This is a genomic window from Pseudokineococcus lusitanus, from assembly GCF_003751265.1.
GTDB lineage: Bacteria > Actinomycetota > Actinomycetes > Actinomycetales > Quadrisphaeraceae > Pseudokineococcus > Pseudokineococcus lusitanus.
Map to the genome: position 1 here is coordinate 454,302 of NZ_RJKN01000002.1, position 54,854 is coordinate 509,155.

General features: G+C 76.7%; 55 protein-coding genes (2 of these 55 cut by a window edge). 25 read left to right on the plus strand and 30 right to left on the minus strand.

Going from position 1 to position 54,854, the window contains the following annotated elements; all coding sequences use genetic code 11:
- Window positions 1-111, plus strand: the 3' end of a protein-coding gene (locus tag EDC03_RS05310) for a winged helix-turn-helix transcriptional regulator (protein WP_123379140.1). Its footprint begins 273 nt before the window's first position; the window shows 111 of its 384 coding nt (coding positions 274-384); its start codon lies beyond the left edge, outside the window; the stop codon is at window positions 109-111.
- A gap of 61 nt (window positions 112-172) precedes the next feature.
- Here the strand turns inward: EDC03_RS05310 and EDC03_RS05315 are convergent, their stop codons facing one another.
- From EDC03_RS05315 to EDC03_RS05330, 4 genes are all read right to left on the minus strand, one after another.
- Window positions 173-931 (minus strand): MerR family transcriptional regulator, encoded by a 759-nt coding sequence (locus EDC03_RS05315; RefSeq protein ID WP_123379141.1) that lies wholly within the window; start codon window positions 929-931, stop codon window positions 173-175.
- A gap of 353 nt (window positions 932-1,284) precedes the next feature.
- Window positions 1,285-3,465, minus strand: coding sequence for a S9 family peptidase (locus EDC03_RS05320; RefSeq protein ID WP_123379142.1), 2,181 nt, complete (start codon window positions 3,463-3,465; stop codon window positions 1,285-1,287).
- Window positions 3,466-3,534: 69 nt separating this feature from the next.
- Window positions 3,535-3,999, minus strand: a complete 465-nt coding sequence (locus tag EDC03_RS05325; RefSeq protein ID WP_123379143.1) for an ATP-binding protein — start codon at window positions 3,997-3,999, stop codon at window positions 3,535-3,537.
- 186 nt (window positions 4,000-4,185) lie between these two features.
- Entirely contained in the window at window positions 4,186-5,289 is a 1,104-nt protein-coding gene (locus tag EDC03_RS05330; protein WP_123379144.1) for a YihY/virulence factor BrkB family protein, read from the minus strand.
- Between the two features lie 188 nt (window positions 5,290-5,477).
- On the opposite strand from EDC03_RS05330, the gene EDC03_RS05335 reads away from it, so the two are divergent.
- Window positions 5,478-7,337 (plus strand): EAL domain-containing protein, encoded by a 1,860-nt coding sequence (locus EDC03_RS05335; RefSeq protein WP_123379145.1) that lies wholly within the window; start codon window positions 5,478-5,480, stop codon window positions 7,335-7,337.
- 27 nt (window positions 7,338-7,364) lie between these two features.
- On the opposite strand, the gene EDC03_RS05340 is transcribed toward EDC03_RS05335, so the two are convergent.
- Window positions 7,365-7,754, minus strand: a complete 390-nt coding sequence (locus EDC03_RS05340; protein WP_158674207.1) for an STAS domain-containing protein — start codon at window positions 7,752-7,754, stop codon at window positions 7,365-7,367.
- A 260-nt stretch (window positions 7,755-8,014) separates the two neighbouring features.
- Between EDC03_RS05340 and cls the strand changes: the two genes are divergently transcribed.
- A complete protein-coding gene (gene cls, locus EDC03_RS05345) occupies window positions 8,015-9,499 on the plus strand; it encodes a cardiolipin synthase (RefSeq protein ID WP_123379314.1) in 1,485 nt (494 codons plus the stop codon).
- A 15-nt stretch (window positions 9,500-9,514) separates the two neighbouring features.
- Here the strand turns inward: cls and EDC03_RS05350 are convergent, their stop codons facing one another.
- From EDC03_RS05350 to EDC03_RS05360, 3 genes are all read right to left on the minus strand, one after another.
- Window positions 9,515-9,721, minus strand: a complete 207-nt coding sequence (locus EDC03_RS05350; RefSeq protein ID WP_123379147.1) for a PspC domain-containing protein — start codon at window positions 9,719-9,721, stop codon at window positions 9,515-9,517.
- Window positions 9,722-9,818: 97 nt separating this feature from the next.
- Window positions 9,819-10,256 (minus strand): hypothetical protein, encoded by a 438-nt coding sequence (locus EDC03_RS05355; protein ID WP_148058013.1) that lies wholly within the window; start codon window positions 10,254-10,256, stop codon window positions 9,819-9,821.
- A gap of 93 nt (window positions 10,257-10,349) precedes the next feature.
- Entirely contained in the window at window positions 10,350-14,015 is a 3,666-nt protein-coding gene (locus tag EDC03_RS05360) for a bifunctional proline dehydrogenase/L-glutamate gamma-semialdehyde dehydrogenase (RefSeq protein ID WP_123379149.1), read from the minus strand.
- A gap of 53 nt (window positions 14,016-14,068) precedes the next feature.
- Here EDC03_RS05360 and EDC03_RS05365 point away from each other — a divergent pair, with 53 nt between their 5' ends.
- Both EDC03_RS05365 and EDC03_RS05370 read left to right on the plus strand, forming a co-directional pair.
- A complete protein-coding gene (locus EDC03_RS05365; protein WP_123379150.1) occupies window positions 14,069-14,839 on the plus strand; it encodes an AraC family transcriptional regulator in 771 nt (256 codons plus the stop codon).
- Window positions 14,840-14,906: 67 nt separating this feature from the next.
- A complete protein-coding gene (locus EDC03_RS05370) occupies window positions 14,907-15,266 on the plus strand; it encodes a hypothetical protein (protein WP_123379151.1) in 360 nt (119 codons plus the stop codon).
- 362 nt (window positions 15,267-15,628) lie between these two features.
- On the opposite strand, the gene EDC03_RS05375 is transcribed toward EDC03_RS05370, so the two are convergent.
- From EDC03_RS05375 to EDC03_RS05395, 5 genes are all read right to left on the minus strand, one after another.
- Complete coding sequence (locus EDC03_RS05375; protein WP_123379152.1) at window positions 15,629-15,973, minus strand: DUF3140 domain-containing protein; 345 nt, start codon at window positions 15,971-15,973, stop codon at window positions 15,629-15,631.
- Window positions 15,974-16,108: 135 nt separating this feature from the next.
- A complete protein-coding gene (locus EDC03_RS05380) occupies window positions 16,109-16,441 on the minus strand; it encodes a YnfA family protein (protein WP_123379153.1) in 333 nt (110 codons plus the stop codon).
- 46 nt (window positions 16,442-16,487) lie between these two features.
- Complete coding sequence (locus tag EDC03_RS05385; RefSeq protein WP_123379154.1) at window positions 16,488-17,369, minus strand: carbohydrate ABC transporter permease; 882 nt, start codon at window positions 17,367-17,369, stop codon at window positions 16,488-16,490.
- Entirely contained in the window at window positions 17,369-18,310 is a 942-nt protein-coding gene (locus tag EDC03_RS05390; protein ID WP_123379155.1) for a carbohydrate ABC transporter permease, read from the minus strand. The genes EDC03_RS05385 and EDC03_RS05390 overlap by 1 nt, the downstream gene beginning before the upstream one ends.
- A complete protein-coding gene (locus EDC03_RS05395; protein WP_148058014.1) occupies window positions 18,307-19,677 on the minus strand; it encodes an extracellular solute-binding protein in 1,371 nt (456 codons plus the stop codon). Before EDC03_RS05395 ends, EDC03_RS05390 begins: the two co-directional genes overlap by 4 nt.
- 265 nt (window positions 19,678-19,942) lie before the next feature.
- Between EDC03_RS05395 and EDC03_RS05400 the strand changes: the two genes are divergently transcribed.
- On the plus strand, window positions 19,943-20,245 hold the full coding sequence (locus EDC03_RS05400; protein ID WP_123379157.1) for a hypothetical protein: 303 nt from the start codon (window positions 19,943-19,945) through the stop codon (window positions 20,243-20,245).
- Window positions 20,246-20,308: 63 nt separating this feature from the next.
- A complete protein-coding gene (locus EDC03_RS05405; RefSeq protein ID WP_123379158.1) occupies window positions 20,309-21,157 on the plus strand; it encodes a class I SAM-dependent methyltransferase in 849 nt (282 codons plus the stop codon).
- 116 nt (window positions 21,158-21,273) lie between these two features.
- Here EDC03_RS05405 and EDC03_RS05410 read toward each other — a convergent pair whose 3' ends face one another.
- Window positions 21,274-22,023 (minus strand): hypothetical protein, encoded by a 750-nt coding sequence (locus EDC03_RS05410; protein WP_123379159.1) that lies wholly within the window; start codon window positions 22,021-22,023, stop codon window positions 21,274-21,276.
- Window positions 22,024-22,236: 213 nt separating this feature from the next.
- Between EDC03_RS05410 and EDC03_RS05415 the strand changes: the two genes are divergently transcribed.
- Window positions 22,237-23,097 carry an SDR family oxidoreductase gene (locus EDC03_RS05415; protein ID WP_123379160.1) on the plus strand — a complete coding sequence of 287 codons (861 nt, stop codon included), beginning with the start codon at window positions 22,237-22,239 and terminating at the stop codon, window positions 23,095-23,097.
- A gap of 181 nt (window positions 23,098-23,278) precedes the next feature.
- Here EDC03_RS05415 and EDC03_RS05420 read toward each other — a convergent pair whose 3' ends face one another.
- Window positions 23,279-24,076: a carbonic anhydrase family protein gene (locus EDC03_RS05420; RefSeq protein ID WP_123379161.1), complete on the minus strand. Its 798-nt coding sequence runs from the start codon at window positions 24,074-24,076 to the stop codon at window positions 23,279-23,281.
- Window positions 24,077-24,290: 214 nt separating this feature from the next.
- On the opposite strand from EDC03_RS05420, the gene EDC03_RS05425 reads away from it, so the two are divergent.
- Complete coding sequence (locus EDC03_RS05425) at window positions 24,291-26,828, plus strand: poly(ethylene terephthalate) hydrolase family protein (RefSeq protein WP_123379162.1); 2,538 nt, start codon at window positions 24,291-24,293, stop codon at window positions 26,826-26,828.
- Between the two features lie 97 nt (window positions 26,829-26,925).
- On the opposite strand, the gene EDC03_RS17505 is transcribed toward EDC03_RS05425, so the two are convergent.
- Window positions 26,926-27,594, minus strand: a complete 669-nt coding sequence (locus EDC03_RS17505) for a TetR family transcriptional regulator (protein WP_158674208.1) — start codon at window positions 27,592-27,594, stop codon at window positions 26,926-26,928.
- Between the two features lie 150 nt (window positions 27,595-27,744).
- Between EDC03_RS17505 and EDC03_RS05435 the strand changes: the two genes are divergently transcribed.
- Entirely contained in the window at window positions 27,745-29,280 is a 1,536-nt protein-coding gene (locus EDC03_RS05435; protein ID WP_123379163.1) for an MDR family MFS transporter, read from the plus strand.
- Between the two features lie 54 nt (window positions 29,281-29,334).
- Here EDC03_RS05435 and EDC03_RS05440 read toward each other — a convergent pair whose 3' ends face one another.
- Window positions 29,335-30,249 carry a hypothetical protein gene (locus tag EDC03_RS05440; protein WP_123379164.1) on the minus strand — a complete coding sequence of 305 codons (915 nt, stop codon included), beginning with the start codon at window positions 30,247-30,249 and terminating at the stop codon, window positions 29,335-29,337.
- A gap of 111 nt (window positions 30,250-30,360) precedes the next feature.
- On the minus strand, window positions 30,361-30,978 hold the full coding sequence (locus EDC03_RS05445) for a dihydrofolate reductase family protein (RefSeq protein WP_123379165.1): 618 nt from the start codon (window positions 30,976-30,978) through the stop codon (window positions 30,361-30,363).
- 104 nt (window positions 30,979-31,082) lie between these two features.
- On the opposite strand from EDC03_RS05445, the gene EDC03_RS05450 reads away from it, so the two are divergent.
- Both EDC03_RS05450 and EDC03_RS05455 read left to right on the plus strand, forming a co-directional pair.
- Window positions 31,083-32,318 carry a glutaminase gene (locus tag EDC03_RS05450; RefSeq protein WP_123379166.1) on the plus strand — a complete coding sequence of 412 codons (1,236 nt, stop codon included), beginning with the start codon at window positions 31,083-31,085 and terminating at the stop codon, window positions 32,316-32,318.
- A 97-nt stretch (window positions 32,319-32,415) separates the two neighbouring features.
- Window positions 32,416-32,973 (plus strand): isochorismatase family protein, encoded by a 558-nt coding sequence (locus EDC03_RS05455; RefSeq protein WP_123379167.1) that lies wholly within the window; start codon window positions 32,416-32,418, stop codon window positions 32,971-32,973.
- Between the two features lie 88 nt (window positions 32,974-33,061).
- Here the strand turns inward: EDC03_RS05455 and EDC03_RS05460 are convergent, their stop codons facing one another.
- Window positions 33,062-33,412, minus strand: coding sequence for a cupin domain-containing protein (locus tag EDC03_RS05460; RefSeq protein WP_123379168.1), 351 nt, complete (start codon window positions 33,410-33,412; stop codon window positions 33,062-33,064).
- A gap of 71 nt (window positions 33,413-33,483) precedes the next feature.
- Between EDC03_RS05460 and EDC03_RS05465 the strand changes: the two genes are divergently transcribed.
- From EDC03_RS05465 to EDC03_RS05485, 5 genes are all read left to right on the plus strand, one after another.
- A complete protein-coding gene (locus tag EDC03_RS05465; protein ID WP_123379169.1) occupies window positions 33,484-34,608 on the plus strand; it encodes an NAD(P)-binding domain-containing protein in 1,125 nt (374 codons plus the stop codon).
- A gap of 82 nt (window positions 34,609-34,690) precedes the next feature.
- Window positions 34,691-35,194, plus strand: a complete 504-nt coding sequence (locus tag EDC03_RS05470) for a DinB family protein (protein WP_123379170.1) — start codon at window positions 34,691-34,693, stop codon at window positions 35,192-35,194.
- Between the two features lie 88 nt (window positions 35,195-35,282).
- Entirely contained in the window at window positions 35,283-36,407 is a 1,125-nt protein-coding gene (locus EDC03_RS05475) for an extracellular solute-binding protein (RefSeq protein WP_123379171.1), read from the plus strand.
- A gap of 167 nt (window positions 36,408-36,574) precedes the next feature.
- A complete protein-coding gene (locus EDC03_RS05480) occupies window positions 36,575-38,053 on the plus strand; it encodes an ABC transporter permease (protein WP_241967039.1) in 1,479 nt (492 codons plus the stop codon).
- Entirely contained in the window at window positions 38,050-39,117 is a 1,068-nt protein-coding gene (locus EDC03_RS05485; protein WP_123379172.1) for an ABC transporter ATP-binding protein, read from the plus strand. Before EDC03_RS05480 ends, EDC03_RS05485 begins: the two co-directional genes overlap by 4 nt.
- Window positions 39,118-39,123: 6 nt before the next feature.
- On the opposite strand, the gene EDC03_RS05490 is transcribed toward EDC03_RS05485, so the two are convergent.
- Complete coding sequence (locus tag EDC03_RS05490; protein WP_123379316.1) at window positions 39,124-40,128, minus strand: aldo/keto reductase; 1,005 nt, start codon at window positions 40,126-40,128, stop codon at window positions 39,124-39,126.
- Between the two features lie 150 nt (window positions 40,129-40,278).
- Between EDC03_RS05490 and EDC03_RS17510 the strand changes: the two genes are divergently transcribed.
- Window positions 40,279-40,971, plus strand: coding sequence for a hypothetical protein (locus EDC03_RS17510; protein WP_158674209.1), 693 nt, complete (start codon window positions 40,279-40,281; stop codon window positions 40,969-40,971).
- A gap of 84 nt (window positions 40,972-41,055) precedes the next feature.
- On the opposite strand, the gene EDC03_RS05500 is transcribed toward EDC03_RS17510, so the two are convergent.
- From EDC03_RS05500 to EDC03_RS05515, 4 genes are read right to left on the minus strand one after another with little or no spacing between them, the layout of a single operon-like run.
- Window positions 41,056-41,559 carry a nucleoside deaminase gene (locus tag EDC03_RS05500; protein WP_123379173.1) on the minus strand — a complete coding sequence of 168 codons (504 nt, stop codon included), beginning with the start codon at window positions 41,557-41,559 and terminating at the stop codon, window positions 41,056-41,058.
- A gap of 36 nt (window positions 41,560-41,595) precedes the next feature.
- Window positions 41,596-42,801 carry an FAD-dependent oxidoreductase gene (locus tag EDC03_RS05505; protein WP_199719953.1) on the minus strand — a complete coding sequence of 402 codons (1,206 nt, stop codon included), beginning with the start codon at window positions 42,799-42,801 and terminating at the stop codon, window positions 41,596-41,598.
- Window positions 42,802-42,847: 46 nt separating this feature from the next.
- On the minus strand, window positions 42,848-43,792 hold the full coding sequence (bla, locus tag EDC03_RS05510; protein ID WP_123379174.1) for a class A beta-lactamase: 945 nt from the start codon (window positions 43,790-43,792) through the stop codon (window positions 42,848-42,850).
- Window positions 43,793-43,825: 33 nt separating this feature from the next.
- Complete coding sequence (locus EDC03_RS05515) at window positions 43,826-44,560, minus strand: SDR family oxidoreductase (RefSeq protein WP_123379318.1); 735 nt, start codon at window positions 44,558-44,560, stop codon at window positions 43,826-43,828.
- A 104-nt stretch (window positions 44,561-44,664) separates the two neighbouring features.
- Here EDC03_RS05515 and EDC03_RS05520 point away from each other — a divergent pair, with 104 nt between their 5' ends.
- The gene (locus tag EDC03_RS05520) at window positions 44,665-45,510 is read left to right on the plus strand and encodes a LysR family transcriptional regulator (protein ID WP_123379175.1); all 846 of its coding nucleotides are present in this window, start codon (window positions 44,665-44,667) and stop codon (window positions 45,508-45,510) included.
- Between the two features lie 19 nt (window positions 45,511-45,529).
- Here EDC03_RS05520 and EDC03_RS05525 read toward each other — a convergent pair whose 3' ends face one another.
- Window positions 45,530-46,228 carry an SDR family NAD(P)-dependent oxidoreductase gene (locus EDC03_RS05525; protein WP_123379319.1) on the minus strand — a complete coding sequence of 233 codons (699 nt, stop codon included), beginning with the start codon at window positions 46,226-46,228 and terminating at the stop codon, window positions 45,530-45,532.
- Here EDC03_RS05525 and EDC03_RS05530 point away from each other — a divergent pair.
- Window positions 46,227-47,243, plus strand: coding sequence for a helix-turn-helix domain-containing protein (locus EDC03_RS05530; protein ID WP_123379176.1), 1,017 nt, complete (start codon window positions 46,227-46,229; stop codon window positions 47,241-47,243). The two genes, EDC03_RS05525 and EDC03_RS05530, sit on opposite strands and share 2 nt — an antisense overlap.
- Here EDC03_RS05530 and EDC03_RS05535 read toward each other — a convergent pair.
- From EDC03_RS05535 to EDC03_RS05545, 3 genes are all read right to left on the minus strand, one after another.
- Window positions 47,186-47,827 (minus strand): RES family NAD+ phosphorylase, encoded by a 642-nt coding sequence (locus tag EDC03_RS05535; protein WP_148058015.1) that lies wholly within the window; start codon window positions 47,825-47,827, stop codon window positions 47,186-47,188. The two genes, EDC03_RS05530 and EDC03_RS05535, sit on opposite strands and share 58 nt — an antisense overlap.
- Entirely contained in the window at window positions 47,827-48,378 is a 552-nt protein-coding gene (locus EDC03_RS05540) for a hypothetical protein (protein ID WP_123379178.1), read from the minus strand. The genes EDC03_RS05535 and EDC03_RS05540 overlap by 1 nt, the downstream gene beginning before the upstream one ends.
- Before the next feature lie 70 nt (window positions 48,379-48,448).
- Window positions 48,449-49,102 carry a hypothetical protein gene (locus EDC03_RS05545; RefSeq protein WP_148058016.1) on the minus strand — a complete coding sequence of 218 codons (654 nt, stop codon included), beginning with the start codon at window positions 49,100-49,102 and terminating at the stop codon, window positions 48,449-48,451.
- Between the two features lie 214 nt (window positions 49,103-49,316).
- Between EDC03_RS05545 and EDC03_RS05550 the strand changes: the two genes are divergently transcribed.
- The 3 genes from EDC03_RS05550 to EDC03_RS05560 all read left to right on the plus strand — a co-directional run bounded on the left by EDC03_RS05550 (window position 49,317) and on the right by EDC03_RS05560 (window position 51,331).
- Complete coding sequence (locus tag EDC03_RS05550) at window positions 49,317-49,736, plus strand: DUF2200 domain-containing protein (protein WP_199719954.1); 420 nt, start codon at window positions 49,317-49,319, stop codon at window positions 49,734-49,736.
- Entirely contained in the window at window positions 49,733-49,963 is a 231-nt protein-coding gene (locus tag EDC03_RS05555; RefSeq protein ID WP_123379181.1) for a hypothetical protein, read from the plus strand. The genes EDC03_RS05550 and EDC03_RS05555 overlap by 4 nt, the downstream gene beginning before the upstream one ends.
- Window positions 49,964-50,026: 63 nt before the next feature.
- Entirely contained in the window at window positions 50,027-51,331 is a 1,305-nt protein-coding gene (locus tag EDC03_RS05560; RefSeq protein ID WP_123379182.1) for a NupC/NupG family nucleoside CNT transporter, read from the plus strand.
- A 9-nt stretch (window positions 51,332-51,340) separates the two neighbouring features.
- Here EDC03_RS05560 and EDC03_RS05565 read toward each other — a convergent pair whose 3' ends face one another.
- Window positions 51,341-52,123 carry an SDR family NAD(P)-dependent oxidoreductase gene (locus tag EDC03_RS05565; RefSeq protein ID WP_123379183.1) on the minus strand — a complete coding sequence of 261 codons (783 nt, stop codon included), beginning with the start codon at window positions 52,121-52,123 and terminating at the stop codon, window positions 51,341-51,343.
- A gap of 101 nt (window positions 52,124-52,224) precedes the next feature.
- Between EDC03_RS05565 and EDC03_RS05570 the strand changes: the two genes are divergently transcribed.
- Window positions 52,225-53,085 (plus strand): helix-turn-helix domain-containing protein, encoded by an 861-nt coding sequence (locus tag EDC03_RS05570; RefSeq protein ID WP_123379184.1) that lies wholly within the window; start codon window positions 52,225-52,227, stop codon window positions 53,083-53,085.
- Between the two features lie 60 nt (window positions 53,086-53,145).
- A complete protein-coding gene (locus EDC03_RS05575; RefSeq protein WP_123379185.1) occupies window positions 53,146-54,066 on the plus strand; it encodes an NAD-dependent epimerase/dehydratase family protein in 921 nt (306 codons plus the stop codon).
- Window positions 54,067-54,120: 54 nt separating this feature from the next.
- Here EDC03_RS05575 and EDC03_RS05580 read toward each other — a convergent pair whose 3' ends face one another.
- Window positions 54,121-54,854, minus strand: partial view of an Fpg/Nei family DNA glycosylase gene (locus EDC03_RS05580; protein WP_123379186.1) — the 3' portion only. It continues 91 nt past the right edge of the window; the window shows 734 of its 825 coding nt (coding positions 92-825); the start codon falls outside the window, past its right edge; it ends in the stop codon at window positions 54,121-54,123.

The following is a 54,854-nucleotide window of genomic DNA, read 5'->3' on the forward strand; positions in this document are numbered from 1 at the left end:
CTCGGCAAGACCCTGCGCGAGCCCGTCGACGCGCTGCTCGCGTGGGCCGACGTCCAGATGCCCCGCATCGAGGCGGCGCGCCGCGCCTACGACGACGCCCTCGACGCCTGACAGCCCCGGGGTGGCTGCACGACGACGCGGTAGAAGGCGTCCTCGTGCAGCCACCCGTCGCTCAGGCGAGGTGGGCGTCGGCCCAGAGACCCATCGCCTCGCGGAGCCAGGCGGCGAGGCCCGGCTCGACGTCGTCGTAGTAGGCGCGGAAGCGCTCGTCCTCGACGTAGGTGTCCGCCAGGCCGCGGTAGGCGGTGCGGTCCGGCGTCCAGTGCGCGGCGACGGCGGCGTGGTGCTCGGCGACGAGCGCCTGGACGGCGTCGTCCCCCGGTGCCGCACCGCCCCGCTTGGCCGCCCCCATCCGCTCGGCGAGCTCGCGGTGCTCGCGCCCGCCGCGCTCGTAGTCCTCGCGGCTCCAGCCGGCCGTGCGCTCCCGCGCCTCGGCGAACGCGGCCCGGACGCCCTCGCCGTGCCGGCCGACGAGCTCCTCCTCGTACCGGTCGCGGTCGCTCGCCAGCCCCTCGAAGAACTGCTGCTCGGTCATGTCGCCCTCTCCTTCCAGGTGGGCCGCGGTGCGACGGGCGGTCTCGGCGAGGCGGGCCAGCCGGCCCCCCTCCTCCTCGAGCCGGTCGGCGTGGGCCCGCAGGGCCGCGACCTCGTCGCGCTCCCCGTCGAGCACCTGCCCGACGACGGCGACGGGCACCCCGAGCTCCCGGAGCAGGAGGATCCGCTGCAGCCGCAGCAGGTGCTCCCGCTCGTAGAGCCGGACCCCGCCCGCCCCGGTCCCGGCGGGCACGAGCAGCCCGACGGCGTCGTAGTGCCGCAACGTGCGCGCCGTCGTCCCCGACATCCGCGCCACCTCGGCGGTCGTCCACGCCATCCCTGCTGCCCCTCCCGCTCACCACGGCACCGGCGGGCCCTTCCCCCCGGCCCGCCGGACGCTAAGGACTGACGCAGCGTCAACCGCAAGCCCGGACGACAACCCCAGCGCCCCGAGACGCCGCCCCGACGTGCCGACGGCGACCTCGACCCCGCCGCGCGGAGACGACCGTGCGCCCGCCCGACAAGGCGCACCGGTCGGACGAGCGCCGGGGTGCGGGTCGCGCGGCAGGCACGTCAGGCGAGCACCCCCAGCAGCCGTCAGGCTGCCGGGGGTGCGTAGCCAGTGCCTCGCGCGCGACCCGCACCCCGGCGCGGAGGCGACCCGCCGCACCCGACCGGAGCGGGACCGGCCTACGAGCGCAGCGGGGCCGAGGCCGCCCCCAGCACGTCCAGCACCCACGCGTTCTCGAAGGCGCGCTCCTCCCAGCCCTTGTACCGCCCCGACGGCCCCCCGTGCCCACCGTCCATCTCGGTGCGGAGGAGGACGGGCCGGTCGCCGGTGCCGAGCTCGCGGAGGCGGGCGACCCACTTGGCGGGCTCGACGTAGAGCACGCGGGTGTCGTGGAGGCTCGTCATGGCGAGGACGGCGGGGTGGTCGACGGCCGCGACGTTCTCGTAGGGCGAGTAGCCCTTCATGTACGCGTAGACCTCGGGGTCGGCGAGGGGGTTGCCCCACTCGTCCCACTCGGTGACCGTCAGCGGCAGCGACGGGTCGAGGATCGAGGTGAGGGGGTCGACGAAGGGCACCTGGGCGAGGACGCCGGCGAAGGCGTCGGGCGCGAGGTTGAGCGCGGCGCCCATGAGGAGGCCGCCGGCGGACCCGCCCATGGCGACGGTGCGCTGCGGCGTCGTCCACCCCTGCTCGACGAGGGCGCCGGCCGCGGCGACGAAGTCCGTGAAGGTGTTGACCTTCGTCAGGGTCTTGCCGTCGTCGTACCAGTGGCGCCCCAGCTCGCCGCCGCCGCGGACGTGGGCGACGGCGAAGACGACGCCGCGGTCGAGCAGCGACAGGCGGGAGATCGAGAAGGACGGGTCGATGCTCGTCTCGTAGGAGCCGTAGCCGTAGAGGACGAGCGGCGCGGGCTCGCCGGCGGCCACGGCGTCGGCGACGTCACGGCGGGCGACGACGGAGACGGGCACGCGGACCCCGTCGGGCGCGGTGGCCCAGACCCGGCGCTGGACGTAGCCCTCGGAGGCGTACCCGCCGAGGACGGGCGTCTCGCGGCGCAGGTGCTGCTCGCCGGTGGCGACGTCGAGCTCGAGCACGCGGGGCGGCGTGACGAACGACGTGCGGACGAAGCGCAGCGTGGGGCTGTCGAAGGCGCGGTCGCCGCCGGCGCCGACGGCGAAGAGCTCCTCGTCGACCTCGACCTCGACCGGGGTGCCGATGGCCTCGGCGGTCAGGGGCGCGACCGCGAGGCGGGGCAGGGCGTCGCGGCGGTAGGAGACGGCGACGAAGCGCGCGAAGGGCGAGACGTCCTCGAGGCGGCGGCCCGGCTCGTGCGGCAGCACCTCCTCCCAGCGCTCGGGGCGCGGGTCGTCGGTGTCGACGACGGACAGCGCGAAGTCCTCGGCGCCGTCGGTGTTGTGGAGGACGAGGAAGCGGTCGCGCACGGACCCGTCGGGCTGCGGCAGGACGACGTGGTCGACGTCGTACTCGACGCCCTCGCGGCGCGGGGCGACGACGCGGAGCTCGCCCTCGGGGTCGCGGGTGTCGAGGACGTGCACCTCGCTCGTCGTCTTGGCCGCCGCGGAGACGACGAGGAAGCGGCGGCTGCGGGTGCGGCCGACGCCGACCCAGAAGCGCTCGTCGTCCTCGCGGAAGAGGACGTCGTCCTCGGCGGCCGGCGTGCCGACGCGGTGGCGCCGCACCTCGTGGGGGCGCCAGGCGTCGTCGACGACCGTGTAGTGGACGACGGCGGAGTCGGCCGACCACGTCGCGCCGTAGAAGGCGCCCGGCACCTCGTCCGCGAGGTCCTCGCCCGTGGTGAGGTCGCGCACGCGCAGCGTGTAGCGCTCGTCGCCCGTGACGTCGCTCGACCAGGCGAGGCGGGCGCCGTCGGGGCTGACCGAGGCCGCGCCGAGCGAGAAGAACTCGTGGCCCTCGGCCTCGACGTTGGCGTCGATCATGACCTGCTCGCCCGGCAGCGAGCCGTCCTCGGCGGCGGCGGGCGGCGTCCACGAGTCCTCGTCGACAACGGGCGCGCGGCAGGCCAGCCCGTACTGCTGCCCCTCGACGGTCCGGCCGTAGTACCACCAGGACCCCTCGCGGGCCGGCACGGAGAGGTCGGTCTCCTGCGTCCGTCCCTTGACCTCGGCGAAGAGCGCCGCGCGGAGCTCCTCGAGGTGGGCGGTGCGGGCCCGCGTGTGCTCGTTCTCCGCCTCGAGGTGGGCGAGGACGTCCGGGTCCTCCTTGGCGCGCAGCCACTCGTACGGGTCGTCGACGACGTCGCCGTGGTGCTCGCGGCGGTGCGGCCGACGCTCGGGGCGCGGGGGCTGGGGCAGGGCGGCGTCGGGAGCGGAGGTGCTCATGCCCCGACCGTAGGCGGGGGGCCCGACGACGGGCGGGGAGGGGCGGCGGGCGCCCCGGGGGGGGACGCGTCAGGCGCCGGTGCGCAGGACGGCCCACACGTGCTTGCGGCTGCCCTCGACGTACCAGCCGCGGTCCACCGCGAGCTCGGCGACGAGCGGGAGCCCGTGCCCCCCGAGGCCCGGGGAGCGGTCGTCCTCGGGGTTCGGCGGGACGTGGACCTCGGGGTCGGCCACGTCGATGAGGCAGCGGCCGTCCTCCTGCCGGACGTCGACCTCGGCGGGCGGGCTGGCGTGGCGCAGCACGTTGGTCACGAGCTCGCTGAGCAGGAGCGCCAGGCGGTCCGGGAGCGCGATGGCCGGTCCGGCGGAGGGGTCCGGCGCCGGGGCGGGGATCTCGCGGGCCACGGCCATGAGCTCGCGGCGTGCCGTCGTGAGCTCGGTGGAGGTGGTGACGACCCAGTGCCCCACGGTCCGGCCGACGGTCGGCGGGCGCCGCGAGGGCCACGTCGTGGCGCCGCCGTCACCTGCCGCCACGTCCCACCTCTCACCCGGTCGCCGCCCCGCCCCGGGTGCGTGTGGTCCCACCGTAGGCGTGGTCCTCCCCGCCCGCGCCCCGGACCCGCCGCGGCGGCACGACCTTAGGTGCCCGGGCGACCTGAAGGGCCCCCGCCCCCGCCGGTGGTCCGGCGTGGACGGGGGCCCGTGGCTCCCGGCCGCGCGTCAGCGGTCCGTGCCGCCGCGGCGGTCGTCGCCCTCCGCGCGGTCCTGCTCGGCGCCGACGCGCAGCGCCCAGCCGCGGTCGACGTCCTTGGCCTCGGCGGCCGCCTTCTTGTCGCTCGCGCGGGTGTCGCGCGGCGGCAGCTGGACGCTCTCCTCGGCGGCGATGCCCGCCTGCAGCTCGCGGCCGCGCTCGACCTCGGCGTCCACCTCGGCGCCCAGGAGCAGGGCGATGTTGGTGATCCAAAGCCACAGGAGGAAGACGACGACCCCGGCCAGCGCGCCGTACGTGGCGTCGTAGCTGCTGAAGTTGGTCACGTAGACGGCGAAGCCCACGGACGCGACGAGCCACACGACGATGGCGACGACTGACCCGAGGCTGACCCAGCGGAACTTCGGCTGCTGCACGTTCGGCGTCGCCCAGTACAGGAGGGCGATGACGAGGACGACGACGCCGGCGAGCACCGGCCACTTGGCGATCGACCACACCGTCACGGCGGTGGAGCCCAGGCCCACGACGTCGCCGACGGCCTCGGCCACCGGGCCGGAGACGACGACGATGACGAGCGCGACGGCGAGCAGCAGCAGCGCGACGAGGGTCACGAGCAGCATGACGGGGCGCAGCTTCCACACCGGGCGCCCCTCCTCCACCTCGTAGACGCGGTTCATCGCCCGCGAGAAGGCGCCGACGTACCCGGACGCCGACCAGAGGGCACCGACGAGACCGATCACGAGGCCGAGCCCCACGGCGGTGCCGCTCTGGGAGTCGACGAAGTTGCCGACCGTGCGCGTCACCGTGTCGGTGGTGTCCTGGTCCGCCACCGCCCCGACGACCTGGCCGACGACGTCGGTCACCGCGCCGCCCTGGCCGACGAGGCCGAGGAGCGAGACGAGGGCGATGAGGGCGGGGAAGAGCGCGAGCACCGCGAAGTAGACGAGCGCCGCCGCGAGGTCGGTGCACTGGTCCTTGGAGAACTCGCGCAGGGTGCGCCGCAGGACGTACTTCAGGGTCGGCTTGTGCAGGTCCGGCGGGTCGTCCGGCTTGCGGGGGTCGTCCGGGTCCGGGGCCGTCCGGCCCTTCTGCTGCGTCTGCTGGTGGTCGGCCATGGTCGAGCTCGCTCCCGCTGGTGCTGCAGCCCCGTGCGCCGTCGTCTGGACGCCGTGCCGCGCCCCCACCGTGGCGCTCCCCCGCGGCGGGCGCGACCGGGGCGGCCGCTGGGCCGGACGGCTCGTCGCTCCCCCGACCGCCGCGCCCGGCGCTCAAGGCGGGACGCCGTCGCGCCGATCCCCTGCCCGTGAGCGCCCCCTCCTCCACCACCGCCGGCCGCGGACGACGCCTCGCGGCGGGGCTGCACGCCGCCCTCCGGCCGGCCGCCGGCACGCCGCCGGTGGCGGTCGTCGGGCAGCGCCGTCGGCGCCGGCGCGTCCAGGGCCTGCTCACCGGGCTGCTCGTGGCGCACGTCGCCCTGCTCGACGTCGTCATGTCGCTCGGCGACGCCCCGGGCACGCCGGCGCTCGCGGCGGCGACCGTCCTCGTCCTCGCGCTGCTCGCCGTCACGGCCGCCCCGCTGCTCCTGCCCGCCGCCCGCGTCCCTCACCGGGCGGCCACCGCCGCCGCGGCCGTCGGCCTCCTCGTCGCGGCCGTCGCCACGGGCACCGCCTGGCCCGCCCTCCCCGTGGCGGCCACGACGGCGCACGTCCTCCTCCTCGTGGTCGTCGTCGTCGCCGTCGCTGCCGTCGGGCACCCCGGGCCCGGCGCCCGCCGCCGCGGCGACGCGCCCCTCGTCGTCCACGTCGACGACGCCGAGGCCCTCCGCGACCTCCTCGTCGACCGCCTCGCCGCCCGCCCCGGCCGCCCGCTCGCGCTGCTGCGGGTCCGCCTCGAGGCCGGCGAGGGCCCGGACGGCGCCGGCACGGACCCCGACGACGTGCTCCACGCCGTCACCGCCCGCACCGCCGGGGTCCTGCGCGGGGACGACGTCGTCGTCCGCCTCCCCTGCGGCGACCTCGCCGTCCTCCTCGACGGCGGCACCGCGGACTCGGCCCGCCGGGTCGGCGAGCGCGTGCGCACCGTCCTCGTCAGCGGGGTCGTCGTCGCCGGCGCCCTCGTCGACGTCGACGCCGCCGTCGGCGCCGGACGCGCCGTGACGGCCGCCCCCGGCGAGCGCTCGGCCGCCGCGGACGCGGACCGCCTGCTCGCCCAGGTGGAGGCCGCCCTCGACGTGGCGCGCGAGACCGGCACGGGGGTCGCCGTCGTCGACCCCGACGAGCGCGAGGGCGCCCGCCTCGCCGACCTCGCCCTCCTGCGCGCCGACCTCCGCGCCGCCCTCGACGCCGACGAGGAGCCGGACGCCGCCGCGCCGTCCGTGCTCGACGTCCGCTGGACCCCCCGCTTCGACGTCCGCCGCGGGCGGTGGACGACGGCGACCGCCGAGCTCGTGTGGCACCGGCCCGACGCCGCCGGCCGGGCGCCCGCGCCCCTCGAGCTCGGCGCCGGCACCTCGCTGGCCCCCGACCTCTTCTCCCTGCTCCTCGGCCGCGCGGTGGCGGCCGCCGCCGCGTGGCGCCGCGACGGCGTCCCCGTCGTCGCCGCGGTGGCCCTGCCCGCGGGGGCGCTGGGCCGCCAGGGCCTCGTCGACCTCGTCACCGAGGCCCTGGCCGGCTCGGGCGCCGCGCCCGCCGACCTGCGCCTGCTCGTGGCCGACGCCGACGTGGCGCGCGACCCCTCCGCCGCCGCGACCGCGCTCGCCCGGCTCTCCGTCCTCGGCGTCGCGGTCGCCGTCACGGGCCTCGGCGCCAGCAGCTCGTCGGTCGCCTCCCTCGGCTCGCTGCCGGTGGACGAGGTCGTCGTCGACCCGGCGCTCGTCTGCTCCACGGCCGCCGGCCGCGAGGAGGACGCCCGGCTCGTCCGGGCCGTCGTCGGCCTGGGCCACGGCCTGGGCCTGCGGGTCGTCGCCGCGGGCGTCCACGACGAGCGCGTGCACCGCGCCGTCGTCGGCCTCGGCTGCGACGCCGTGCAGGGGGCGCACGTGGCGCCGGCGACCGGCTCGGCGGCGGACGTCACCGCCCTCGTGCGCGGCGCGTCGGGCGCCGAGCTGCTCGCCCCCGCGCGCCGTCCGCTGCTGCCCTCGCCCCGGCGCCCCGAGGGCGCCTGAGCCGGCTCCCGCGGAGGGGCGCCGCCGTCAGTCCTCGACGGCGAAGAAGTCCGACATCGCGGTGATCTCGAGCATCTGCACGACCGGCCGGGACGGGCGCACGAGCCGCACCTTCTCCTGCCGCCCCCGTGCGGCCACGGCAGCGGTGATGAGGCAGTGGAGCCCCATCGAGTCGATGAAGGTGACGTCGCCGGAGTGCACCGTGGCGACGGTCCGCAGCCGCTCGTCGAGGTCCGGGCCGGCCGTCTCGACGGCGTGGAGGTCCACCTCGCCGCGGAGGAAGAGCGTGCCCGTGCCGTCGTCGGCGGTGACGACCTCGAGCGACGGGAGCGGCCCGTCGTGCGACGCGGCGACCTCGTGCGGGGCGACCGGCGTGCCCTCGTCGGGCGCGCTGCCAGGTCGTCCGAGGTCGCTCACGCCCCCCATGGTGGCGCCTCGACGCGCTCCGGGCACACGCAGGCCCCGGCCTCGCGCCGCCGCGGACGCCGACGGGCGCTCCCCCGCGGCCCTCCTAGGCTCGCCCCGTGCGGCCAGGACGGTCGCCGTCCACCCCCGGAGTGTCCGTGACGACAGGCCTGCCCCTCCCCGTCCTCGGCGGCATCTCGCTGCCGGACGTGCCCGACGTCCTGCCCGACGTCGACCTCCCCGGCCTCGACCTCTCGGGCCCCGTGGGGCGCATCGACCTCTCGGAGCTGTCGCTCACCCTCGCCGCCGTCGTCGCGGTGGTCGACCTCGTCCTCCGCGTCGTGGCCCTCGTCGTCGTGCCGCGGGACCGCCGGCCGTCGTCGGCCATGGCCTGGCTGCTGCTCATCTTCTTCGTGCCCTCGCTGGGCGTCATCGCCTTCCTGCTCATCGGGAGCCCGAAGCTGCCGCGGCACCGCCGCGAGAAGCAGGCGAGCATGAACCGGCTCATCGAGGAGGCCGCCCGGGACGCGGAGGACGTCGTCGTCGACCACCCGTGGCCGGCCTGGGTCGAGGGCGTCACCCGCCTCAACCACCTGCTGGGCGCCATGCCGCTCCTCACGGGCAACGCGGCGCGGGTCGTCCCCGACTACGACGACCAGCTGCGGGTGCTCGCCGAGGAGATCGGCCGGGCACAGCGGTACGCCCACGTCGAGTTCTACATCCTGTCCTTCGACGAGGCCACGGCCCCCGTCTTCGCCGCCATGGAGGACGCCGTCCGGCGCGGCGTGCGGGTCCGCCTCCTGCTCGACCACATCGGCTCGTGGCGCTACCCGTCCTACAAGAAGACGAAGGCCGAGCTCGACCGGATCGGCGTCCAGTGGGAGCTCATGCTCCCGGTGCAGCCGCTCAAGGGCCGCTACCAGCGGCCCGACCTGCGCAACCACCGGAAGCTCGTCGTCGTCGACGGCGAGCGCGCCGTCATCGGCTCGCTCAACCTCATCGACCGCACCTACGGCAAGCGCGCCAGCCCGCGCTCGCGGCGGATGCTGTGGCAGGACGTGCTCGTCGTCCTCGAGGGACCCGTCGTCGCCGAGGTCGACGCGCTCTTCGTCACCGACTGGTACAGCGAGACCGACGAGCTCATCGACGAGCGCGACCCCGACGGCGAGACGCCGCCGGGCCCCCTCGACCGGGAGCCGGCGGGCGACCTGCACTGCCAGGTCGTGCCCAGCGGGCCCGGCTTCGAGGGCCAGAACAACCTCAAGATGTTCAACAGCCTCATCTACGGCGCGCAGCGGCGGCTGTCGATCACGAGCCCCTACTTCGTCCCGGACGAGTCGCTGCTGACCGCGGTGACGACGGCCGCCGAGCGCGGCGTCCAGGTGGAGCTCTTCGTCGGCGAGGTGGGCGACCAGTTCCTCGTCTTCCACGCGCAGCGCTCGTACTACGAGGCGCTGCTGCGGGCCGGCGTGAAGATCTGGCTGTACCCGGCGCCGTACGTCCTCCACGCCAAGCACCTCACGGTGGACGAGGAGATCTCCGTCGTCGGCTCGAGCAACCTCGACATCCGCTCCTTCGAGCTGGACCTCGAGCTGATGCTGCTCGTCCTCGGGCGCGGCTTCGCGGATCAGATGCGGGACGTCGAGGACGCCTACCGGCGCCGCAGCCGCGAGCTGACGCTCGAGGAGTGGTCCGAGCGGGGCTTCTGGCGGCGCCTGGCCGACGACCTCGCGCGCCTCACCTCCGCCGTGCAGTGACGCCGGGCGGCCCCGTCAGCGGAGGCCGGCGCGGCGGGCCCGGTCGGTGCCCTCGGCAGGGATGAGGACCCACAGGACGGCGTAGACGACGACCTGCGTCCCCGGGAGCAGGAACGACAGGACGAAGAGGAACCGCACGAGGCCGGTGCCGAGGCCGAAGCGGCGGGCGAGGGCGGCGCAGACGCCGGCGACGACGCGGCCGGAGCGGGGACGGACGAGCACGGGGTCTCCTCGGGACGGACGGCCCCGGCGCGGGACCGCGCCGGTCCGCCAGCGTCCCAGCGCCCCCGCCGGTCCGCACGACGTCGCGGCCGGGCCGTCAGGCGGGGCGGAGCTGCTCCGCGGCGAGCCAGGTCTCCACGACCGTGAGCATGTCGCCGTCCCCCAGCGCGTAGACGACGCGGGCGCGCCAGCCCTCCGGCGTCGCCCGCCACTCGGCGACGACGCCCGCGTACGGCTCGTCGTCCTCGCCGGCGGCCCCGTCCGCCCCGTCCGCCGGGACGTCCCCGACGTCGCCGGGCAGCACCCAGCAGTGCCGGTGCGCGCGGCGCAGCTCCGCGGGGTCGGGCAGCGCGGCGGGACCGCGCGGCTCGGGCACGCGCTCCTCGACCGGCGGCGGCCCCACGGGCCCGGACGGCCCCGAGGACGCCGCCCCGCCCGGTCCGCGGCTGCGCCCGAGCAGGGCGTCGCCCGCCGCCGTACCGCCCGACGACGCCCCGCGCCGGGGTCCGCGCCCGGCCGTCATGCCCCCTGCCATGCCGCCATGCTGGACCGCCGGCGGCCTCCTGTCGAACGCGTGTTCGAGTGCTGGACGGCCGGCGTCCCACCTCCTGGCGGCGGTGCGCCGGGCTCAGCCCTCCCGCGGGGCGACGTGCCCGAAGCGGTGCCGCGTGCGGCTGATCGCCTGCTCGCGGAGGACGGACAGCATCTCCCGCCGCCCGGCCCGCAGCGCCGGCCCGGCGACGAGGCTGACGCCCGCCCCCGCGGCCGCCACCTGCACCGCCCCCTCGGGCGTCCCCAGCAGCCGGACCCGGCTGCCGGTCACGAGGCGCGCGCCGAGCGCGGCGGCGTCCTCGACGACGACCGCGGCCCGCGGCGCCGGCGCGGCGCCCGCGGCGGCGACCCGGCGCAGCGCCTCGCCGTCGTCCCCCGCGGGCACGCTGACCTCCAGCGGCGTCCCGGCCCGCGCGGCCGCGAGCCGCAGCCGGGCGACCTCCCGGGGCGTCGTCCCCGGCCCGCACCGCACGAGCAGCGACGGCAGCGGCCGGCGCCGGAAGGTGTTCTCCTCCACCAGCAGCCCGGTGGCGTCGGTCGCGCGGCCCAGCTCGGTGGCCCAGGCGTGCTCGTCGGAGGCGGCGGCCGCGCGCAGCCACGCGGCGTCGTCGGGCAGCGCCGCCGTCGTCGCGGCGAGGACGGCGGCCACCTCGGGCGTCACGTCGCCCGCCGTGGTCGTCGGCTGCGCGTCGGCGCCCGCGTCGGCCCACGTCCCCAGCTGCGCGACGTAGTCGGGCCCGCCCGCCTTGGCGCCCGGGCCGACGGCCGAGCCGGCCCAGCCGCCGAAGGACTGCCGCTCGACGACCGCCCCGGTGATGTGCCGGTTGACGTAGGCGTTGCCCACCGGGACCCGCTCGAGCCAGTGCTCGACCTCCGCCTCGTCGAGCGCGTGGAGGCCACCGGTCAGCCCGAAGCCCGTCTCGTGCGCCACGGCCACGGCCTCGTCGAGGTCCGCCACGGCGACGACGCCGAGCACGGGCCCGAAGCACTCCGTCGTCGCGAACCACGAGCCGCGCCGCACGCCCTCGCGGACGCCGGGCGACCAGAGCCGGCCGGCGAGGTGCTCGTGCCCGGGGGGCGGCGTGAGCTCGCGCGGCTCGACGAGCCAGCGCTCGCCCGGCTCGAGCGTCGTCAGCGCGCGGCGCAGGTCGTCGCCGGGCGGCTCGACGAGCGGGCCGACCACGGTGGCGAGGTCCGTCCCCGGGCCCACGGGCAGCGAGCGGACGGCGTCGGCCAGCTGCCGGCGGAAGCGCTCGGAGCGCGCCACCGACCCGACGAGCACGACGAGGCTCGCCGCCGAGCACTTCTGGCCCGCGTGCCCGAAGGCGGAGCGGACGACGTCGGCGACGGCGAGGTCGAGGTCGGCCGTCGGCGTGACGACGAGCGCGTTCTTGCCGCTCGTCTCGGCGAGCAGGCGCAGGTCCGGCCGCCACGAGCGGAACAGCCGCCCCGTCGCCGACGAGCCGGTGAGCACGACGGCGTCGACCGCCGGGTGCGTGACGAGCCGGCGCCCGGCGTCCGCCTCGTCGGTGCGCAGGAGCTGCAGGACGCCGTCGGGCGCGCCCGCCTCCCCGAGCGCCCGGGTGATCGCCTCGAGGCCCACCTCGACGCACCGCACCGTCTGCGGGGCGGGCTTGATGACGACGGCGGCCCCCGCGGCCAGGCCGGCGAGCACGCCGCCCAGCGGGATGGCCACGGGGAAGTTCCACGGCGGGGTGACGACGACGACGCGCGCCGGCGTGAAGGTCACCGCGTGCTCGCGCTCGGTGGCCTCGAGGTCGAGCGCGCTGCCTGCGTAGTAGCGGGCGAAGTCGACGGCCTCGGAGACCTCGGGGTCGGCCTCGGCGACGGTCTTGCCGGCCTCATGCGCCATGACGGCCACGAGGTCGCCGCGGCGCTGCTCGAGCAGGTCGCCGGCGCGCAGGAGCGCACGCGCGCGCTCGGCGGCGGGGACCCGGGCCCACGCGCGGGCCGCCGCCTGCGCCCGGTCGAGGGCGGCGTCGACCTCCGCCGGGTCGGTGACGACCGGCGAGCCGACGGGCCCGGGGTCGCGCCCCAGGACCTCCTGCGCCCACACGCGGTTGGCGGGCAGCGACGGGTCGGTGTCGGGCTCGCCGCGGAAGGGCGCGTCCTCGCCGGCGACGCGCGGCGCGGGCCCGGCCGCCTCCTCGGCGGGACGGTCCTGGCGGCGGCGCGGCCCGGCCTCGACGGCGAAGCGCCGCTCGACCGACGTCCGGAACCGCTGCTCCTGCTCGGCCAGCGGGGCGAGCCCGTCGCCCGACGTCGGCGCGAAGAGCGCGAAGAGGTAGTTCTGCGGCGCCGCGTTCTCCTCGAGCCGGCGCACGAGGTAGGAGACGGCGACGTCGAAGTCCTCGGGCCGGACGACCGGCGTGTAGAGGACGAGCCGGCCGTCCTCCCCGAGGTCGGAGCGCACGGCGCGCGCCTGCGCCGGGGCCATGCCCTGGAGCATCTCGACGTCGAGGCCGAGCTCGGCGCCGCGGGCGCGGGCCACCTCGACCGCGAGGGCGACGTCGGGGAGGTTGTGGCTCGCGACGCCGACCCGCAGCCAGCGGGTGCGCTCGGCGGTCAGCGCCACGTCGAGCAGGCGCACGTACCCGGCGTCGACGTCCTCCTTCGAGGTGAAGGGCGCCTGCTCCCAGTCGTGCAGCTCGGCGTCGACCTTCTCCATGGCGAGGTTGGCGCCCTTGACGAGGCGGACCTTGAGCGGCGCGCCGCCGGCCTCGACGCGGGCGCGGGCCACCGCCGTCAGCCGCTCGAGGGCGGGCAGCGCGTCCGGCAGGTACGCCTGGAGGACGACGCCCGCCTCGAGGTGCTCGAGCCCCGGCGTCGTGACGACGGCCTCGAAGACGTCGAGCGTGAGGTGCAGGTCCTTGTACTCCTCCATGTCGAGGTTGACGAAGACCTGCGGCGAGCGGGCCGCGGCGGCGCGGTACAGCGGGAGGAGCCGCTCCACGAGGCGGTCGCGGCTGCCCTCGACGTCCCACGGGACGAGCTGCGCGGCGACGGACGACGCCTTGACGGAGACGTAGTCGACGTCGGGCCGCCCGACGAGCCGCTCGACGGCGGCGAGGCGCCGGTCGGCCTCCTCGTGGCCGAGGACGGCCTCGCCGAGGAGGTTGAGGTTGAGCCGGACGCCGTCCTTGCGCGCCCGGGCGAGGTGGCGGCCCAGCGGGGCGTCGCCGGCGTCGGCGACGAGGTGGCCGACGAGCTGCCGCAGGCGGGCCCGCGCCAGCGGCATGGCCAGGCGGGGGGCCAGCGGGGCCAGCCGCGCGCCCGCCGTCATGAGCACCCGGTCCGGCACGGAGAGGAAGTCCGGGGCCCCGTCGGCGCCGAGGTCGGCCACCATCGCGTTGAGCTCGCGGGCCGCGACGGCGTCGTCCTCGGGCCGCGCCACGCGGTCGACGAAGCGCATCGTCATCTCGACGCCGCCCGGGTCGTGGACCAGCGACGCGAGCCGCTCCGTGGCCTTCTTCTCGTGCGCCGCCTGCGGGCCCGACGTCGCCTCGACCCACCGCTGCGCCCGCTCCAGCGCCGCCGGCACGCAGCGCTCGACGACGTCGTCGACGGGCGCCGTGGGCACCTGCGCCACCCAGCGGTCCCACTCCTCGCGCTGCTGGACGAGGCCGCGGCGGGTGCCGGTGGGCGTCGCCGGGCGGGCGGGGGCGTCGGCGGTGCGCGTGCCGTCGCCGCGGGTGCTCGGGGAGGGGACGGTGGTGGTCATGCCCCGAGCGTGCCCCGGCGTCCGCGGGGCCGTCTTGTACGTTCGCGCACGCCATGACGGCGCAGCGAGACACCCCCGGCCCGCCCGGCGCCGACCACCGCCTGCCCGGCGGCTGGCCCGCCGAGGCGCTGGCGCCCGCGCTGCTCGGCCTGCTCGGCGAGGCCGCCGACGTCATGTTCTGCGCGAAGGACGCCGACGGGCGGTACGTCGCCGTCAACGACGCCTTCGTGCAGCGGACGGGGCGCCGGTCGCGGCGGGAGGTCGTCGGCCGGACCGCGGCCGAGCTCTTCGTGGAGCAGCTCGCCGAGCGCTACGCCGAGCAGGACGACCGCGTGCTGCGGACAGGCGAGCCGCTGCGGCACGAGCTCGAGCTCATCCGCCGCGAGGGCGGCGCCCCGGGCTGGTACCTCACGACGAAGCTGCCCGTGCGGGACGGCGCCGGGGTCGTCCTCGGGCTCGTGAGCATCTCGCAGGACCTGCGCGCCGCCGACGCCGCCGACCCCGCGCTGCAGGGGCTCTCGCGCGTCGTCGAGCTCGTGCACGCCCGGCTCGCCGAGCCGCTGCGCACCGCCGACCTCGCCGCCGCGGCCGACTGCTCGACAGCGGTCCTCGAGCGCCGGGTCCGCCGCGTCTTCGGCCTCTCGCCGCAGCAGCTCGTCCTGCGCGCGCGGATCGACCGCGCCACCGACCTCCTGACGACGACGGACGCCCCCCTCGCCGACGTCGCCACCGCCTGCGGCTTCTACGACCAGCCGTCCTTCACCCGGCAGTTCGCCCGGCTGGCCGGCGAGACGCCGGGGCAGTTCCGGCGGCGGGGGCGGTGATCACTCGTCGGGGTGACGCGGCTGCCCGCGAGGGGCGGGCCCGGCTGCGGCACGCCACGATCCGGCCGTGAACCCGATCCGCTTCGTCCGGGCACTGCCGCAGCCGACGAGGACCGTCTACGCCCTCTTCCTCGGGACGGTCGTCGTCGCCTTCGCCGTCATGTTCGCGGTCGGGGCGACCGGCGGCGACGCCTTCGTCGCCATCGCCGTCCCGGGAGCCCTCATGGTGCTCGTCGGCGTCCTGCAGCTCCTCGACGTCCGCGGGACGGCCAGCGCGATGGCCCGCCACATCGCCGAGAGCCGCCCCATGGGCGTCGACTACTCGAGGTCCTTCATGTCGACGCCGCGCTACGTCCGGCTCCTCGGGCTCGGCTTGGTCGTCATCGGTCTCTTCTGGTGCGCGCTGGGGCTCGGCCTCGTCGGGTGAGCGCCGTGCGTCTCGTACGCCTCCTGCCCCACCCGACGCGGGCGGTGGCCGTCGCCTACGTCGTGTGCTTCGCCGTCCTCATGACGTCGCTGCTGGTCGGTGGGACCCGCCACGTCGACGAGGCCTTCGCCGTCCTCGGCGGTCTCGCCGCCCTCCTGGGCGCGTGCCTGCTCGGCGACGTCCGCGGCAGCGCCCACGTCGTCGTGGCGGCCCTGCTGACCGGAGCCTCACCCACCCGCGGGGTCGACCGCCTCCAGAGGGCGGCGGGCCGGCTCGGCGTCGTCCGAGCGGTGGGGCGGTGCTCGTGGTGGCCGGCGCCTGCCAAGCCCTCGCAGCCACCGGCCATCTCGGCTGATCCGGGCTCAGCCCAGCGGGTCGTTGCCCCAGTTCATGAGCGAGTAGCGCCACTTCGACGTCTTCACGTCCTCGTGCTTCGGCTCCTGCGCCCGGTGCCGGTGCACGTAGCCGACGACCTTCTTCATGTGCGCGACGTCGTCGTCGGTGAGGTCGTCCTTCTTCGTGCGGAGGATCTCGACGATGCGCCGCCCGCTCTCGTGGCCCGTCGACTCGCCCTTGCCGCCGGTGTCGCCGACCGACTGCGACTCGTCCGTCTCCAGCCACTCCTCCAGCTGCTTGGGGGTCATGGTGACCGCGTCCTGCCAGTCGTCCCACACGTCGTCGAGGCCCTCGGCCCGCTCCTTCGCCATGGCAGCACCCTGCGACGACGGCGCCCCGTCGGCACCTCGGCGCACGGCGGCCGGAGATGGTCAGCCTCTCGCGAGGGAGAAGGCCCCTGACCTGCGGCGACGTCATGACGCCCCGACCAACCCCTGCGGCCCGGCTCAGACCCGCGGGGTCGCCATGATCACCACAACGCCGACGAGGCAGATCGCAACGCCGACGAGGTCGCCCGGCAGCGGCCGGAAGCCGTCGAGCGCCACGCCCCACAGGAGCGACCCGACGACGAAGACCCCGCCGTAGGCCGCGAGCACACGCCCGAAGTCGGCGTCCGGCTGCAGCGTCGCCACGAAGCCGTAGACCCCGAGCGCCATGACGCCGAGCCCCGCCCACCACCACGGCCGCCCCTCGCGTACGGCCTGCCAGACCAGCCAAGCGCCACCGATCTCGGCGAGCGCGGCGAGGGCGAACAGCGGCACCGAGCGCAGCAGCGACATGTCGCGCAGCCTCCCAGCGCCGTCGCACCCGCCGCCGCGGCCTCCCCTACTTGAGGCCGCTGCGCGCCAGCCCCGCGACAAACCACCGCTGCGCGACGACGAACAGGGCGAGCACCGGCAGCGCCGACAGCAGCGCGGCCCCCATGAGCGTCGGGTAGTCGGTGCCGTACTGGCCCTGGAGGAACGCCAGGCCGACGGGCAGCGTGTAGAGGTCCGGGTCGCGCAGCGCCACGAGAGGCCAGGCGAACTCGTTCCACCGGTACATGAAGGTCAGCACCACGAGCACGCCGACCAACGGCTTCGCGAGCGGCAGGACGATGCTCGTGAAGGTCCGCCACCGGCCGGCGCCGTCGAGCGCCGCCGCCTCGAGCAGCTCGTCGGGGATCGCCAGGAGGTACTGACGCGCGAGGAAGACGCCGAAGGCCTCGGCGCTGCGCGGGATGATCACCGCCCAGTACGAGTTCACCCAGCCCAGCTGAGCGACCAGCTCGAACTGCGGCAGCAGGAGGACCTGCACGGGGACCATGAGCGTCGCGACGACGACGAGCAGCACGAGCGCCCGCCCGCGGAAGCGGTGCTTGGCCAGCACGTAGCCCGCCAGCAGGTCGACGACGACCGTCAGCGCCACGGCGACGACGGCGATGGCCACGGAGTTGACGGCCCACCGCGAGATCGGGAAGGACGCGAGCGTCGTCGTCAGCGTCTCGGTCGACAGCCGGGCGAGCGACGGCAGGCCGCCCGCCGCGACGTCGGCGCGCGTGGACAACGCCGTCATCGCCATCCACACCAGCGGGAAGACCCACACGGCGCCGAGGACGAGGAGCGCGGCGACGCGGACGCGGGTGAGGCGGCGCTCCTCGCGGTACCGGCGGCCGCGCGCGGGGCGGCCGGGGGCCGCCGACGTGGTGGGGACGGTGCCGGCGGCCATCAGAGCTCGTCCTCCGTGTGCCGCTGCGCCCGCCACCACACGGCGGTGAACGCCAGCACGACGACGAGCACGACGACGCCGATCGCCGTCCCGTAGCCCTGCCGCCGCGCCTCGAAGCCCTCGGCGTAGAGGTAGGTGACGAGCAGCTCGGTCGAGACGCCCGGCCCGCCGCCCGTCATGACGAAGACGAGGTCGAAGACCTGGAAGGTCTCGATGACCAGGACGACGGTGAGGAAGAAGGTCGTCGGGCGCAGCTGCGGCCAGACGACGTCGTGCATCCGCTGCCACCGGCTCGCGCCGTCCAGCTGCGCCTGCTCGAGCAGCTCGCCCGGCACCTGCAGCAGCGCGCCGAGGTAGATGACGGCGACGAGGCCCACGCGCGACCACGTGAGCATCGTGAGGACGGACGCCGCGGCGGGACCGCCGCTCGACTGCCACCGCACCAGGTCGAGCCCGAGACCGCCCAGCGCGGCGTTCACGACACCGACGTTCTCGTCGAACATCCACTGCCCCGTCATCCCGACGACGACGCCGGACACGACGACCGGGGCGAGGAACAGGGCCCGGAAGAGCCACCGGCCGGGCACGGGCCCGGAGAGCAGCACGGCCATGAGCAGCCCGAGGGCCAGGGCGATCGGCACCGAGACGACGGCGAGCCCGACCGTGTTGGCGGCGGCGCGCCAGAAGGTCGGGTCGCCGGCCATCGTCGTGTAGTTCGCGAGGCCGACGAAGGAGCCGCCCGTGATGCCGTCGGCGTCGGTGAACGACGTCGCGACGGCCCGCCCCAGGGGGTAGACGAGGAAGACGCCGAAGAGGAGCAGCGCCGGGGCGAGCATCGTCCAGGACGTCGCCGCAGAACGGGCCCGCTGCGCCCGGCCGGCGGCGCGGCGGGGCGGGTCGTCCGGCCGGACGGGTGCCGGACGGGCGGCGACGGCGCTCACCGCGCCAGCTCCGCGTCGACGGCGGCCACGAGGTCCTCGCAGGCGCGGGCGTCGGACAGCTCGTCGCCGCCGAGGAAGGCGACCTCGAGCTGTTCGACCAGCACCCGGTTGAGCCCGGTGGCCTGAGGCACGGTCACCTGGTCGACGACGTCGGTCGTCACGGCCTCCGCCTGCTGCGCGTACAGGGCGAGCACCTCCGGGAGCAGTCGGTAGGGGATGTCGGCCACGTCGACGTCGCCCCGGGTCGGCAGCGCGCTGGCCGCTGCGCAGAAGGACGCCTGCTGCTCGGCGCCGACGCAGTGCTCGAGGAAGGCCAGCGCCCGCTCCTCGCGCGGCCCACGGGTGGCGACGAGCGCGTTGCCGCCGAGGTCGGCGGTCGCCCGCTCCTGCACCGGGAGGAAGGTGGCCGTCCACGGGAACGACGTCTCGACCGTCGGGAGCGTGAAGTTGCCGACGTGCGCCATGGCGACCTGCTGGGAGGTGAAGAGCCCGTCGGTGTACTGCCCGGACTTGGTCGACATCGAGCGCGGCGTGATCCCCTCGCGGAACAGGTCGCGGGTGACGCCCATGGCGGCCAGCAGGGCCGGGTCGTCCGCCGCGACGGCGCCCTCGAGGTCCTCGCGCAGCAGCCGGCCGCCGGCCTGGCCGACCCACGACAGCCAGCGGCTCGCGCCGGCCAGCTGCCAGTTGACCGCGACCGCCGAGCGCACGGGGCCGGCGGTGTCGCGGACGCGGCGCATGGCGTCGAGGGCCTCGTCCCAGGTCCATGCCGCCTCGGGCGTCGGCTCGGGCGGGCGGACGCCAGCGGCGGCGAGTGCGTCGTCGTTGACGAGCACCATCGTCGTGTCGGTGTGGTGCGGGACGCCGTAGCTCGCGGCGTCGTCGGTGACGGCGGACCAGAACGACGACCCGAACTGCGGCGCCAGCCGCGCGGCGACGTCGGCGGGCAGCGACGCCAGGACGTCCTGCGCCCGGTAGGGGCCGACGTCGGAGTAGGTGACGCGGAAGACGTCCGGCGCCGCACCGGTGCGCAGGCCGGTGTCGACGGTCGTCAGCGCCTGCGAGAAGGGCACGACCTGCCAGACGACGCTCCCCCCGTGGGCGGCGACGAAGGAGTCGCCGAGCGCCCGGAACGCCGCCTCCTCCTCGGGGCCGCCCCAGACGGTGACGAGCAGCTCGTCGTCGGGCCGGTCCGCCACGTCCTGCCGCAGCCGGAAGCCCTCGGCGGCCTGCGAGACCGCCTCGCCGCACCCCGCCAGCGCGGCGGCGCCGCCCGCGACGCCGGCCAGCCCGGCCAGGCGCAGCAGCGTGCGCCGGCTCGGCGGGGCCGCGTCGCGTCCCGCGGTTCCCTCGACGTCGTCGACCACGGCGTGCACCTCCTCGACCGGCCCCGGCGGCGCGCTGTGCTGCACGGTCTCGGGGCGTCGTCCCGGCGCCGGGGCGCCGTCGGGCTCCGCACCCGGGGGCAGGGGGCGCCCGCCGACCCTACGGAGCGTGGCGGCGGGTCGCCGTACGGAGTCGGTCATCGGCGGGCCGACGGTGGGTGGGCCGAGCCGAAGCCCGGACACGGAAGTGCTCCCCGCATGACGATGAGCGCGCGGGCGGGTGCCTGCGACGACGAGGGGAGATGCCGTGGACGTCAGGCGCAGCGAGCCGGGGAGGGCGCGGGGCTTCGCCGTCCCGCTCACCGTCGGGGTGGCGGTGTGGATGGTCGTCACCACGTTGCTGCCCGTGGTGCAGGTCGAGACCGGCTTCTACCCCCCGTACGTCCTTGCCGCGCTGTGGGCCTTCACGCGTCCCCTCGCACTGGCCGCGGCGGGCGTGCTCGTCGTCCTCGGCGTCTTCCGCCTCCTGCGTGCGCTCGAGCGGCACCTCGGCGCCGGACGGCCGGCACCGACCGCCCGCGTCGACGTCGAGCGGCCCGCCGACCGCTGACGCGCCGAGGCCGGCGCGGGAAAGCGCTCGGCGGATCGGCCGGTCGTCCCTACGGTCGCCTGCGTGGACCTGCCCCCGGAGCTCCTGGCCAACCGCCGCAACTGGGACGAGCGCGTCCCCATCCACCTCGAGGGCTACGGCACGGACGCCTTCGTCGCGGACCCGGAGCGGCTGTCCGACGTCGCCCGCGAGGACCTGGCCCTCATGGCGCCGCACCTGCCGGGCGGCTCCGTCGCCGGCCTCGACCTGCTGCACCTGCAGTGCCACATCGGCACGGACACGCTGTCCTTCGCGCGGCTCGGCGCCCGCGTGACCGGCGTCGACCTGTCCCCCGCCTCGGTCGCCGCCGCGCGGTCGCTGGCCGAGCGGGCGGGGCTCGCGGCCACCTTCGTCGAGAGCGAGGTGACGGCGACGCCGGAGGTCGTCGCCGACCGGTTCGACGTCGTGCACACGAGCATCGGGGCGCTGTGCTGGCTGCCCGACCTCGCGGCGTGGGCGCGGACGGTCGCGACGATGCTGCGGCCCGGCGGGCTGTTCTTCGTCCGGGACACCCACCCTGTCCTCGCGTCGCTCGACGACGAGCGCGACGACGACCTCCTCGTCGTCACCCGCGACCACCTCGGCGGCGGCGCGCCCGAGCGCTGGGACGACGAGACCACGTACGTCGAGAGCGACGTGCGCATCACGAGCACCGAGACGTGGGAGTGGAAGCACCCGCTGTCGGAGGTCGTCACGGTGCTGCTGGACGCGGGCCTGCGCATCACCTCGCTCGGCGAGCAGACGACGCTGCCGTGGCGGGCGCTGCCGCAGATGGTCGAGGAGGACACGCCGCACGGGCGGGCGTGGGTCCTCCCGGCGCGGCGACGCCGTCTGCCGCTGACCTTCTCGCTCACCGCGGTCGCGGACGGCTGACGCACGACGACGCCGCGACGCGGGGGCGACGCGGGGGCGTCGCGGCGTCGTCACCGGCCCGGCGGGGGCCGGACCGGGCCGGGCCCCGCCGTCGCGGGGCCCGGCGTCCGTCGGGCTCAGGAGCCCTGCGTGGCCTCCGGCGCGGCCGGGGCGTCCTCGGGCGCGGCGGGCGCGTCCTCGGGCGTCGGCGCGCCCTCCGGGGGCGTGGGGGCCTCGCCGTCCGCGGCCGGCCCGCCGGGGCCGCCGTGCGGGCCGTGACCGCCGGGGCCGCCGGCGGGCAGCTCGGAGGTCACGGCCTCCTCGATGCGGTCGCGGGCCTCGGCGAGGCGCTCGTCGGCCTCGTCCTGGGTGAGGTCGCCGGCGTCCACGCGCTCCTGCACGCGCTCGGTCTCCGCGGCGAGGAGGGCGTCGACGAGGTCGTCGGTGCTGACGCCCTGCGCCTCGGCGACCGACGCGAGGGTGGCGCCGTCCTCCTCGAGCGCGGTCCGCAGCTCGTCGACGTCGAGGCCGAGGGCCTCGGCCGCCGTCTCGAGACCGCCGGGCCCGCCGAGGCCGGGGCCGGAGCCGGGCCCGCCGGGGCCGTGACCGCCGGGGCCGCCCGGGCCGGGCAGCTCGTCGGCGAGGGTTGTGGCGACCTCGTCGGCCTGGTCCTGGGTCAGGGTCCCGTCGGAGACGAGGCCCGCGAGGGCGTCGGTGATCTGCTGCACGCGGTCGGCGACGACGTCCTTGACGGCGTCGGCCGTGCTGGTCCCGTCCTCGGTCGCGGTGGCCGCGAGGGCGGGGCCCGCGAGGACCGCACCGCCGATCGCCGCACCGCCGAGAGCGACGGAGCTCGCCACCACGATGGTCGTGAGGGTCTTGCGCATGGTCGTCCTCCTCGTCGGGCGGTCCGTCCGCCCGGATGTGGAGAACCGTGCGGGCCGGACCTGTCAGGACGCTGTCGACGAGGCATGGCCTCCCTACGGGTCCGGCGCGTACCCGACCGGGCCCGTCGGCACCGCCGGCGGGAACACCGCGGGGTCCTCCAGTGCTCAACGACCTCGGGCGGCCGAGGGACGGCGCCCGGAGCGGAGGTCGTCATGTCTGTCGTCGTCACCGGGGCCACGGGCCACCTGGGTCGGCTCGTCGTCGAGGAGCTGCTCGCACGCGGCGTGCCCGCCGACCAGGTGCTCGCCACGGGCCGCGACGCCGGCCGCCTCGCGGAGGTGGGCGCCCTCGGCGTCCGCACGGCCGCCGTCGACCACGACGACCCCTCGACCCTCGACGGCGTCCTCCAGCCGGGCGACACCGTCCTGCTCGTGTCGGGCTCCGTGCCGGGCGCGCGCCTGGACCAGCACCGGGCGGTCATCGGCGCGGCGACGCTCGCGGGCGTCGGGCACCTCGTCTACACGTCCGCGACGAGGGCCGACGACACCGACCTCGTCCTCGCGCCCGAGCACGCGCAGACCGAGGAGATGCTGCGCGCGAGCGGCCTGCCCGTCACCGTCCTGCGCAACAACTGGTACACGGAGAACTACGCCGCCGACCTCGCCCGCGCGAAGGACACCGGCGTCCTGGCCTCCGGCACCGGCGACGGCCGCGTGGCCAGCGCCACCCGCCGCGACTACGCCGCCGCGACGGCGGGCGTGCTCGCCGACCCGGCCCCGCACGCCGGCCGCACCTACGAGCTGACGGGCGCGGTCGCGTGGACCTACGACGACCTCGCCGCCGCGATGGCCGAGGTCCTCGGCCGCGACGTGACGTTCCACCGCCTGACCCCCGAGGAGCAGACGGCGGCCCTCACCGGCGCCGGCCTCGACGAGGGGACGGCCGGCTTCGTCGTCGCCCTCGACGGCAACATCGCCGCCGGCGCGCTCGACGTCGTCACCGACGACCTCCCGCGCCTCGCCGGCCGCCCGGCGACGTCGCTCGTCGACGGGCTGCGGCCGCTCGCGGGCTGACGCCCGGGCGCCCCGGGGAGCGAAGTCGACGCCCACTTCACCCCGGGGCGCCTCAGGGCGTGAAGTCGACGCCCACTTCACCTCCAGGGCGCCCCAAGGCGTGAAGACGACGCCCACTTCACCTCCGGGGGACCCGGGGAGCCGAGTCGACGCCCACTTCACCCGGGGCGCCCGCCCCGGGTCAGAGCCGGCGCAGCCACCGCGACGCCGAGGGGTCCGCCACGAGCTCGCGGCGGCCGAGCGGCTGCACCTCGCGGGCGTCGCCGTCGGGGAAGACGGTGCGGAAGCGGGCGACGCCCTCCGCCGAGACGGTCCGCGGCTCGAGGACGAACCACCGCACCCCCTCGGTGTAGGGGTCGGTCGTCAGCGAGCCGCTGTACCGGACGGCGCCGAGCTGCTCGGGCAGCATCGCGCGCAGGTCGACGTGCTCGACCGTCACGGGGTCGACGCACTCGTCGGGCAGGACGGACAGCAGCCGGTCGGCCTCCCCCGCCGGTCCCTCGACGAGGAGGACGGCGAGCACGAGCAGGTTGCCGTCGGCGTCGGAGTGCACCAGGTGCTGCTCCATCGGCGCGTGCCGGCCGTCGACGGTGTGCTCCGACGGCGTGTGGAAGTGCGTCTGCAGCAGGTCGTACCGCCGTCCGCCGACGACGACCCAGCCGTCCCCGGGCCGGACCCCGGCCTGCTCGGTCTCCTCGACGTCGCGCGTCGAGCACCCGTCGGGGCTGCCGGCGTCGCGGGTGACGTAGGCGAGGCTCACGGGGACGTCGCGGCGGTAGTGCACCTGCAGCGGCGGGAGCGCCCGTCCGCGGCGGACGGCGGAGCGCCGGACGTCGACGGGGCTCTGGCCGAGCACCTCGGGCACGGGGGCACCGGGACGGCCGGGCGCCGCGACGGCGGCCGGGGCGGCGGCACCGGCCGCCGCGACGAGCAGCGGGGCGGCGAGGACGGAGCGGCGGGACAGGGGGCTGACGGACATCGGGGCACGGCCTCCGGGCACGGGCCACCGACGGTGGTGGCCGTAGGCAACGAACGCTACGTCCCCTCCGTCCTCCTGTCAGCAGCCGCCCGCCGCAGCCTCGCCGCCACGCCGGGTCAAGGTCCGGTCAACTCCGGGACAGGCGACGCCGCGGCGCGCCATGCTCCCCGCGGCGCCGCCGCAGGCGCTGCCACGCCGAGCCCCGGAGGTCCCCGTGCCGTCCTCGCCCCCGCGCCGCCACCGCTCCCGGAAGCGGTTGTCCCGCACGGCCCTCGGCCCGGCCGTCGTCCTGGCCGTCGCCGCCGGCGTCGTGCCCGCGAGCGCCGCGCCGGCGCCCGTCGCGGCGACCGAGGTGGCGGCCGGCGAGGACTTCGCCGTCGACCGGGTCGCGGGCGGCTACCGCGTGACGCTCGAGCTCGACGAGCCGCTGCCGGTGCGCTCGGCGGCGCCGGTCCTCGTCGTCGACGGGCAGACGCTCGGCACCGCGGTCGAGACCGACGGCGGCCGCTCGCTGACCCTCCTCACCACCGACCCCGAGGTCGCGGGCGCCGACGCCGTCGACCTCGGCTGGTCCACCGACGCCGGGGCCGCCGAGGCCCGCCTCGGCGCCCTCGCGGCGCCGTCCGCGACGAGCACCCGGCAGGGGCCGGTCCTGGCGGCGGACCCGGGCGCGCGCGGCCGGTTCGGCGTCGTGCGCGCCGACTACGACCTCGGCGACGACGTCTGGGCGCTCGAGGGCCTCGACGCGTCGCTGCGCTCCGAGGGCCGCGCCGCCGTCTACCTCCCCGGCCCGGCCGCGACCGGCCGGCTGCCCGTCGTCGTGCTCCTCCACGGCCGCCACCAGTGGTGCACCGACCCGGTGGAGGAGCCGGACGAGGACGACTGGTCGATGCCCACCTACCCGTGCGCGGAGGGCACCGAGGACGTCCCCTCCTACCTCGGCTACGGCCCGCTCGCGCAGAACCTCGCGAGCCACGGGTACGCCGTCGTCTCCGTCAGCGCCAACGCCGTCAACGCCTACGACAACGAGAGCACGCTGGACTACGGCGCCACCGCGCGCGGCGACCTCGTCCTGCACCACCTCGACGCCCTCGCGGCCGCCGACCGCGGCGAGCCCGGGCTCGGCGACGCGACGACGGCGGCGCTCCGGGGCCGCCTCGACCTCACCCGCGTCGGCCTCATGGGGCACTCGCGGGGCGGCGAGGGCGTCGTCGAGGCGGCGCTCATGAACGCCGCCCGGCCCTCGCCGTACGGCGTGCGGGCGGTGCTGCCGCTGGCGCCCGTCGACTTCTCGCGGCCCGTGCTGCCCGAGGTCGACATGGCCGTGGTCCTGCCCTACTGCGACGGCGACGTCGCCGACCTCCAGGGCCAGCACTTCTTCGACGACTCGCGCTACACGGTGCGGGACGACGTCCTGCGCTCGTCGCTGCTCGTCATGGGCGCCAACCACAACTACTTCAACACCGAGTGGAACGCCCGGACGACGACGGTCCCCCACAGCGGGGCGGGCGACGACTGGTGGGACGTCCGCGACAGCCAGTGCGGCACCCGGAGCGAGAGCCGGCTGACGCCGCGCGAGCAGCTCGCCGTCGGCACCGCGTACATGAGCGGCTTCTTCCAGGCCACGCTCGGCGGCCGCACGGAGTACCTGCCGCTCCTCGACGGGCAGGGCGCCCGGGCGGCGTCCGCCGGCCGCGCCGTCGTCCACACGCAGGCGCAGGCGCCGGGCTCGCGCCGGGCGCTGCTGCACCCGCTCGACGGCGGCCGCACCGACCGCCTCCAGGCCGTCAGCGGCGCCCGCGTCCGGGCCTGCGCGAGCGTCTCGGACCTCCCCGTGCCCGGCACCCTGCCGCCGTGCGGGCCGGCCGACGCCGCCGCCCGGATGCCGCACTGGACGCCTGCGGTCTTCGCCCCGTCGGCGGCCGCGACGCCGGTCACGGCCATGAGCTGGGTGCGCCCGGCGGGCGGCCCCGCCGCGCAGCTGCGGGTCGGCCTCGCCACGCGCGACCTCTCGGGCTACGAGGCCCTGACGTTCCGCACCTCGCCGACGGTCGGCGTCGCGCGGACGGGCGACCTGCTCGTCACGCTCGTGGACGGCCGTGGCCGCGGCTCGTCGGTGCGCCTGTCCGAGGTCAGCGACGCGCTCGTCCCGCTGCCCGCCGGCAGCGAGCCCGAGCTGCTGCCGAAGACGCTGATGCGGACGGCCGAGGTGCCGCTGGGGCGCTTCGCCGGGGTGGACCTCGCCGACGTCCGGCAGGTCCGCCTCACCGCCGCCTCGACGACGGGGTCGGTGTACCTGTCCGACCTCGCGGCCGTCAGCCGCGGCCCGGGCTCGGGCAGCGGCCCGACCCGCCTGCCGCAGGTCTCGCTGGACGACGTCGTCGTCGACGAGGGCGACGGGCCGGGCACCGCGCTCGTCCCCGTCCGCCTGTCCGCGCCGAGCGCCGTCGGCGTGCGGGTGCGGCTCGAGACGACGACCGACCCCTTCGGCGGCGGCGCGGCCACCGCCGGGACGGTGACGATCCCGGCGGGCTCGACGTGCGAGACCTTCGCGGTCCCGCTCGCCGGCGACACCCGCCCCGGCACGCAGACGACGGCGTCCTACCCCGTGGTGGCGGCCGTGCCGGCCGGCGCGGTGACCGGCACCGCGCACGCGCTGCTGACGGTCGTCGAGGACGACGGCGTCGTCGTCGGCGGGCGGCCCGTGCCGGGCGTGCCGCCGGTGGGGCCGCAGGGCGACCCCTGCGCGTGACGCCAGACCCGACGCCCCGAGGGGCGTGACCGCGACGGCGCGGGCGGACCCCGGTCCGCCCGCGCCGTCGGTGTCCCGGGCGCGGGCGGCGCCGGCCTCAGCGGCCGGCGACCACGTCCCGCAGCGCCGCCCGCGTCGCGGCGTGGATCGCCACGAGGTCCGGCCGCTCGCCCGCCTCGGCGCGCCGCGCCCACTCGTCGCAGGACAGGCGCACGGCCGTGCCGGCGAGCTCGGTGACGAGCCGGGTGCGGAGGTCGTCCACCGGCGTCCCCGCCGCCGCGGCCACGAGGGCGGCCACCCGGTCGGCCTGCTGCGCCTGCAGCCCGAGCGCCGCCGCCGTGAGCGCGGGGTCGGCCAGCACCAGACGGCGCACGCGCAGGACGCGGGGGACGACGTCGTCCGCCGGCTGCTGCGCCAGCCGCTCGACGAGCGCCGCGAAGGCCGCCTCGACCCGCTCGAGCAGCGGCACGCCCGCGTCGGCCCGCTCGAGGTGCTCGACGAGCGACGCCTCGACGCCGTCGTCGGGCGCGAGGACGGCCGCCTCCTTCGAGGGGAAGTACCGGAAGAAGGTCCGCGGGGAGACCCCGGCGGCGCGGGCGATGTCCTCGACGGTCGTCGCCGCGTAGCCGCGCGCCTCGACGAGGTCCAGCGCGACGGCGCTGATCTCCGCCTGCGTCTCCCGACGACGGCGCTCGCGGAGGTCCGGGCGCCCGGCGCCCTCGAGGGCCTGCTCGGCAGCGGCGGTCGCCACGGCGGTGTCGGGCACGGGCCCTCCCAGGTCGGTAGCCGTCGGTGACCGCCAGGTTAACAGGGTGTGCCGACGTGGCAGTCCGTGCCATGATGCGTCGCGTTGCCACGGACACCGTCGTCCGGGCCGCCCGCACGCACGGACGACACGGACGGTGAGGACCTCCCCATGAGCACGAGCACAGGCCCCGACGCGGGCACGAGGGCGGTGCCCGCCCAGCCGGCACGCGCCGGCGGCGGCGACGCGAGCGCCGGGACGGGCGTCGTCGGGACGGCCGAGCGGATGGCGCCGGGCAGCGGGCTCGTCATCGGGCTGCTGCTGGTCTCGGCCTTCGTCGTCATCCTCAACGAGACGATCATGAGCGTCGCCCTGCCGCGCCTCATGGAGGACCTGCAGATCACCGCCACGACGGCGCAGTGGCTCACCACCGGCTTCATGCTGACGATGGCCGTCGTCATCCCCGTGACCGGCTTCCTGCTGCAGCGCTTCCACGTCCGGCCGGTCTTCCTCACGGCCATGTCGCTCTTCAGCGCGGGCACGTTGATCGCGGCGCTCGCGCCGGGCTTCGGCACGCTGCTGCTCGGCCGCGTCGTCCAGGCCAGCGGCACCGCGATCATGATGCCGCTGCTCATGACGACGGTCCTCACGCTCGTCCCGGCGTCCTCGCGCGGCCGGATGATGGGGCGGATCTCCATCGTCATCGCCGTCGCGCCGGCCATCGGCCCGACCATCTCCGGCGTCGTGCTGTCCGCGCTGGACTGGCGCTGGATGTTCTGGCTGGTGCTGCCCATCGCGCTGGTGTCGCTGGCGCTGGGGGCCGCCCGCATCCGCAACGTCACGACGCCGCGGCCGGGCCGGATCGACGTCGTCTCGGTCGCCCTCTCCGCGCTCGCCTTCGGCGGCCTCCTCTACGGCCTCTCGAGCCTCGGCGAGGGCGGTGGCGGCGAGCACCCCGTGCCGCTGTGGCTGCCGGTCGTCGTCGGCGCCGTCGCGCTCGTGGCCTTCGTCGCCCGCCAGCTGCGCCTCGCCCGCCGCGACGCCGCGCTGCTCGACCTGCGCGTCTTCGCCACCCGCGCCTTCGCGGTGGCGGTGGGGCTCGTCGTCATCAGCATGATGGCGCTCTTCGGCTCGCTCATCGTGCTGCCGCTGTACCTCCAGCAGGTGCTCGGCCTCGACACGCTGTCGACGGGCCTGCTGCTGCTGCCCGGCGGCGCCGTCATGGCCGTGCTGTCGCCGGTGGTCGGCGGGCTGTTCGACAAGGTCGGCCCGCGGCCGCTCGTCACGCCGGGCGCCGTCGTCGTCAGCGCCGCGCTGTGGATCATGACGACGCTCGGCCCGGGCACCGCGGTGTGGCACGTCGTCGCCGCCCACGTCCTGCTGAGCGTCGGCCTCGCGTTCGTCTTCACCCCGCTGCTGACGTCCGCGCTCGGCTCCCTGCCGCCGCGGCTCTACTCCCACGGCAGCGCCGTGGTGGGCACCGTCCAGCAGCTCGCCGGCGGCGCCGGCACCGCGCTGTTCATCACCCTCATGACCTCGACCGCGGCCGCCCGCGCCGCCGAGGGCGCGAGCACGGTCGCGGCGACCGGCGCCGGCGTCCGCGCCGCCTTCCTCGTGGGCGCGGTCCTGTCGCTCGTCGCCGTGGCGGTCTCGCTCCTCGTCCGGCGCCCGGCGCAGGTGCCCTCGCCGGAGGTCGTCGCCCACTGAGGCGCAGTGGCAGCCCCTCGTCCCGTACGTGCACGACGAGGGGCTGCCACTGGTTCAGGTCGAGAGGTGCCGCCGCAGCACCGCGGCCACCCGCGCGGGCTCCACGCGCAGCGCGCGAGCCGGCAGCCGCAGCACCACCTCGCCGGGACGGGCCACCTCGGCCGCCCGCAGCAGGTCGTCGTACCAGCGCTCCTCCTCGAGGTGCCCGACGCCGTCCACCTCCAGCAGCACGCGCCGGCCGTCCGGCAGGTCCCACTCCGCGTCGAGGTAGCGACGACGGCCCTGCGCGTCGAGGCGGACCACCTGCTGCGACGGCGCCGGCAGCCCGGCGGCCCGGCACAGCCGCACCAGCCGGACCTCGGACAGCGCCTGCGCCCCGCCCTCCACGTCGTCGAGGAGCGCCAAGAGCTCGCCTCGATGGCGCACCGGGCCCGCGGCCCGCACGACGTCGCGCAGCCGCCCCGGCGTCGTGAGGCGCTGCTGGACGACGGCGGCGAGGAGCCCGTCCGCGGTCGTCACCGCCCGGGTCGAGGAGGCCGCCGCGAGCGCCGCGTCCTCGACGCCCAGGCAGGGAAGGCCACCGCGGGCCACGAGCCGGACCGGCCGGCGGCTGGACGTGGCGCGCACCCACTCCGGACCGGCGACGTCACGCCCTCGCGGCACGTGGACGTCGACCGTCGCCCGCTCCCAGCCGCGGAGCCCGTGCACCTCGAGCGCCGTCAGCCCACCCAGGGCCGACCGGTGCCCCGACGTCAGCACGCCCGCCCACAGCCGCGCGCGGCGCGCGAGCGGCCCTGTCGTCGTCGCCACGACCAGCGGCCCCACGAGCTGCCACCGGTGCTGGTGCACCTCGCGCGCCACCCGGTCCGCGGTCACACCCATCGCCGTCAGCTGGGGACGGGCGAGGCACCCGGCCTGACGGTCGGCCGTCTCGCGCACCTGCGGCGGCAGCGGCGTCGTCCGGGGCACCGCCGGAGCCTGCCCGTTGCGACCGCCCGTCCGCTGCAGGCCTGTGGACGACGGAGGTGGCAGCCCCTCGTCGCGTACTTGCACGACGAGGGGCTGCCACCTCCGTCGCCGTCAGGCGCCGCCCGCCTCCGGCAGGTCCCCCGTCACGTCGTCGTACCCCTTCGCGCCCGGCAGCTCCGCCGGCGCGTAGACGAGCCGCACGACGCCGGTCGGCAGGGCGCGCGAGGAGAGCAGGCGCAGGGGCTGCAGCCGGCCCTCCTCGAAGAGCCGCTCGCCGGAGCCCGCGGCGACGGGGTGGACGAGCAGGCGCAGCTCGTCGAGGACGCCGGCCGCCAGCAGCTGCCGGACCACGGAGACCGAGCCGGCGACGAGGACCTTGCCGACGGCGTCGTCCTCCTTCAGCGCCCGGACCGCGGCGACGAGGTCCCCGTCGACGCGCTCGACGTTCCGCCAGCCGAGGTCGGCGTCGCCACGGGTGGCGACGAGCTTGCGGACGTCGCCGAGCTGTCGGGCGAAGCCGGCGTCCTCGCCGCCCGCCTCCTCCCGGCCCGGCCAGGCGCCGGCGAAGCTGTCGTAGGTCACCCGTCCGAGGAGCAGGACGTCGACGTCCTCGTAGTCCTCGCCGACGGCGGCGCCCATCGCCTCGTCGAAGTACGGGAAGTGCCAGGTGGGGTCGACCTCCACCACGCCGTCGAGGGCCGAGAAGAGGGTCGAGACGATCGTCGCCACGTCGGGTCTCCTTGTCGCGGTGCCCGCGTCGCGGGCGCTCGGAGGATCAGACCGCGCGGCCCCGCGGGGCTCATCGGCGACGCGCCGCCGCTAGCGTCCCGGACGTGCGCACCCCGGTCCGCGACTACCTGCTCGAGGTCACCGACGGCCTCGTCGACGTCCGTGACGGCGGCGTCGCCGACTACATCCCGGCTCTCGCCGCGGCGGACCCCGACCGGCTCGCCCTCGCGGTGACGACCGTCGGCGGCCGCTCCTACTCGGTCGGCGACGACGACCTCGAGTTCTCGGTCCAGTCGATCTCCAAGCCCTTCGCCTACGCCGCGGCGCTGCTGGACCGTGGCACGGAGGCGGTCGACGCGGTGGTCGGGGTCGAGCCGTCCGGCGAGGCCTTCGACGAGCTGTCGCTCGAGCGCGGGACGCATCGCCCGCGGAACCCGATGATCAACGCGGGGGCGATCGCGGTGCACGGGCTGCTCGACGCGTCGGCCCCCGGTGGTCGCGTCGGTCGAGTCCTCGACGTCTTCTCCGCCCTCGCCGGGCGCCGCCTCGTCGTCGACGACGAGGTGCACGCCGGCGAGATGGCCACCGCCGACCGCAACCTCGCCCTGGCGCACATGCTCCGCACCTACGGGCTGGTCACCGCCGGGGCGCACGACGTCGTCGACGGCTACACGCGGCAGTGCTCGGTCCTCGTGACGGCTCGCGACGTCGCGGTCATGGGCGCGACCCTCGCGAGCGGCGGCGTCCAGCCCGTCACCGGCGAGCGCGTCCTGCCGGCGGCCGTCGCCCGCCGCACCCTGTCGGTGATGCTCGCGGCGGGCATGTACGACGCCGCGGGCAGCTGGATCACCCACGTCGGCATCCCCGCCAAGAGCGGCGTGTCCGGCGGGCTGCTGGGGGCCCTGCCCGGGCAGGCCGGCATCTGCTCGTTCTCCCCACGGCTCGACGGGCAGGGCAACAGCGTCCGCGGCGTCCTCGCCTTCCGGCGCCTCTCCGCGGACATGGGCATGCACCTCATGGAGGCCGAGCGCCTCGGCGAGACGGTGCTGCGCGAGCGGCGCGACGACGACGGCGAGGTCCGCTACGCGCTGCAGGGCGTCGTCGACTTCACCGGCGCGGAGCACCTCCTCCACGAGCTCGCGCAGGAGGAGGGGCGCTCGCCCGTGGTCCTCGACCTGTCGCACGTCGACCGGCTGACGGACGTGGGCCGGCGCATGGTGCTCGAGGGGCTGCGACGGCTGCGCCTCGACGGCCGCGACGTCGCGCTCGTCGACGACGACGGCGTCCTGCCGGACCCCGACCCGGGGGACGGGCAGGTCGTCGCACGACGCACGGCCTGACCTCCGCCGGCCGACCGGACCGCGGCCGGACCCTGCCGCGGCGGCCGTCGCCGCCCTAGCCTCGTCCCGCACGCAGCGCCGCGAGCGAGGAGACGCCATGACCACCCTGACCGACCGCCCCGGCACCGCCCTGCTCGTCGTCGACGTCCAGGTCGACGTCGTCGCGCAGGCCCTCGACCGCGACGCCGTCGTGGGCCGCGTCGCCGGCCTCGTCGACCGCGCCCGCGAGGCGGGCACCCCCGTCGTCTGGGTGCAGCACGCCGACCCCGGCATGGAGCGCGGCAGCGACGCCTGGCAGCTCGTCCCCGAGCTAGCGCGCGCCGACGGAGAGCCGCTCGTGGAGAAGCGGTACGGCGACTCCTTCGAGGCGACGGACCTCGAGGAGGTGCTCGCCGCCCGCGGGGTCGGCCACCTCGTGCTCGCCGGCGCGCAGACCGACCAGTGCATCCGCTCGACGGCGCACGGCGCCTTCACCCGCGGCTACGACGTCACGCTCGTCGGCGACGCCCACACGACGGAGGACCTCTCGGCCTACGGGGCGCCCGGTCCGGCCGACGTCATCGCCCACACCAACCTCTACTGGGCGCACCAGCAGGCGCCGGGGCGGACGGCGGCCGTCGTCGCGGCGGACGCGGTCGTCTTCCCCGGCGCCTGACCACCTCCACCTCCCCCGACGTGTGACCTCCTCGGGCGACCACGACGTCGCCGCGCCCGAGGAGGTCACACGTCGGGGGAGGTCGGCGTCAGGAGCCGGCGGGCTGGTCCCGGTCGTGCACCTGCGCGGGCGGGCTCGTCGCCTCGACGGCGGTGAACGGCTCGGTGATGACGTAGGTGTGGACGGCGCCCTTCGGCACCACCCAGGAGTCGCCCGGCTCGAGGACGAGGGTCTGCCCCTCGCTGCGGAGCTCGGCGCGACCGGCGATGACGTACCCGACCGTCTCGTACTCGCGGGCCACCTCCGGCTCGGGGTCGCCGGCGGGCTGCTCGCGCCACATCCGCATGCTCGTCGTCGTGCCGCTCGCGAGGTAGACCTGCCCGAGGGCGCCGCGGGGCGAGTGCGCGCTGTCGACCTTGGTGACCGTGGAGTCGCTCATGCGCCGACGCTAGGCGCGGGGGCGCCGTCCGGCCCGTCGGCGGCGGGCGCTCCCGACCTACCCTCGGGCCCGTGCCCCCCGACGACGTCGCCGCGCCCGGGCGCCGGGCCGCGGTCCTCGTCGTCGGCGCCGGCCAGGCCGGGCTCTCGACGGCGTACCACCTGCGGCGCAGGGGCTTCGAGCCGGCGACCGGCCCCGCGCCGGGGCGCACCTACGCCGTCCTTGACGCCGACGCCGCCCCCGGCGGGGCGTGGCAGCACCGCTGGGAGTCCCTGCGGATGTCGACGGTCAACGGGATCTTCGACCTCCCCGGCGCACCCCTGCCGCCGGTCGACCCCGACGAGCCGAGCCGCACCGCCGTCCCCCGCTACTTCGCCGCCTACGAGCGCGACCTCGACCTGCCGGTGCACCGGCCGGTGCGGGTGGAGCGCGTCGAGCGGGCCGACGAGGACCCGGCCGGCGACCTCGTCGTCACCACGGACGCCGGCACCTGGCGCACGTCCTTCCTCGTCAACGCCACCGGCACGTGGACCAACCCGCACCGGCCCGCCTACCCCGGCGCCGACACCTTCCGCGGCCGCCAGCTCCACACCGGTGAGTACGTCGCCGCGGAGGAGCTCCGCGGTCACCGCGTCGCCGTCGTCGGCGGCGGCATCTCGGCGGTCCAGCTCCTGGAGGAGGTCTCGCGCGTCGCGTGGACGGCCTGGTACACCCGCCGCGAGCCCGTCTTCCACGAGGGCGCCTTCGAGCCGGAGACGACCGGCCGCGAGGTCATCGCCCGCGTGACGGCCGACGCCGAGGCCGGGCACGCACCGCGGAGCGTCGTGTCCTACACCGGTCTCGGCTGGTCCCCCGCCGCCCGGGCCGCGCGCGACCGCGGCGTGCTCGTCCGGCGCCCGATGTTCACCGAGCTCTTGCCGCACGGCGTCCGGGAGGCCGACGGGACGACGACGACCGTCGACGTCGTCCTCTGGGCCACCGGCTTCCGCCCGGCGCTGGACCACCTCGCCCGGCTGGACCTCCGCAGCCCCGAGGGCGGCGTCGTCGTGCGCGGCACCCGCGTCGTCGCCGAGCCGCGGGTCCACCTCGTCGGCTTCGGGCCGTCGCAGTCGACCGTCGGCGCCAACCGCGCCGGCCGCGACGCGGTGGCCGACGTCGTCGCGCAGCTGCGGGCCCGGGCCGCCGCAGCGGTGTGACGGCCTTCCCCCGGGACGCGCCGACCGTCACGCTGCCCCCGACCGCCGCGGCCGCGGCGCCGACGCGACCGAGGAGCAGCGCATGGCGAGCACCACGTGGACCGACGACCTGCGGGGCCGCTGGGACGAGCTGCTCGACGAGTACCGCGAGAGCCTGCTGGGACAGCTCGACGGGCTGACCGAGGAGCAGGCCCGTCGCTCCCTCGTGCCGTCGCGGACGACGTTGCTCGGCCTCGTCAAGCACGTCACGTACGTCGAGGCGGTCTGGTTCGAGCAGGCCGTCACCGGGCGGGCGCTCAAGGACATCGGGGTGGCGTCGACGCCGGACCGCTCCTTCGTGCTCGCCCGGACGGACACGGTGGCGTCGATCTCCGCGGCGTACCGCGAGCGCTGCGCGGCGTCGCGGCGCAACGTCGCCGACCTGGCCCTCGAGGACGAGGTCGACGGGCGCGGGACGCGTGCTGTCTGGGCCCTCTACACGCAGGTCCTTCGGGAGCTCGCCCACCACAGCGGGCACGCCGACGTCCTCCGGGAGCAGGTGCTGGCCCAGGGCGACGACCCGTCGGCGCCGGCGGGGCGGGCCTGACGATCCCCTCGTTGCCGGAGGCACTTAGGTTAGGTCAGGCTACCCTCACCTCTCGTCGCCCAGCCTGGGCGCGAGGAGAGGGAGACCCATGACGTGGAGGCGGACCGCTGCGGCGGTGGTGGCCGGGACGACGACGGCGCTGGCCCTGGTGGCGTGCGGCGAGGAGGGCGCGGGCGTGGACGGCGCCGCGGAGCCCGGCGCGACGACCGCGACGGCGTGCACGGCCGGCGAGCCGACCTACGGGGAGACCGACGAGGAGGTCGCGGCCCAGGAGGTCGACGACGAGGCCCTCGTCGTCTACTCGGGCCGCAACGAGGACCTCGTCGGGCCGGCCCTCGAGCAGTTCACGGCGTCCACCGGCATCGAGGTCTCCGTCCGCTACGGCGGCACCCCCGGCATCACCGCGCAGCTGCTCGAGGAGGGCGACGCCTCGCCCGCCGACGTCGTCATCACCCAGGACGCCGGGGCCTTCGGCGCGCTGCACCAGGCCGGCTGCCTCGCCCCCCTCCCCGCCGCGACGACCGAGCGCGTCGCCGAGGAGTTCCGCGCCGACGGCGGGGACTGGGCCCCGCTCACCGGGCGCGCGCGTGTCGTCTCCTACAACACGGACCTCGTCACGCCGGACGAGGTGCCGACGACGCTCGAGGAGCTGGTCGACCCCGCGGTGGCGAGCCGGCTCGGCGTGGCGCCGACGAACGCCTCGTTCCTCGCCTTCGTCACGGCCGTCCGCGTCCTCGAGGGCGACGAGGCCGCGGAGGACCTGCTGACGGGCCTCGCCGAGGGCGGCGCGCAGACCTTCGAGGGCAACGGCGACCTCGTGGAGGCCGTGGCCGACGGGCGCGTGGACATGGGCCTGCTCAACCACTACTACCTCTACGAGCTGCAGGCGGAGCGCGGCGCCGACCAGGTGCCGGTCGTCAACGCCTACGCCGAGGACGGCGGGCCGCTGAGCCTCGTCAACGTCAGCGGCGCGGCGGTGCACACGAGCACCGACCGGGCCGACGACGCCCTCGCCCTCGTCGACCACCTCCTGTCGGACGAGGCGCAGGCCTACTTCGCGCAGGAGACCAACGAGTACCCGATGGTCGACGGCGCGCCCGAGCCCGCGGACGCCCCGCAGCTCGCCGACGTCCGCGCCCCGGCCCTCGACCTCGACGACCTGGCCTCCCTCCGGGAGACCCAGGCCCTCGTCGACGCCTCGGGCCTGTCCTGACGACCGACCTCCGGCCCGCCCCGGCCGACCACCGCCCGGCGCGCCGCGGGGACCTCCCGCGGCGCGCCGGGCGTCGGCGCGCGGGGGCAGGCCGCCCGCCGGCGCTCCTGCTCGTCCCGTCGCTCGTCGCGGCCGCCCTGACCCTCCTGCCGCTGACGTACCTGCTCGTGCTCGCGAGCCGGGCGGACCCCGCGGTGCTGGGCGCCGTCCTCGCCCGGCCCCGGACGCTGGAGCTGCTGCTCGTCACGGTGGCGCTGGCCGCCGTCGTCACCGCGGCGTGCCTCGTCGTCGGGGTGGGGACGGCCTGGCTGCTCGAGCGCACCGACCTGCGCGGGCGCCGCGCCTGGGCCGTCCTCGCCGTCCTCCCGCTGGCCGTGCCGTCCTACGTCATGGCCTACACGTGGGTCTCCGCCCTGCCCGGGACGGCGGGCTTCGGCGGCGCCGCGCTCGTCCTCACCCTGTCCTGCAGCCCGTACGTCGTCCTGCCGGTGGCGGCCTCGCTGCGGGGGCTCGACCCGGCGCCCGAGGAGGCGGCCCGCTCGCTGGGCCTCGGTCCCGGGGCGGTGGCGCTGCGCGTCGTGCTGCCGCAGGTGCGTCCTGCCGCCGCGTCCGGCGGGCTGCTCGTCGCCGTCTACGTGCTCTCCGACTTCGGTGCCGTCGCGATCATGCGGCAGGAGACGCTGACCCGGAGCATCGCCACAGGGCTCGGGTCCAGCTTCGACCGCACGCCGGCGGTCGTCCTCTCCCTCCTGCTCGTGGCGCTCACCGTCCTCGTCGTCACCGGCGAGTCGCGCTCGCGCGCCGGCACCCGCTACGCGCGCCTGGGGCCCGGCAGCGCGCGGACCGCCCGCCCGGCCCGGCTCGGACGAGCCGGCGCTCCTGCCGCGGCCGCGCTGGGCCTCGTCGCCGCCGCCGGCCTCGGCCTGCCGCTGGCCAGCATCGTCGGGTGGCTCGTGGTGGGTCGCTCGGGCGGCCTCGACGGCGAGCGGCTGCTCGCCGCGCTCGGCGGGTCGGTCGGCCTCGCGGTCGGCGGCGCCGTCCTCACGACGCTCGCCGCCCTGCCCGTGGGGGTGCTGCTGGCCCGGCGCGGCGGCCGGCTCGCCCGCCTCCTCGAGGCCGCGGTGTTCACCGGCCACGGGGTGCCCTCCGTCGTCGTCGCGCTCTCCCTCGTCTTCCTCACCGTCCGCTACCTCCCGGCGGTCTACCTCACGGCGCCTGTCGTCGTCGTGGCCTACGCCGTCCTCTTCCTGCCCATGGCCGTGGGAGCGGTGCGGGCGTCCGTCGCGCAGTCGGCGCCGGTCCTGGAGGACGTGGCCCGCTCGCTCGGCCGACGTCCCGAACAGGTGCTGCGCGAGGTCACCGTGCCGTTGGCCGCGCCCGGTGTCGCCGCCGGCGCCGCCCTCGTCCTGCTCTCCGGCATGAAGGAGCTGACGGCCACGCTCATGCTCCATCCCACGGGCACGACCACCCTGGCGCTCGCGCTGTGGGACGAGACGGCGACCCGGTCCTACGCGGCCGCCGCCCCCTACGCCGCGGCGGTCGTCCTCGTCTCCGCGCTGCCCGCGCTGCTGCTCGGCCAGCACGGGCGACGGCGCGCCGGGCCCCCTGCGGGCACCGCACCCGGCCCGTCCGGGGGTGCGGCGTGAGGGACGCCCTCGTCGTCACGGCCGCCCGGCGCCGGCTCGGCGGGCGGGAGGTGCTGCGCGGGCTCGACCTCGCCGTCGCCCGCGGCGAGGTCGCCGCCGTGCTCGGCGCGTCCGGGTGCGGCAAGACGACGCTGCTGCGGGTCGTGGCGGGCTTCGAGCCGCTCGACGCCGGCACGGTCGCGGTCGCGGGCGCGGTCGTCACGGCACCCGGCCGCCGCACCGCTCCCGAGCGCCGCGCGGTGGGCTACGTCCCGCAGGAGGGGGCGCTGTTCCCGCACCTCTCGGTCGGCCGCAACGTCGGCTTCGGGCTCGGCCGCGGCCGGGGTGGCCGTGCCGCCCGCGAGCGCGTCGCCCACGTCCTCGAGCTCGTCGGCCTGCCCGGCGCCGCGGACGCCGCGCCCCACGAGCTGTCCGGGGGGCAGCAGCAGCGCGTGGCGGTCGCACGTGCCCTCGCCCCCCGCCCCGCGCTCGTCCTCCTCGACGAGCCCTTCTCCGCGCTCGACGCGGGCCTGCGCGAGGAGGTGCGCGGCGTCGTCCGCGCGGCCCTGCGGGCCGACGGGGCCACCGCCGTGCTCGTCACGCACGACCGGGAGGAAGCACTCGGCTGGGCGGACCACCTCGCCGTCATGGTCGACGGCGCCGTGGCGCAGAGCGGAACGCCGGAGCAGGTGCACGGGCAGCCGGCGTCGCCGGTCGTCGCCCGCTTCCTCGGGGCCGGGGCGCTGCTGCCCGCGGTGCTCGACCGGGGGCGCGCCCGGACGTCGGCGGGCGTGCTCGAGGCGCGCGGCGCCGTCGTCGACGGACCGGCGACGGTGCTCGTCCGTGCCGACCAGGTCGTCGTCCACGCGGCGGACGACGCCGCCGCCCGCGGCGTGCCCGCCACCGTGGTCGGGCAGCGCTTCCGGGGCGCCGACGCGCTCGTCACCGCCCGGCCGGCCTCCGGCCCGCCGCTCGACGCCGTCGTGCCGCCCGGGGCCGCCGCTGCGCCGGGCAGTCGCGTCCGGGTGGAGGTACGGGGGGCCGTCCTCGTCTGGCCGGACCCCGCGGCAGGCAGCGGGCGCTGAGGCGCCTCAGCGCCGGACGGTGCTCATGTCCGGGTAGCGCTCGCCCGCGGTGGCGCCGACGGGCAGCACGGCCTCGAGCCGGTCGAGCTCCTCGCGCGTCAGGACGACGTCGACGGCGCCGACGTTCTCCGCGAGGTAGGTGCGGCGCTTGGTGCCGGGGATGGGCACGACGTCGGGCCCCTTCGCCAGGAGCCACGTGAGCGCGACCTGACCGGCCGTGGCTCCCTTCGCCTCCGCGAGCGCGCGGACCTCGTCGACGAGCTCGAGGTTGCGCGTCATGTTCTCGCCCTGGAAGCGCGGGTTCGCCCGGCGGAAGTCGTCCTCCGCCAGGTCGTCCGTGCTGCGGATCGCGCCGGAGAGGAAGCCGCGCCCGAGCGGCGAGTAGGGCACGAAGCCGATGCCGAGCTCCCGCGTCGTCGCGAGCACGCCGTCCTCCTCGACGTCGCGCGTCCACAGCGACCACTCCGTCTGGAGGGCCGTGACGGGGTGGGTGGCGTGCGCCCGACGGATCGTCTCCGGCGCCGCCTCGCTGATGCCGAGGTGGCGGACCTTGCCGGCCTGCACCAGCTCGGCCATGGCGCCCCAGGTGTCCTCGACGGGCACGGAGGTGTCGACGCGGTGCTGGTAGTAGAGGTCGATGACGTCGACGCCGAGCCGTCGCAGGCTCGCGTCGCAGGCCGAGCGCACGTACTCCGGGCGGCCGTTGACGCGGCGCCCGCCGTCGGGCAGGAGCTCGTTGCCGAACTTGGTGGCGAGGACCACCTCGTCCCGCCGGGAGGCGATCGCCCGGCCGACGAGCTCCTCGTTGGTGAAGGGCCCGTACATGTCGGCGGTGTCGAGGAAGGTCACGCCGGCGTCGAGCGCGGCGTGGAGCGTCGCCGTCGACTCGGTCTCGTCGAGCGCGCCGTAGAAGGCGCTCATGCCCATGCAGCCCAGCCCGAGGGCGGAGACGGTGAGCTCGGTGCCGTTCGCGGCGCTGCCGAGCGTGCGGGTGGGGAGGGTGTCAGCCATGCCCACCAGCCTGCGCCGCCCCGGTCGGACCAGCGCGGCGAGAAGGTCGTCGCCCGATCGGGTCGGTCCGGGGCGGGGGGCTGACGGACGAGGCCTCGTGCGGGGACCATCGCGCAGCGGGCGTGCGCCCGGCCCGGAGGAGGACGACCGATGACCGACCTGCAGGCGCCCGCGCCGGCCGCCGCCGCCGCGGACCTCCCGGCCCGTCCGCGCCGGCGCCGACGCCTCGTGGCGGGGCTCGTCGTCGCCGGGCTCGCCGCGGCGGCGGTGACGGCAGGGCTCGTGACGGGGGTCGTGGGGCCGAGCCGGCTGGTGGAGGGGGGCTCGTGGGCCGTCCGCGTCGCCCCCGTCGCGCCCGCGGGCCCCGGCGACTACTCGGGCTACGTCGACGGCGCGGTGGAGGAGGCGGCCAACGTCTACGGGAGCGAGTACCTCGTCCGCCCCGTCGACGGGCAGTGGCTGGACCTCACCGTGTCGCTCGAGAACGACTCACCCGTCCCCGTCCGCGTGACGGGCGTGCAGACCGTCTTCGGCGTCGACGGGCCGCTGGACGTCGTGGACGACGTCCAGGTCGCCGTCCCGGTCGACGAGCTGGGTCCCGACGACGCATGGCGTCCTCTCGGCGAGGGCCTCACCGTCCCGCCGGGCACCTCGTGGCGCGTCCGGGTCGTCGGCCGCTTCGACACGGCCTGCGACGACGGCCCGTCCGTCATGACCGACGGTCACGTCGGCACCGACCAGGTGGTGGACGTCGACTACTCCGTCCTCGGCGTCCCGCGCCACACCTCGCCGACGATGTCGTGGACCGCCACGATGGTGGGCCCCTTCACGCTCGGCTGTTGACACCGGCCGAGGTGGCTGCACGACGACGCGCTCTACCGCGTCCTCGTGCAGCCACCTCGCTCGCCGTGGCCCGCGCGGGCGGACTCAGTCGTCGGCGTGCGTCTCGCGGTACCGCCGGAAAGGCGCCTGCGGGTCGTCGACCTCGCCCTGGCTCATCGGCAGCGCCCGCTCCGCCTCCGGCCGGGCGTACTCGTCGTAGAAGGTGGCGAGGGAGAAGTACCGGCCGCCGTCCTCGTAGTGCTCGCCCTCCTGCTCGCGCGTCGCCGCGAAGACGACCCGCTCCGGTGCCGCGTAGTAGAGGGCGCCGAGGCACATGGGGCAGGGCGAGGCGGTGACGAAGACGTCGCAGCCCGTGAGCTCGCGGCGGCCCGCCGCGGCCAGCGCCCGCAGGGCGGTGATCTCCGCGTGCGCCGTCACGTCGCCGCTCTGGACGACCTGGTTGGTGCTCTCCTGCAGCACCTCGCCCGTCGACCGCTCGACGACGACGCACGCGAAGGGCTTCCCGCCGTCCTCGACGTTGTCGAGCGCGAGCGCGACGGAGCGGGCGAGGTGGGTGGCGTCGGAGCCGGCGTCGGGCGAGGTCGTCATGGCCGGATCCTCACGCCGCCGCGAGGGCCCCGCCCGTCAGACCTTGCCCTTGAGCAGGCGGTGCCAGTAGACGACCGGCAGCCCGTAGCGGTCGAGGAGCCAGGTGAGGCGGCGGGGCTTGAAGCGCCCGACGACGGGGACGTGGCGGGGCCGCGGGCCCGTGCGGTCGCGCTCGACGAGCACCAGGCGCCGGTGGCTCGTCGTCACCGGCATGACGGTGAAGCCGTCGTACCGGTGCAGCCTCTTGCCCTTCGCCGCGGCCGTGAGGTTCTTGGCCAGGACGTCGACCTGCTTCCGCAGCCCGCCGCCCGACGAGCTGGTCTCCAGGGCGGCCACGTCGCCGATCGACCAGACGGCGTCGGAGGCGCGCGAGCGCAGCGTCTCCGGGTCCACGTCGACCTGCCCCGCGGGCGCCCCGAGGCCGGCGTCGGTGACCCAGCGCGGCCCGCGGTAGTGCGGCACGACGTGGGCGTGCGCGAGGTCGTCGAGCCGCACGGTGCCGGTCGGCGTCGTCAGCTCGACGGAGCGCAGGACGGGGTCGACGCGCGCCACCCGGGTGTGCCGCAGGACGCGGACCCCGTACCGCTCGAACATCTTCTCGAGGCGGGCGTCCGCCTTCGGCACCTCGGTGACGTGCTCGCCGGGCAGGGCGAGGACGACCTCGAGGTCGTCGAGGACGCCCGCGCGGCGCCAGGCGTCGCAGGCCATGAGCAGCGGCTTGAGGGCGGTGGCCGCGCACGGCGCCGGCTCCGGCGGCACGGTGAAGAGGACGGTGCCCGAGCGGATCCCGCTTAGCGCCGGCCAGACGAGCGGCGCGGCGGAGGGCACGTACGTCGAGGTGGCCCAGCCCGCCGAGTACGCGGACTGCAGGCCCGGGGTGTCGTCCCAGTCCTCCTGCGTGCCGGGGCAGACCACGAGCGTCGTGTACCGGAGGCGCCGGCCGCGCCCCGTCGTGACCGTGCGGGTCGCGGTGTCGACCGCCGCGACGGCGTCCTTCACCCAGCGGACGCCGTCGGGGACGACCTTCCCCATCGGCTTCTCCAGCGAGCGCATCCTCACCTCGCCGGCGCCGACGTAGTTCATCAGCGGGCGGTACCGGTGGACGGGCGAGGGCTCGACGAGGACGACGTCGCGCCACCCGTCCCTCAGCAGCCTCGCCGCCAGCGAGATGCCGGCGTTGCCACCACCCACGACGACGACCTCGGCGGGCTCGGGCAGGACGGCGGTGGCGGGGAGGGGCACCTGCCGACCATCGCCGCGCGCGAGAGGGGGCGCCACCCGTGGGGGCTCAGCCCAGCGCGTCGACGACGACCTCGGTCGCGGCGGCGAGCAGGGCGTCGTCGTACGCCGCGTCCTCGCCCGCGTCACGGCGGTCGGACATCAGCGCGAGGACCAGCGGCGCCCGGTCCGGCGGGCGGACGACGGCGACGACGTCCCGGGTGCCGTACGCGGCAGCGCCGGACTTGTCGGCGACCACCCACCCGTCGGGCACGCCGGCGCGGACGAGCGCCGACGTCGTCGTCGTCCCGCGCAGCCAGGTGTCGAGCAGCTCGCGGTCGTCCACCGCGAGCGCGTCGCCGAGCAGCACCCGCTCGAGGGTGCCCGCGAGCGCCCGCGGGGTGCTCGTGTCCCGCTCGTCGCCCGGACCGACGTCGTTGAGGCCGGGCTCGGGACGGTCGGCGCGGGTGGTCGTGTCGCCGAGGTCGCGGAGCCAGTCCTGCAGCGCCGCGGGCCCGCCCAGCTCGTCGTAGAGGAGGTTGGCGGCGGTGTTGTCGCTGTCCTGCGCGGCGGCGCGGGCGACCTCCCGGAGCGGGAGACCGTCGTCGACGTGCTGCTCGGTGACGGGTGAGGAGGTGACCAGGTCGCCCGTCCCCCACGTGACGACGCGGTCGAGGTCGGCGTCGCCGTCGAGGACGGCGGCCGCGGAGAAGGCCTTGAGCGTCGAGGCCGCGGCGAAGCGCTCGTCCGCCCGGTGCTCGACCACCGCGCCCGACCCGGTGTCGAGCGCCATGACCCCGAGACGGGCGTCGAAGTCCTCCTCCAGCGCGGCGAGGCGCTCCGCCACCTGCGGGTCGGCGGCGGGCGGCGACGGCGGCACCTCGGCACCCGGCGAGGCGGTCGACGACGACGGCGGCGTGGCCGGCGGGTCGGCCGGACCCGTGGTTGTCGGCTCCGCCCCGCACCCGGCGAGCAGGAGCGCTGCGACGACGACGAGCGGGAGGGAGCGGGTCACCGCCCGGACGCTACGAGGGGCCGGGCCCACGCCTCACCACGGCACCACCCCTGCGTCCTCGAAGAAGCCGCCGGTCGGGCCGCCGTCCGGCAGCGTCGCGAGCCGGACCGGCGTCGCCGCCCCCTCCTGAGGGCTGCGGGTCCCACGGTGGCTGTTGAGGTCGGTGGCCACGAAGCCCGGGCACGCCGCGTTGACGAGGACGCCGGTGCCCTCGAGCTCGTGGACGTACTGGAGCATCACCGCGTTGAGGAAGGTCTTGCTGGGCGCGTAGGCGACGGCGACCGGGCCGGTGACGAGCTCCCCGCCGCCCGCCGCCTGCCGGGCCAGCGAGCCGACGCCGCTGGACACCAGGACGACGCGCGGGGACGCGGAGCGCCGCAGCAGCGGCAGCACGGCGTTCGTCACCCGGATCACGCCCAGCACGTTGGTCTCCACGACGGCGCGGACGACGTCGAGGTCCACGGTGCTCGGCCGCTGCTCCGGCCCGCCGGTGATGCCCGCGTTGTTGACGAGGGCGTCGAGCCGGCCGTACCGGTCCTCGAGGAGGGCCGCGGCCGCCCTCACGCTCGCGTCGTCGGTCACGTCGAGCGGGACGCCGAACGCCTCGACGCCGCTTGCCCGCAGCCGCGTCACCGCCGCCTCCCGCCGCGCGTCGTCCCGCGCCCCGACGCCGACGGCGTGCCCGAGGGCGCCGAGGCCCGCCGCGACCTCGTACCCGATCCCCTTGTTGGCGCCCGTGACGAGGGCCACCTTCTGCTGCTCGCTCATGCCCCGAGCCTGCGTCCCTGGGCCGGTCACGGTCCAAGACCACCGCGGTCGTCCTCGATACCGCAGGGGTATCGACGCCGGTCGGGAGGCGTAGCGTCGTCGCCGTGGAGTCCCGGGAGCTGCGCTACTTCGTCGCCGTCGCCGAGGAGCTCCACGTCGGGCGCGCCGCCGAGCGGCTGGGCATGGCGCAGCCCCCGCTGTCCCGGGCGGTCGCGCAGCTGGAGCGCCGTCTGGGCGTCACCCTGCTCGACCGCAGCCGCCCCCTGCGGCTCACCGACGCGGGGGCGGTGCTGCTGCGCGAGGGGCGCGCCGCGCTCGACGCCCTCGAGGCCGCCGAGCAGCGCACCCGCCGGGCGGCGCCGACGCCGGCCGGTGCCCCCGGCATCGCGATCGCCGTCAAGGCCGGCGCGTCCGACGAGCTCCTCGCCAAGCTGCTCGACGCCTACGCCGCCGAACCGGGGGCGGTCCCCGTCGAGGTCGTCCTCTGCGGGCCCGCCCAGCAGGCACGGCTCCTGCGGACGGGTCGGGTGGACGTCGCCCTCCTCCACCCGCCGATCGACGACGTCGAGGGCCTCGACACCGAGGTCCTGCACGAGGAGGGCCAGGTCGCGCTGCTGCCCGCCGGCCACCCGCTGAGCACGCGGGCGGCGGTGACGACGGCGGAGGTCGGGGACCTGCCGGGGCTGCCCGCGCCGCGGTGGCCCCGGGCCGACGGGACCTACCCCGACGGCCCGGGCCCCGAGGTGCACGACCACGCCCAGCTGCTGCAGCTCGTCGCGCTCGGGCGGACGACCGTCGTCGTGCCCGACCAGGTGCGCGGGCAGCTGCGCGGCGGTGTCGCGGCCATCCCGGTGACGGACGCGCCGCGCGTCACGACCGTCGTCGCCTGGCCGCCGCACAGCCGGTCGCTGCCCGTGGCGCGGCTCGTGACCACCGCGCTGCGGCTGTGACCGGCTGCGCGGCAGCGGCTCACCAGTCGAGCGGTCCGTGCCGGTCGCTGTAGGTGCCGGTGGGGCCGTCGATGCCGACGGTCGCCATCCGGACGATGACCTCTGCGCCCTCCTCCACGGTCTGCGGGCCGCTGTTCCCGTTGAACTCGGTGGCGGTGTACCCGGGGTCGACGCAGTTGACGCGCAGGTCGGGCAGGGCCGCCGCCCACTGGCTCGTGAGCATGTTGAGCGCCGCCTTCGACGACGTGTACGCCGGCGCCTGGAACGAGCTCTCCACCCGGCCGGGCTCGGAGGTGACGGCGTGCGAGCCGAGCCCGCTGGAGACGTTGACGACGACGCCGGCCGACGAGCGGCGCAGCAGCGGCAGGAAGGCGTGGAGGACCCGGACGGGGCCGAGGACGTTGACGGCGAAGACCTCCTCGACGTCCGCAGCGGTCACCTCGGGGGTCGGACGCGCCGTCCCGGGGATGCCGGCGTTGTTGACGAGGACGTCGAGCGACCCGCCCGTGACGGCGCCGACCTCCTCCGCGGCCCGGGCGACGGTCGCGTCGTCCGTCACGTCGAGCTGCACGAAGCGGGCGCCGAGCGCGTCGGCGGCCTCGCGGCCCCGGTCGGCGTCGCGCGCGCCGACCCACACGTCGTGGCCGAGCCCGCGCAGCTGCCGCGCGGCCTCCCGGCCGAGTCCCTTGTTGGCACCGGTGATGAGGATGGATGACATGACGACCACGCTGCGCCCCCGCCCGGCCCCGCACAACGGGTCGGTCGGGGGTACCACCGCGGGTCCCACCCTCGCGGGCACCGCCCGGCCCGTCGGGGCGCCGCGCGACGACCTCGCGGCGTGCCTGCGCGCCTGGCGCGAGCGCCTCTCCCCCGAGTCCGCCGGGCTGCCCGCCGCCCCGCTGCGCCGGGCGCGCGGCCTGCGGCGCGAGGAGGTCGCGTCCCTGGCCGGCATCTCCGTCAACTACCTCGTGCGCCTGGAGCAGGGACGGGCCCAGGCGCCGTCGGCGTCCGTCGTCGCGGCGCTGGCCGCGGCGCTGCGACTCGATCCCGACGAGTCCGAGCACCTGCACCGGCTCACCGGGCTCGCCGTCCCGACGCCGCGCGTCGCCGGCCGCGAGGTGACGCCGTCGCTGCGGCGGCTCGTCGACCGCTTCGCCGACGTGCCGCTCATCGTCGTCGACGCCGCGTGGGGCGTCGTGGCCGGCAACCCGCTGGCCGCCGTCTTCCTCGGCACGGACCCCGTCGGGGAGAACGCCGCGCGCCGCCAGTTCCTCGGCCCGCCGCTGGTGCGCCGGGCCGCCGTCGAGGACGCCGCCTTCGAGCGCGACGTCGTCGGCGAGCTGCACCGCCAGGCCGTCCGCCACCCCGACGACGCGGGGGTCCGCGCCGTCGTCGCCGAGCTCCGCGAGCACTCGCCGCGCTTCGCGGCGCTCTGGGCCGAGCGGCCCGTCGGCCTCCACGCCTCGTCCCGCAAGACCTTCGACCACCCCGCCGTCGGCACGGTGACCGTCGACTGCGACGTCCTCGAGGCCCGCGGCACCGACCTCCGCGTCGTCGTCTGGACCGCGGCGCCCGGCACGGCGGACGCCGCGGCGATGGACCGGATGCGGGAGCTGGCAGCGGCGAGCAGCGCGTGGACCGCCGCCGACGGGACGGCCCAGGACCTGTCCCGTGGTCAGGACGGGTCGACGACCGGGACGTCGAAGGGGCGCGTCGCGACCCCGGTCCCGTAGGGCCGCAGCTCGGCGAGCAGGGCCACGTCCTCGACCAGGCGGCCCACGCGGGTGCGCCACCCCCGCAGACGCGTCCGCGGGCCGGCAGGGCCGAAGAGCGCGACGCCGAGCGCCCGCGCGGCGGGGTCGTGCCGGACGGGCGCCACGAGCCCGGGGTGCCCCGCCGCCCGCAGCGCCCGCGCCCACCGCTGGGGCAGCGCGTACGCGCTGCCGGCGAAGAGGTCCGCCGTGACGCCGTGGCGGCGGGCGCCTGCGGCGTGGAGGTCCGCGAGGGCCAGCGACGTCCCGGTGCGCTCCGCGGTCACCATCCGACGGCGCTCGACGTCCTCCCGGTCGACGAGGCCCGTGCCGCGGAAGACCTCGAGCCAGGCGCCGCTGCGTCGGTCGGCGAGGTAGCAGGTGCCCTCGGGGGGCGGGAGGTCGTACCGACCACCGCCGTCGGACGGGTCGCTCGAGAAGAAGAACGGCTCGCGGGCACGACCGTCCCTTCCCCGGGCCCGGACGACCCGGTGGAGGACGTCCCCGCTCCGCACCTCGCGGGTGGGGAAGCCGTCCAGCGACGGCGGTGGCGACGTCGCCGGCATCAGGCGGCCAGCGCCCGCGCCCACGCCCTCGCGGAGGCCACGGCCGCGGCGACGTCGCCCTCCCGCAGGCGCTGGACGGGCGTGTCCCCGTCGAGGTCCGGCTGGGCGGAGACGAACCAGGACGCCACCGTCCACCGCGACACCAGGTCCTCCGGCAGCTCCCGGAGGACGCCGTCGACCCCGGCAAGGGGTGCGCCGCCGACGAGCTGGAAGCGCGGGTAGACCACGCGCCCCGACCCCGTGGTCAGGGCGAGGAGGCCTCGCCGCTTGCTGACGGCCTGCCGGGAGACGGGCCGGCCGTCCCGCGCGAGCACCGTCCGCAGGCCGTCGACGTCGTAGAAGCCGCCGAGGTGGTCGGTCCAGCGCTCCGCCGAGCCGAGCACGTGGTCGACGGCCTCCGCGGCCGCCACCCCGGGGTCGTCGATGCGGTCGAGCACCGTCCCTGCCGGGTCGCGCAGCAGCAGCTCGCCGAGCACCCGCTCGAGGAAGGACCGCTGCACGGCCGACGCCCGGCCGAGATCGGCACCCTCGTGAGCCACCGCGTGCGTCATCGAGCACCTCGTCCGGTCGTGGGGACCCCCATGCTCGGCCGCGCCTGTCAACCCTGTCAACCCCGGAGCCTCAGCCCCACCCCTCGCCGAAGACCACCTCGCCGGGCGGCGGGAGCACCCCGTCCACCGGGTCGCCGAGGAAGGGGTCGAGCACCTCGTCGTCGTGCTCCGGCTCGGGTGCGGCCGGCGGGTCGGGCCGCAGGAGGACCCGTGCCCCGTGGAGGACCTCCAGGCCGTCGACCTCGTACCAGGGCTCGCCCTGCTCGTGCAGGAGCGCCTGGACGGCCATGGCCGGGCCGTCCACCGCGACGGCGGTGTCGGCGTCGTCCTCCTCGGGGCGCATCCGGCGGTGGGCGGCGCGGCCGGCGGCGACGAGGGCGTCGCCGTCCACGACGCCCAGGTCCCAGCGGCTCACGACGCTGATGGCGTCGGAGATCTCGACCGATCCCTCGTCCTCCTCGTCCTCGTCGTCCTCGAGGTGGTCGAGGTCGGCGTCGAGCGGCAGGACGTAGGCGCCGGTGTGGTCGGCGGCCCGCTCCTGCCAGTCGACGGCGGCCCGCGACACGGCGTCCGCGAGGGCGAAGAAGGCCGGCATCTCCGCCGACCCGCCGTGCATCCCCGCCGCGCCCTCGACGAAGCGGTCGAGCTCGGCGGTCAGCGCGGCCGTGGCCTCGCGCAGCCGGCGGGCGCTCTCGGGCGAGTACTGCTCCACGTGGTCGTCCATGCCGAGGAGGGTGCCGTGCGGAGGGGCCGCGGGCGACGGAGTTGCCGCGCAGGCGCCCGTCGGGTCCGACGTCCCGCAGGTTCCCGGGCCCGGGATCATGGCGTTCCTCGGACTCGACGCCCGACGTCGCACCCGGCCTCGCCGTCGGCCCCCGCGGCTAGCCTCGTCGACCAGCCGGGGCCGACGGGCGGCCCCCGCCCCCGAGGAGGCCGCCGTGGCCGGTCACCGCATCTTCGGCACCCCCTTCGCGAGCATCTACCCGCACTACGTCGCCAAGGCGGAGCGCAAGGGGCAGCGGCGGGAGGACGTCGACCTCGTCGTCTGCTGGCTCACCGGGTACGACGCCGCCGGCCTCGAGCGCGCGCTGACGACCGAGGTCGACCTCGAGACCTTCTTCGCCGAGGCGCCGGCCGTGACGCCGTACGCCACGCAGATCACCGGGCTGATCTGCGGCGTCCGGGTCGAGGAGGTCGAGGACCCGCTCATGCAGCAGATCCGCTGGATGGACAAGCTCGTCGACGAGGTCGCCCGCGGCAAGAAGCTCGGGTCGGTGCTGCGGGGCGACGACGTCGACGCCGCCCGGGTGCGGGCGGGGCTGCCCGCCGGGACGCCGTCGGTGGGGTCCCGCGCATGAGCCGGCCGTCCACCCGCCGGGCAGCGGCGTCTCTCGCGCTCACGCTCGCCGTGGGGGGTGGCGCTACCGCCTGCCTGCGCGAGCGCGTCTGCCTCGAGGGCGAGCGGCAGGTGCGGTCGGTCGAGTTCCCCGAGGAGGGCAGCGCCTGCACCGAGGACGGCGTGGTGCCCGACGGCTTCGAGACCTTCCCGCCCGGCCAGGAGCCGACGGAGGTCCACGTCGGCTGACGCCGGTCGGGCCGGACGCGTCGTCTCGCGGCGGAGGGGTCCGGACGGTCCTACCGTCCTCGGATGACCGGTCTGCGCGGCCTCCTCGGCCTGCTCCTCCTCGTCGGCGTGGCCGTCCTCGTCTCGCGTCACCGGCGCGGCATCCCCTGGCGCACCGTCGCGGCGGCCCTCGCCGTGCAGGTCGCCATCGCCGTCCTCGTGCTCCGCTTCGGCCCGGGCGCCGCCGCGCTGGCGTGGCTGTCCGAGCGCTTCGAGACCCTCGTCGACTACGCCCAGCAGGGCACGGCCTTCGTCTTCGGGCCGCTGCTCGAGCTCGGCGCCGAGGAGGGCGGCGCGGCCTTCGCGCTCACCGTCCTGCCGGTCATCATCTTCTTCGGCGCGCTCATCGGGCTGCTGCTGCACCTGCGGGTGGTCCAGTACGCGACGCACCACGTCGGCGGCGCCATCGCGAAGGTGCTGCGGGTCAGCGACGTCGAGGCGACGTACGCGTCGACCGTCGTCGTGCTCGGCCAGAGCGAGGCGCCGCTGCTCGCCCAGCCGTACCTGCACCGGCTGCGGACGAGCCAGGTCTTCACCGTCGCGGTCTGCAGCCTCACCGCCGCGGCCGGCTCGACGCTCGTCGGCTACTCGCTGCTCGGCGCCCCGCTCGACTACCTCCTCGCAGCCACCGCCATGAACGCCCCCGCCGGGCTGCTCATGGCGAAGATCATGTGGCCGGACACGACCCCGGAGACCGACGAGGAGCGCCGGCTGCGGCTCGGCCTCGCCGCGGACGCCGACGTCGTCGACGACCCCGCCGAGGACGACGAGCAGGTCGACGTCCGCCACTACCGCGACACCGAGTCCGCAGGTGTCCTCGACGCCCTGGGCCGCGGCGCCCTGGCCGGCGGCCGGATCGCCGTGACCGTCGGCGCGCTGCTCGTCGCCTTCGTCGCGCTCATCGCGCTGGCCAACGGGGTGCTCGGCACCGTCGGCGGCTGGTTCGGCGCCGACGACCTCACCTTCCAGGGCATCCTCGGGACGCTGCTCGCGCCGCTGGCCTGGCTCCTCGGCGTCCCGTGGTCCGAGGCCGCGACGGCCGGCTCCTTCATCGGGCAGAAGACGGTGCTCAACGAGTTCGTCGCCTACGCCGCCTTCGGCCCCCAGGTCGACCAGCTCTCGCCCGCGACGGTCGCCGTCGTGACCTTCGCGCTGGCCGGCTTCGCCAACTTCGCCTCGATCGCCATCACCGTCGGCGCGCTGTCCAGCCTCTACGCGCCGCTGCGCGCCGTCGTCGCGCGGATGGGGCTGCGCGTGCTGCTCGGGGCGTCGCTGGCCAACCTCGCCAACGCGGCGGTGGCCGGGGTGGTCATCACGGCCTTCGCCTGAGCCAGCCCGTCACGAGCGCGTCGCGCCGATCCCCCCGTCGACCGACAGCACCGTGCCGTGGACCATCGCCGCGTCGTCGGACGCGAGGAAGACGGCGCCGCGGGCGACGTCCTCCGGCCGCACGACGACGCCGGCCGGCGTCCCCGCCGTCATGGCGTCGAGCACCGGGCGGAACGCCTCGTTGCCCGGCGTCAGCGTCACCCCCGGCGCCAGGGTGTTGACGCGCACGCCGCGAGGTCCGTACTCGGCGGCCCACGAGCGGGTCAGCTGCTCCGCCGCCGCCTTCGAGGCCGAGTAGAGCGCGCTGCCCGCGGTGCCGGTGCGCGCCATCCACGAGCCGACGGTGACGACGACGCCGCCGCCCCGCTCCGCCATCGCCGGCACCAGCGCGGCCACGAGCACGTGCGGCGCCCGGACGTTGACGGCGAGCATGCGGTCGAGGTCGTCGTCGGCGAGGTCCTCGGTCGGCCCGACGGGGTAGACGCCGGCGTTGTTGACGAGGACGTCGACGCGGCCGCCGAGGGCGTCGGTCGCCGCGGCGGCGAAGGCCCGCAGCTCCTCCGGGCTGCCGGCGAGGTCGACGGCGAGCAGGTCGGCCCGACCGCCCGCGGCGCGGACGTCCTCGACGACGGCGCGCCCGCGCCCGGCGTCGCGGCCGCTGACGAGGACGTGGGCGCCCTCGGCGGCCAGGGCGGCGGCGACGGCGGCGCCGATGCCGCTCGTCGAGCCGGTGACGAGGGCGGTGCGGCCGTCGAGACGGCCTGCAGCGGTGGTGGTCGTGGTGGAGGTCATGGGTCCATCCCGCCGGAGGACGGCGGTGCGCACCAGGTCCGGTCGTGCCTGGTCACGGCAGGACCAGGCGCGCGGGTCACCGACGCTCGTACCCTCGCCGGGTGCCCCGCACGCGCGCCGAGCTCGGCGCCTTCCTCCGCTCCCGCCGCGACGCCCTCACCCCCGACCGGGCCGGCGTCCCCGCCGTCCCCGGGCTGCGGCGCGTGCCCGGGCTCCGCAAGGAGGAGCTGGCCGCCCGGGCCGGCGTGAGCCCCGACTATTACAGCCGGCTCGAGCAGGGCCGCCAGGCCGTCGTCTCGCCCCAGGTCCTCGACGCACTGGCCGGCGCGCTGCGCCTGGACGCCGTCGAGCGCGCGCACCTCCACGACCTCGCCGCCGGACGACGTCGCGACGACGCCCCCGCCCCGCGCCCGGCGCCCGACCCCGGGCTGCTGCGGATGATGGCCGGCCTCGACCACCTGCCCGTCCTCGTCCTCGGCCCGCGCGGGGAGGTGCTGGCGCGCAACGCCCTCGCCGTCGCCGTGCTCGGCGCGCCGCTCGAGCCCGGGACGTCGCTGGCGCGCTACCTCTTCGAGTATCCGGCCGCCCGCGAGCGCCTCGTCGAGTGGACGGAGTACGCGCAGGCGTCCGTCGCCTCGCTGCGCCGGGAGACGGCCCGGCGCCCGCAGGACCGACGCCTCGCCCGCCTCGTCGCCTCGCTGAGGGCCGCCGACGAGGACTTCTCGCGCTGGTGGGAGGACCACGCCGTGCAGGACTACGTCTCGTCGCGGAAGACGTTCGAGCACCCCGTCGTCGGGCGGCTCGTCTTCGACGTCGAGTTCCTGCGCCCGGCCACCGACCCCGAGCAGCAGCTCGCCACGTACACCGCGGAGCCGGGGTCGCGGACGGCGCGGGCGCTGCCGCTGCTCGCCGCCGGGCCCGCCGCCCCGGTGGCCCTCACCGACGGCGTCGCCCTCGGCTGACGACGACCGGCCGACGCCGCTCGGCGCGACGGGAGCCCGCCGAGGTGGTGGCCTGGTCCCATGCGCATCTTCTTCACCGGCGGCAGCGGCAAGGCCGGACACCACGTGGCGCCCTTCCTGGCGTCGCAGGGCCACCAGGTCACCAACGCCGACCTCACCCCGCTCGGCCACCCCGACGTCACCGACCTCCGGGTCGACCTCACCGACGCCGGGCAGGTGTACTCCGCGATGGCGGGCATGCCCACGATGGCGGACCTCGACGCGCCCGAGCCCGTCCAGGGGGGCCGAGGCTCCGCCTACGACGCCGTCGTCCACTTCGCCGCCGTGCCGGCCATCGGCATCGCGCCCGACGCGACGACCTTCGAGACCAACATCCTGGCGCACTACCACGTGCTCGAGGCCGCGACCCGGCTCGGCATCCGCAAGGTGGTCTTCGCGTCGTCGGAGACGACCTACGGCATCTGCTTCGCCCAGGGCGAGCGCAAGCCCCTGTACGTGCCCGTCGACGAGGAGCACCCGGTCGTCCCGGAGGACTCCTACGCGATGTCCAAGGTGGCCGGCGAGGTCGTCGCACGGTCGTTCCACGCCCGCACCGGTGCGGACGTCTACGGGCTGCGGATCAACAACGTCATGGAGCCGCACGAGTACGCCGAGAAGTTTCCGGCCTTCCTCGAGGACCCGTCGCTGCGGCGGCGCAACGTCTTCTCCTACATCGACACCCGTGACCTGGGGCAGATGACCCTGCGGTGCCTGGAGACCGACGGGCTCGGCTTCGAGGTCTTCAACGTCGCCAACGCCGACATGTCGGTGGCCGCGACGACGCAGGAGGTCGTCGAGCGCTTCTACGGGGGCGTCGAGGTCCGCAAGGAGATGGGCCGGGACGAGACCTTCTACTCGATCGACAAGGCCCGCCGGCTGCTCGGCTACGAGCCGCAGCACTCGTGGCGGGACGTGCTCGCGGACCCGCGCCGCGAGGGCTGAGCGCGGCGGCGGCCCCTCGTCCTGCACCGCGGCGAGGGGCCGCCGCCCAGCGCGTCAGCGCGGCCGCTGCTGCTCGGCCGTGCACCACCACGTCGTCCGGCCGCCGACCTGACCGGTCGCCATGTCGGCGCCGCACCGCGGGCAGTGCCCGCCCTTGTGCCGGGAGCCGATGACCTCGCCGGTGTGGACGCCGCCGTGGCGGATGGCCGCCCGGGTCGCCGTCCGGAGAGTCTTGTGGAGGGCGGTCAGCTCGTCCGCCGTGAGCTCCCCGGCGGGGCGGTGCGGGTCTTCCCGCGCCTGCCACAGGATCTCGTCGGCGAGGAGGTTGCCGACGCCGGCCAGCGTCGACTGGTCGAGCAGCCGCGCCTTGAGCGGCGCCGTCCCGCGGCCGACGCGCTCGCGGAACTCCTTCACGCCGATCTCCCCGGCGTCCGGCCCGACGTCGCCGAGGTCCGGGTCGAGGCGCACCCGCCCCAGCCGCCGCTTGTCGAAGAGCCGGAGGCTGCCGCCGTCCTCGAAGGCGAGCGTGAAGCGGTACCACTCGGGCTTGGCCACCGACTCGTCCGTGCCGTCGACACCGCGGACGGGGTCCCCGCCGTGGACGGTGCCGCCGTCGTTGGTCCTGACGATGATGCGGCCGCTCATGCCGAGGTGGAGGCCCAGGCGGCGGTCGCCGTCGCCGCTGAGGTCGCACCACATCGTCTTGCCCCGCCGGTGCGCGGCGGTCAGCCGGCGCCCGACGAGCACCTCGCGGATCTCGCCCGGCAGGTGCGGGCGGCAGACCCAGT

What these genes read in the sequence shown, in the direction of transcription:
- EDC03_RS05545 (WP_148058016.1), bottom strand. Translation starts at nt 49,102, where the DNA reads ATGGACGACCACGTGGAGCAGTACTCGCCCGAGAGCGCCCGCCGGCTG.
- EDC03_RS05415 (WP_123379160.1), top strand. Translation starts at nt 22,237, where the DNA reads ATGTCTGTCGTCGTCACCGGGGCCACGGGCCACCTGGGTCGGCTCGTC.
- EDC03_RS05530 (WP_123379176.1), top strand. Translation starts at nt 46,227, where the DNA reads ATGACGACCACGCTGCGCCCCCGCCCGGCCCCGCACAACGGGTCGGTC.
- EDC03_RS05535 (WP_148058015.1), bottom strand. Translation starts at nt 47,827, where the DNA reads ATGCCGGCGACGTCGCCACCGCCGTCGCTGGACGGCTTCCCCACCCGC.
- EDC03_RS05555 (WP_123379181.1), top strand. Translation starts at nt 49,733, where the DNA reads ATGAGCCGGCCGTCCACCCGCCGGGCAGCGGCGTCTCTCGCGCTCACG.
- EDC03_RS05455 (WP_123379167.1), top strand. Translation starts at nt 32,416, where the DNA reads ATGACCACCCTGACCGACCGCCCCGGCACCGCCCTGCTCGTCGTCGAC.
- EDC03_RS05365 (WP_123379150.1), top strand. Translation starts at nt 14,069, where the DNA reads ATGACGGCGCAGCGAGACACCCCCGGCCCGCCCGGCGCCGACCACCGC.
- EDC03_RS05330 (WP_123379144.1), bottom strand. Translation starts at nt 5,289, where the DNA reads ATGGCCGACCACCAGCAGACGCAGCAGAAGGGCCGGACGGCCCCGGAC.
- EDC03_RS05560 (WP_123379182.1), top strand. Translation starts at nt 50,027, where the DNA reads ATGACCGGTCTGCGCGGCCTCCTCGGCCTGCTCCTCCTCGTCGGCGTG.
- EDC03_RS05490 (WP_123379316.1), bottom strand. Translation starts at nt 40,128, where the DNA reads ATGGCTGACACCCTCCCCACCCGCACGCTCGGCAGCGCCGCGAACGGC.
- EDC03_RS05515 (WP_123379318.1), bottom strand. Translation starts at nt 44,560, where the DNA reads ATGAGCGAGCAGCAGAAGGTGGCCCTCGTCACGGGCGCCAACAAGGGG.
- EDC03_RS05360 (WP_123379149.1), bottom strand. Translation starts at nt 14,015, where the DNA reads ATGACCACCACCGTCCCCTCCCCGAGCACCCGCGGCGACGGCACGCGC.
- EDC03_RS05575 (WP_123379185.1), top strand. Translation starts at nt 53,146, where the DNA reads ATGCGCATCTTCTTCACCGGCGGCAGCGGCAAGGCCGGACACCACGTG.
- EDC03_RS05320 (WP_123379142.1), bottom strand. Translation starts at nt 3,465, where the DNA reads ATGAGCACCTCCGCTCCCGACGCCGCCCTGCCCCAGCCCCCGCGCCCC.
- EDC03_RS05355 (WP_148058013.1), bottom strand. Translation starts at nt 10,256, where the DNA reads ATGGCAGGGGGCATGACGGCCGGGCGCGGACCCCGGCGCGGGGCGTCG.
- EDC03_RS05375 (WP_123379152.1), bottom strand. Translation starts at nt 15,973, where the DNA reads ATGGCGAAGGAGCGGGCCGAGGGCCTCGACGACGTGTGGGACGACTGG.
- EDC03_RS05420 (WP_123379161.1), bottom strand. Translation starts at nt 24,076, where the DNA reads ATGTCCGTCAGCCCCCTGTCCCGCCGCTCCGTCCTCGCCGCCCCGCTG.
- EDC03_RS05385 (WP_123379154.1), bottom strand. Translation starts at nt 17,369, where the DNA reads ATGGCCGCCGGCACCGTCCCCACCACGTCGGCGGCCCCCGGCCGCCCC.
- EDC03_RS05460 (WP_123379168.1), bottom strand. Translation starts at nt 33,412, where the DNA reads ATGAGCGACTCCACGGTCACCAAGGTCGACAGCGCGCACTCGCCCCGC.
- EDC03_RS05435 (WP_123379163.1), top strand. Translation starts at nt 27,745, where the DNA reads ATGAGCACGAGCACAGGCCCCGACGCGGGCACGAGGGCGGTGCCCGCC.
- EDC03_RS05500 (WP_123379173.1), bottom strand. Translation starts at nt 41,559, where the DNA reads ATGACGACCTCGCCCGACGCCGGCTCCGACGCCACCCACCTCGCCCGC.
- EDC03_RS05540 (WP_123379178.1), bottom strand. Translation starts at nt 48,378, where the DNA reads ATGACGCACGCGGTGGCTCACGAGGGTGCCGATCTCGGCCGGGCGTCG.
- EDC03_RS17510 (WP_158674209.1), top strand. Translation starts at nt 40,279, where the DNA reads ATGACCGACCTGCAGGCGCCCGCGCCGGCCGCCGCCGCCGCGGACCTC.
- EDC03_RS05380 (WP_123379153.1), bottom strand. Translation starts at nt 16,441, where the DNA reads ATGTCGCTGCTGCGCTCGGTGCCGCTGTTCGCCCTCGCCGCGCTCGCC.
- EDC03_RS05315 (WP_123379141.1), bottom strand. Translation starts at nt 931, where the DNA reads ATGGCGTGGACGACCGCCGAGGTGGCGCGGATGTCGGGGACGACGGCG.
- EDC03_RS05470 (WP_123379170.1), top strand. Translation starts at nt 34,691, where the DNA reads ATGGCGAGCACCACGTGGACCGACGACCTGCGGGGCCGCTGGGACGAG.
- EDC03_RS05565 (WP_123379183.1), bottom strand. Translation starts at nt 52,123, where the DNA reads ATGACCTCCACCACGACCACCACCGCTGCAGGCCGTCTCGACGGCCGC.
- EDC03_RS05475 (WP_123379171.1), top strand. Translation starts at nt 35,283, where the DNA reads ATGACGTGGAGGCGGACCGCTGCGGCGGTGGTGGCCGGGACGACGACG.
- EDC03_RS05525 (WP_123379319.1), bottom strand. Translation starts at nt 46,228, where the DNA reads ATGTCATCCATCCTCATCACCGGTGCCAACAAGGGACTCGGCCGGGAG.
- EDC03_RS05410 (WP_123379159.1), bottom strand. Translation starts at nt 22,023, where the DNA reads ATGCGCAAGACCCTCACGACCATCGTGGTGGCGAGCTCCGTCGCTCTC.